Annotated in this window: 43 protein-coding genes, 2 tRNA genes and 1 pseudogene; 28 read left to right on the forward strand and 18 right to left on the reverse strand. The window is 39.3% G+C overall.

What is annotated here, in order from left to right; translation table 11 throughout:
* Window positions 1-276 precede the first annotated feature (276 nt).
* The 11 genes from EDD74_RS11335 to dnaA form a co-directional block, all read right to left on the reverse strand.
* Window positions 277-364, reverse strand: a tRNA-Ser gene (locus tag EDD74_RS11335).
* A gap of 223 nt (window positions 365-587) precedes the next feature.
* Entirely contained in the window at window positions 588-1,310 is a 723-nt protein-coding gene (locus tag EDD74_RS11340; RefSeq protein ID WP_008977327.1) for a lysophospholipid acyltransferase family protein, read from the reverse strand.
* A complete protein-coding gene (locus tag EDD74_RS11345; RefSeq protein WP_270196970.1) occupies window positions 1,311-1,880 on the reverse strand; it encodes a Fe-S-containing hydro-lyase in 570 nt (189 codons plus the stop codon).
* 20 nt (window positions 1,881-1,900) lie between these two features.
* Complete coding sequence (locus EDD74_RS11350; protein ID WP_116440944.1) at window positions 1,901-2,746, reverse strand: fumarate hydratase; 846 nt, start codon at window positions 2,744-2,746, stop codon at window positions 1,901-1,903.
* Between the two features lie 134 nt (window positions 2,747-2,880).
* Window positions 2,881-3,348 (reverse strand): superoxide dismutase family protein, encoded by a 468-nt coding sequence (locus tag EDD74_RS11355; RefSeq protein ID WP_008977324.1) that lies wholly within the window; start codon window positions 3,346-3,348, stop codon window positions 2,881-2,883.
* Window positions 3,349-3,446: 98 nt separating this feature from the next.
* Entirely contained in the window at window positions 3,447-5,966 is a 2,520-nt protein-coding gene (gene gyrA, locus EDD74_RS11360) for a DNA gyrase subunit A (RefSeq protein ID WP_116440945.1), read from the reverse strand.
* 48 nt (window positions 5,967-6,014) lie between these two features.
* Complete coding sequence (gene gyrB / locus EDD74_RS11365; protein ID WP_009263554.1) at window positions 6,015-7,931, reverse strand: DNA topoisomerase (ATP-hydrolyzing) subunit B; 1,917 nt, start codon at window positions 7,929-7,931, stop codon at window positions 6,015-6,017.
* A gap of 10 nt (window positions 7,932-7,941) precedes the next feature.
* A complete protein-coding gene (gene recF / locus EDD74_RS11370) occupies window positions 7,942-9,027 on the reverse strand; it encodes a DNA replication/repair protein RecF (RefSeq protein ID WP_008977319.1) in 1,086 nt (361 codons plus the stop codon).
* Between the two features lie 20 nt (window positions 9,028-9,047).
* Window positions 9,048-9,257: an RNA-binding S4 domain-containing protein gene (locus EDD74_RS11375; RefSeq protein ID WP_008977318.1), complete on the reverse strand. Its 210-nt coding sequence runs from the start codon at window positions 9,255-9,257 to the stop codon at window positions 9,048-9,050.
* Window positions 9,258-9,331: 74 nt separating this feature from the next.
* Window positions 9,332-10,441: a DNA polymerase III subunit beta gene (dnaN, locus tag EDD74_RS11380; RefSeq protein ID WP_009263552.1), complete on the reverse strand. Its 1,110-nt coding sequence runs from the start codon at window positions 10,439-10,441 to the stop codon at window positions 9,332-9,334.
* A gap of 278 nt (window positions 10,442-10,719) precedes the next feature.
* A complete protein-coding gene (dnaA, locus tag EDD74_RS11385; RefSeq protein ID WP_009263551.1) occupies window positions 10,720-12,090 on the reverse strand; it encodes a chromosomal replication initiator protein DnaA in 1,371 nt (456 codons plus the stop codon).
* Between the two features lie 287 nt (window positions 12,091-12,377).
* Between dnaA and EDD74_RS11390 the strand changes: the two genes are divergently transcribed.
* The 9 genes from EDD74_RS11390 to rsmG all read left to right on the forward strand — a co-directional run bounded on the left by EDD74_RS11390 (window position 12,378) and on the right by rsmG (window position 19,598).
* Entirely contained in the window at window positions 12,378-12,602 is a 225-nt protein-coding gene (locus EDD74_RS11390; RefSeq protein ID WP_116440946.1) for a hypothetical protein, read from the forward strand.
* 57 nt (window positions 12,603-12,659) lie between these two features.
* Window positions 12,660-12,794, forward strand: coding sequence for a 50S ribosomal protein L34 (rpmH, locus tag EDD74_RS11395; RefSeq protein WP_008977315.1), 135 nt, complete (start codon window positions 12,660-12,662; stop codon window positions 12,792-12,794).
* Between the two features lie 49 nt (window positions 12,795-12,843).
* Window positions 12,844-13,179 (forward strand): ribonuclease P protein component, encoded by a 336-nt coding sequence (gene rnpA, locus EDD74_RS11400; RefSeq protein WP_116440947.1) that lies wholly within the window; start codon window positions 12,844-12,846, stop codon window positions 13,177-13,179.
* A 21-nt stretch (window positions 13,180-13,200) separates the two neighbouring features.
* On the forward strand, window positions 13,201-13,413 hold the full coding sequence (yidD, locus tag EDD74_RS11405; RefSeq protein ID WP_008977313.1) for a membrane protein insertion efficiency factor YidD: 213 nt from the start codon (window positions 13,201-13,203) through the stop codon (window positions 13,411-13,413).
* A gap of 11 nt (window positions 13,414-13,424) precedes the next feature.
* On the forward strand, window positions 13,425-14,690 hold the full coding sequence (locus tag EDD74_RS11410; protein ID WP_008977312.1) for a YidC/Oxa1 family membrane protein insertase: 1,266 nt from the start codon (window positions 13,425-13,427) through the stop codon (window positions 14,688-14,690).
* A gap of 41 nt (window positions 14,691-14,731) precedes the next feature.
* On the forward strand, window positions 14,732-15,532 hold the full coding sequence (jag, locus tag EDD74_RS11415) for an RNA-binding cell elongation regulator Jag/EloR (protein WP_016441241.1): 801 nt from the start codon (window positions 14,732-14,734) through the stop codon (window positions 15,530-15,532).
* A gap of 92 nt (window positions 15,533-15,624) precedes the next feature.
* Window positions 15,625-17,001: a tRNA uridine-5-carboxymethylaminomethyl(34) synthesis GTPase MnmE gene (gene mnmE / locus EDD74_RS11420; protein WP_116440948.1), complete on the forward strand. Its 1,377-nt coding sequence runs from the start codon at window positions 15,625-15,627 to the stop codon at window positions 16,999-17,001.
* Window positions 16,967-18,889: a tRNA uridine-5-carboxymethylaminomethyl(34) synthesis enzyme MnmG gene (gene mnmG / locus EDD74_RS11425; protein ID WP_116440949.1), complete on the forward strand. Its 1,923-nt coding sequence runs from the start codon at window positions 16,967-16,969 to the stop codon at window positions 18,887-18,889. The genes mnmE and mnmG overlap by 35 nt, the downstream gene beginning before the upstream one ends.
* The gene (gene rsmG, locus EDD74_RS11430) at window positions 18,876-19,598 is read left to right on the forward strand and encodes a 16S rRNA (guanine(527)-N(7))-methyltransferase RsmG (RefSeq protein ID WP_116440950.1); all 723 of its coding nucleotides are present in this window, start codon (window positions 18,876-18,878) and stop codon (window positions 19,596-19,598) included. The genes mnmG and rsmG overlap by 14 nt, the downstream gene beginning before the upstream one ends.
* 142 nt (window positions 19,599-19,740) lie before the next feature.
* On the opposite strand, the gene EDD74_RS11435 is transcribed toward rsmG, so the two are convergent.
* A complete protein-coding gene (locus tag EDD74_RS11435; RefSeq protein ID WP_116440951.1) occupies window positions 19,741-20,709 on the reverse strand; it encodes an alpha/beta fold hydrolase in 969 nt (322 codons plus the stop codon).
* A gap of 392 nt (window positions 20,710-21,101) precedes the next feature.
* On the opposite strand from EDD74_RS11435, the gene EDD74_RS11440 reads away from it, so the two are divergent.
* From EDD74_RS11440 to EDD74_RS11490, 11 genes are all read left to right on the forward strand, one after another.
* Window positions 21,102-21,869: a ParA family protein gene (locus tag EDD74_RS11440; RefSeq protein WP_009263542.1), complete on the forward strand. Its 768-nt coding sequence runs from the start codon at window positions 21,102-21,104 to the stop codon at window positions 21,867-21,869.
* On the forward strand, window positions 21,869-22,789 hold the full coding sequence (locus EDD74_RS11445) for a ParB/RepB/Spo0J family partition protein (RefSeq protein ID WP_116440952.1): 921 nt from the start codon (window positions 21,869-21,871) through the stop codon (window positions 22,787-22,789). The genes EDD74_RS11440 and EDD74_RS11445 overlap by 1 nt, the downstream gene beginning before the upstream one ends.
* A gap of 37 nt (window positions 22,790-22,826) precedes the next feature.
* Window positions 22,827-23,366: a DUF4446 family protein gene (locus EDD74_RS11450; protein WP_008977302.1), complete on the forward strand. Its 540-nt coding sequence runs from the start codon at window positions 22,827-22,829 to the stop codon at window positions 23,364-23,366.
* A 21-nt stretch (window positions 23,367-23,387) separates the two neighbouring features.
* Window positions 23,388-24,665 carry a serine--tRNA ligase gene (gene serS, locus EDD74_RS11455; protein ID WP_008977301.1) on the forward strand — a complete coding sequence of 426 codons (1,278 nt, stop codon included), beginning with the start codon at window positions 23,388-23,390 and terminating at the stop codon, window positions 24,663-24,665.
* 11 nt (window positions 24,666-24,676) lie between these two features.
* On the forward strand, window positions 24,677-25,552 hold the full coding sequence (locus tag EDD74_RS11460; protein WP_016441246.1) for a DUF3881 family protein: 876 nt from the start codon (window positions 24,677-24,679) through the stop codon (window positions 25,550-25,552).
* Window positions 25,553-25,940: 388 nt separating this feature from the next.
* A tRNA-Arg gene (locus EDD74_RS11465) sits at window positions 25,941-26,012 on the forward strand.
* 407 nt (window positions 26,013-26,419) lie between these two features.
* On the forward strand, window positions 26,420-27,295 hold the full coding sequence (locus tag EDD74_RS11470) for a ParB/RepB/Spo0J family partition protein (RefSeq protein WP_116440953.1): 876 nt from the start codon (window positions 26,420-26,422) through the stop codon (window positions 27,293-27,295).
* Window positions 27,296-27,310: 15 nt separating this feature from the next.
* Window positions 27,311-28,096 (forward strand): ParA family protein, encoded by a 786-nt coding sequence (locus EDD74_RS11475; RefSeq protein ID WP_116441382.1) that lies wholly within the window; start codon window positions 27,311-27,313, stop codon window positions 28,094-28,096.
* The gene (locus EDD74_RS11480; protein WP_116440954.1) at window positions 28,086-28,994 is read left to right on the forward strand and encodes a ParB/RepB/Spo0J family partition protein; all 909 of its coding nucleotides are present in this window, start codon (window positions 28,086-28,088) and stop codon (window positions 28,992-28,994) included. Before EDD74_RS11475 ends, EDD74_RS11480 begins: the two co-directional genes overlap by 11 nt.
* A gap of 90 nt (window positions 28,995-29,084) precedes the next feature.
* Complete coding sequence (locus tag EDD74_RS11485; RefSeq protein WP_116440955.1) at window positions 29,085-30,083, forward strand: DUF6017 domain-containing protein; 999 nt, start codon at window positions 29,085-29,087, stop codon at window positions 30,081-30,083.
* A 10-nt stretch (window positions 30,084-30,093) separates the two neighbouring features.
* Window positions 30,094-30,390, forward strand: a complete 297-nt coding sequence (locus EDD74_RS11490; RefSeq protein WP_009461895.1) for a hypothetical protein — start codon at window positions 30,094-30,096, stop codon at window positions 30,388-30,390.
* A gap of 98 nt (window positions 30,391-30,488) precedes the next feature.
* On the opposite strand, the gene EDD74_RS11495 is transcribed toward EDD74_RS11490, so the two are convergent.
* Both EDD74_RS11495 and EDD74_RS11500 read right to left on the reverse strand, forming a co-directional pair.
* The gene (locus EDD74_RS11495) at window positions 30,489-30,824 is read right to left on the reverse strand and encodes a DUF3784 domain-containing protein (RefSeq protein WP_116440956.1); all 336 of its coding nucleotides are present in this window, start codon (window positions 30,822-30,824) and stop codon (window positions 30,489-30,491) included.
* Window positions 30,825-30,881: 57 nt separating this feature from the next.
* A complete protein-coding gene (locus EDD74_RS11500) occupies window positions 30,882-31,598 on the reverse strand; it encodes a hypothetical protein (RefSeq protein ID WP_116440957.1) in 717 nt (238 codons plus the stop codon).
* Between the two features lie 132 nt (window positions 31,599-31,730).
* On the opposite strand from EDD74_RS11500, the gene EDD74_RS11505 reads away from it, so the two are divergent.
* Entirely contained in the window at window positions 31,731-31,892 is a 162-nt protein-coding gene (locus EDD74_RS11505; RefSeq protein WP_116440958.1) for a type II toxin-antitoxin system antitoxin, read from the forward strand.
* A gap of 59 nt (window positions 31,893-31,951) precedes the next feature.
* Here the strand turns inward: EDD74_RS11505 and EDD74_RS11510 are convergent, their stop codons facing one another.
* From EDD74_RS11510 to EDD74_RS11525, 4 genes are all read right to left on the reverse strand, one after another.
* Window positions 31,952-32,467: an ImmA/IrrE family metallo-endopeptidase gene (locus EDD74_RS11510; RefSeq protein ID WP_116440959.1), complete on the reverse strand. Its 516-nt coding sequence runs from the start codon at window positions 32,465-32,467 to the stop codon at window positions 31,952-31,954.
* 126 nt (window positions 32,468-32,593) lie between these two features.
* Window positions 32,594-33,358: an IS21-like element helper ATPase IstB gene (gene istB, locus EDD74_RS11515; RefSeq protein WP_116440960.1), complete on the reverse strand. Its 765-nt coding sequence runs from the start codon at window positions 33,356-33,358 to the stop codon at window positions 32,594-32,596.
* A gap of 11 nt (window positions 33,359-33,369) precedes the next feature.
* Window positions 33,370-34,572 (reverse strand): IS21 family transposase, encoded by a 1,203-nt coding sequence (gene istA, locus EDD74_RS11520; RefSeq protein ID WP_116440961.1) that lies wholly within the window; start codon window positions 34,570-34,572, stop codon window positions 33,370-33,372.
* 122 nt (window positions 34,573-34,694) lie between these two features.
* Window positions 34,695-35,105: a helix-turn-helix domain-containing protein gene (locus tag EDD74_RS11525; RefSeq protein WP_009263234.1), complete on the reverse strand. Its 411-nt coding sequence runs from the start codon at window positions 35,103-35,105 to the stop codon at window positions 34,695-34,697.
* A 305-nt stretch (window positions 35,106-35,410) separates the two neighbouring features.
* Here EDD74_RS11525 and EDD74_RS11530 point away from each other — a divergent pair, with 305 nt between their 5' ends.
* From EDD74_RS11530 to EDD74_RS11565, 7 genes and pseudogenes are all read left to right on the forward strand, one after another.
* On the forward strand, window positions 35,411-36,682 hold the full coding sequence (locus EDD74_RS11530) for a Y-family DNA polymerase (RefSeq protein ID WP_116441383.1): 1,272 nt from the start codon (window positions 35,411-35,413) through the stop codon (window positions 36,680-36,682).
* Between the two features lie 11 nt (window positions 36,683-36,693).
* Entirely contained in the window at window positions 36,694-37,110 is a 417-nt protein-coding gene (locus tag EDD74_RS11535; protein ID WP_054704938.1) for a hypothetical protein, read from the forward strand.
* 907 nt (window positions 37,111-38,017) lie between these two features.
* On the forward strand, window positions 38,018-38,638 hold the full coding sequence (locus EDD74_RS11545) for a sigma-70 family RNA polymerase sigma factor (RefSeq protein ID WP_116440962.1): 621 nt from the start codon (window positions 38,018-38,020) through the stop codon (window positions 38,636-38,638).
* A 470-nt stretch (window positions 38,639-39,108) separates the two neighbouring features.
* Window positions 39,109-44,337: a SpaA isopeptide-forming pilin-related protein gene (locus EDD74_RS11550; protein ID WP_116440963.1), complete on the forward strand. Its 5,229-nt coding sequence runs from the start codon at window positions 39,109-39,111 to the stop codon at window positions 44,335-44,337.
* A 66-nt stretch (window positions 44,338-44,403) separates the two neighbouring features.
* Window positions 44,404-44,601 carry a hypothetical protein gene (locus tag EDD74_RS11555; protein WP_116440964.1) on the forward strand — a complete coding sequence of 66 codons (198 nt, stop codon included), beginning with the start codon at window positions 44,404-44,406 and terminating at the stop codon, window positions 44,599-44,601.
* On the forward strand, window positions 44,591-45,154 hold the full coding sequence (locus tag EDD74_RS11560) for a PcfB family protein (RefSeq protein WP_116440965.1): 564 nt from the start codon (window positions 44,591-44,593) through the stop codon (window positions 45,152-45,154). The genes EDD74_RS11555 and EDD74_RS11560 overlap by 11 nt, the downstream gene beginning before the upstream one ends.
* A gap of 11 nt (window positions 45,155-45,165) precedes the next feature.
* Window positions 45,166-46,548 (forward strand): annotated as a pseudogene (locus tag EDD74_RS11565) (VirD4-like conjugal transfer protein, CD1115 family); the annotation flags it as partial.
* Window positions 46,549-46,637: the final 89 nt, after the last annotated feature.

The following is a 46,637-nucleotide window of genomic DNA, read 5'->3' on the forward strand; positions in this document are numbered from 1 at the left end:
TTTAGGTTGACATTTCTGTCTGTTCTGAAATTTTCTCATTTGTTCGAAATTTTCAGGGTTGTGTTGTCTATTGTTTAATTATCAATGTTCTGTTTCGCTTTTCGTAATCAGCTGTTTTATTTTATCACAGCGTTTCTTACTTGTCAAGCACTTTTTTATTTTTATTTTGCCATCGCTTATCGCGACAACTTCTTAACTATATCACACTCTCAAGTGTTTGTCAACAATCTTTTTAAAGTTTTTTAAACTTTTTATTTTGTTCTTTTCTTTAAAAAGCGGAGAAAGAGGGATTTGAACCCTCGCGCCGGTTGCCCGACCTACACCCTTAGCAGGGGCGCCTCTTCGGCCTCTTGAGTATTTCTCCGAATTTGTTTTCGATATAGGCGCTGTATCAAGCGCATAATTGATTATACTAAAGCTTTTTTCAAATGTCAATAACTTTTTTTACTTTTTTGTAATTTATCTTTTACTAGAATTTTCTCTCATTTTTCTTTGTCTGTAATTTATTTCTATATAGATATAACAAAAGAAGAATCCTTCTGTGTAAACTCTGGATTCTTCTTTTTTTCTCGCAAGACTCTGATGATCTACTTCTGTTCGGAAGTATTTTTCTCTATTACTTCTTCAATCCGCCTCTTTACTTCTGCTGCAATTTCATTTGTCTTCATATCCTTGTATTCTTCATACAACATCGGTTTTAAAAAGTGAACTTGTACTGTAACTGGTTCAATGCTGTTTGTATCAAATGGTTTAAAGGAATCAATCAACGCCACCGGGATAATCGGACATTTTGCTTTTGTCGCTGCTTTAAAGCTTCCGCCCTTAAATTCTTGAACATGATTTCCATTTTTTGACCTCGTTCCTTCCGGAAAAATCAAATAGTTCCTTCCATTTTCTACTTCTTTGCTCACTGCAGTAATCACTTTCATTGCCTGTCTGACATCACTCCGGTCCATTGTATATGCTTTCATGCATTTGAAAACCTGTTTCAAAAACTGTACATTTTCTACCTCTTTTTTTGCTACAACTGAAAATGGATGTGAACATGCCTCTACAATTGCAAGTACATCATACATTCCCTGATGATTTGGAAAGAACATAAACCCATCTTTCTCCGGTATATTCTCTTTTCCATGTACATCGATCGTCACTCTTCCGCCTTTATTGGCACGAAGTACGATGAAGGTGAGCATTTTGTAAATTTGCTGCTCTGTATATTTTTCTACATGTCCCGCATAATAGCATAATTTACACCACATAACAGGAACCAGCAAAATATTTTTAAAGACCATTAATAAAATACGTTTCATTTAATTTTCCTCTATTCTCTTTCTGTATTTTTCAATTGCTGTCTCATAGAGATTATTTCCATCTTTGTCGATTACGACGATCACAGGAAAGTTTTCAATTTCCAATCGGCGGATTGCTTCTGCTCCAAGGTCATCATAGGCAACTACTTCTGAGCGTTTAATACATTTAGATAACAGTGCTCCTGCACCTCCTACTGCCGCAAAATAGACAGACTCGTTTCTTATAATCGCATCAATCACTTCCTGTGTCCGCTTTCCCTTTCCAATCATTGCCCCCAGACCCAGATCTAACAGCCGCGGCGCATACTTATCCATTCTGCTTGCAGTTGTTGGTCCTGCTGAACCGATTGGTCTTCCTTCTCTTGCCGGAGATGGTCCCATATAATAAATCACCTGCTCTTCCAGTTTCACTGGCAGCTTCTCACCTTGATCAAGGCTTTCATTCATTCTTTTATGCGCAGCATCCCTTGCCGTATAGATTGTTCCCGTCAAATATACATAATCTCCCGCTTTTAATTGGCAAAGCTGATCTTTTCCTGCTGGTACCGTCATATGTTTTTCCATCTGCACTGCCTCCCTTTCTCTCCTTGCTATAACACTCTCACAATATGTCTGTTCACATGGCAACAGATATTCACCGCCACTGGAAGCCCTGCAATGTGAGTCGGATATGTGTTGACATTAACTGCAAGAGCGGTCATCACGCCTCCCAATCCTCCCGGTCCAATGCCAAGCTGGTTGATCTTCTGCAGCATTTCTTCTTCTAATTCTTGCACATATGAGATTTCCGAATGGACGCCAACCTCCCTTGTCAATGCTTCCTTTGCCATCAGCGCACATTTTTCAAAAGTACCTCCGATTCCAACACCGACTACCATTGGTGGGCACGCATTTGGTCCTGCCTCTGCCACTGTATTGAGAATCGCTTGCTTTACCCCTTCCAATCCATCTGCCGGCTTCAACATCATAACTTTACTCATGTTTTCACTTCCGAATCCCTTCGGCGCCACTTTGATCTTCACTTGATCACCAGAAACAATTTTATAATGAATAACTGCCGGGGTGTTATCCTTTGTATTTTCTCTCAGAATCGGATCCTTTACCACAGATTTTCTCAAATATCCTTCCACATACCCCTGACGTACCCCCTCATTGACAGCCTCTTCCAGATTTCCCCCGGTCAGACGTACCTCTTGTCCAATCTCTAAAAATACAACTGCCATTCCGGTATCCTGGCAGATTGGAATCATATCTGTTGCTGCAATCTCCAGATTTTCCTGAAGCTGTTCTAAAATCTGTCTGCCAAGTGGAGACTCTTCTGTTCTCACTGCCGTCTGCAATGCATTTTTCATATCATCTGAAAGATAATAATTAGCTTCAATACACATTTCTTTTACATTTTTTGTAATCTCACTGACATCTATTGTTCGAATCATAGGGACCTCCTCATTGATCTGAATCTTCTGAAATTTTTCATCTATCTAAGATTATAGTATACATCACAAAGAAAAGGAATACCTGTATCCAGATATTCCTTCTCTTTTTCCCAATATTCTCTTTCTAGAATCGACTATTCCGATACAATCTCTCCGCATGCGATCTTACTTCCGGAATTTCCTGATGACTGTGTCCGGAAATCATCTGCCATCCCATGGATGACAACTGTTCTTCCGATCACTTCTTCCGGGTAAAACCGGTCTGTGTAAAAGGCGCTCCATGCAAGCCCCTCATTTGCAAGCAATGGAGGAAAATCCCCCGCATGCCCTGGATGTACTGTATTTTCCGGATTATAATGTCCCTTTGTCTGAGCAAATGGATCCTCTTCATCTCCTGTACATAATGCTCCTTCATGAATATGGAATCCGTAGAAATTTGCGTTTGGAGCATTTTCTGCATTTGGAAGACCTTCCACTTCTGCCACAACCAGTGTTCCCCCGTACATTTCAAAGAAATAAATATTTCCCTTGATCTTAGAATGTCCGGCATCTCCTCGTATCTGTGCATATGCATCTGCTGTCTCATTCATAAACTGAACCATAGCTTGTTACCTCCTGCATGCTTCCTTGTTCTGCCTTGTTTCAGCATATGCAGATGCACTCTATTTGTGACATAGGGTATCTGATTCCATCATTTTTTCTAATTTGTTTCTAATTCAAGACTTTCTTCTGAACCTGCTTCTTCTACTTCAGCCTTTTCTTCTGCATTTTCTTCTGCGACAGTTTCTCTCACTTTTGCAATGCTGGCAACTTTTGTATTGGAGTCAAGGTTGATCAGTTTCACTCCCGATGCGACACGACCAAGAATAGAAATTCCTGCACATTCCATTCGAATTACAATTCCCTCTGTATTGATGATCATAATTTCATTGTCTTCGTTTACTGCTTTAACTCCGATCACATTTCCGGTTTTCTCCGTGATCTTATAGCACTTCACACCTTTTCCGCCACGATTCTGACAGGTGAACTCTTCAATTGCAGTACGTTTTCCCATTCCCTTTTCAGAAGCGATCAGAAGGTAATCTCCCTGGGTATGTAACTGCATTCCGATCACTTCATCGCGATCGCTCAGGTTCATTCCTCGTACACCCATAGAAGTTCTTCCCGTTGATCTTACATCCTGCTCTTTGAAACGGATACACTGACCGTATTTTGTTACCATGATGATATCTTTTTCATTGTCTGTGATCTTTACTTCAATCAGCTCATCATCTTCACGAAGTGTGATCGCAGCAAGCCCTGTCTTTCTGACATTTGCATAATCTGTAATTGGCGTCTTCTTCACAAGACCTTTTTTCGTCGCCATAAACAGATATTTCCCGTCTTCATATTCACGGATCGGAATCATCGCAGTAATCTTTTCATCCGGCATGAGCTGCAATAAATTGATGATCGCAGTTCCTCTTGCAGTTCTTCCAGCCTCCGGAATCTCATAGCCTTTCATCCGGTATACTCGTCCGGTATTGGTAAAGAACATGATATAGTTATGTGTCGAGGTCATAAATAATTCCTCTACATAATCTTCTTCAATGGTCTGCATTCCCTTGATTCCTTTACCGCCGCGGTTCTGACTCTTGAAGGTATCTGTTGTCATCCGCTTGATATAACCAAGCTTTGTCATTGTGATCACAACATCCTGCTCCGGAATCAGGTCTTCTGTAGAAAGATCTAACTCATCAAAACCAATGGAAGTTCTTCTGTCATCCCCATATTTTCCACTGATCACAAGAATTTCTTCCTTGATCACACCTAAAAGAAGTTTTCTGTCTGCAAGGATTGCTCTCAATTCTCCAATGCGCTCCATGAGCTCCTTATATTCATTTTCAAGCTTTTCCCGTTCCAGACCGGTCAGTGCACGCAGACGCATATCTACAATTGCCTGTGCTTGTACATCTGTCAGCTGGAATGCTTCGATCAGTCCTTCTTTAGCAGCCTGTGCATTCTTGGAATTACGAATAATTCTGATAACCTCATCAATATTATCAAGGGCGATCAGCAAGCCTTCCAAAATATGCGCGCGCTCTTCTGCCTTATTGAGTTCATATTTCGTACGTCTTGTCACGACCTCTTCCTGATGTCTGAGATAATAGTTCAGCATCTCAAGAATGTTCATGACTTTCGGCTCGTTGTTGACCAGTGCCAGCATGATCACACCAAACGTATCCTGCAATTGTGTATGTTTGTACAGCTGATTCAGAACAACATTTGCATTGACATCCCGGCGCAGCTCGATACAGATACGCATACCTTCTCGGTTAGACTGATCACTTAAATCTGTAATTCCGTCAATCTTCTTATCGCGTACAAGCTCTGCAATCTTCTCGATCAGACGAGCTTTATTCACCATATATGGTAATTCTGTGACAACGATACGGCTCTTTCCATTTGCCATCGGCTCTATATCCGTCACTGCACGTACACGGATTTTTCCTCTTCCGGTGCGGTATGCCTCCTCGATTCCTCTCGTTCCAAGGATCATTGCTCCAGTTGGGAAATCCGGCCCTTTGACGATTTGCAAAATATCTTCTATGCTCGTCTCGCCGTTTTCTTCTATCTGGTCATCAATAATCTTTACCACTGCTGCAATGACTTCTCTTAGATTATGCGGTGGAATATTCGTCGCCATTCCAACCGCAATTCCTGACGTACCATTGACCAGCAGATTTGGAAATCTGGCCGGAAGTACCGCCGGCTCCTTTTCCGTCTCATCAAAGTTTGGTGTGAAATCTACTGTGTCTTTATTGATATCAGCTGTCAGCTCCATAGAAATTCTGCTTAATCTGGCCTCTGTATAACGCATGGCAGCAGCGCCATCTCCATCGACTGAACCGAAGTTTCCATGACCATCCACAAGCGGATATCTTGTAGACCACTCCTGCGCCATATTGACAAGCGCTCCATAAATCGAACTATCTCCATGCGGGTGATATTTACCCATCGTATCTCCGACGATACGGGCACACTTACGATGCGGCTTATCCGGTCCATTGTTCAGTTCAATCATGGAATAGAGGATTCTTCTCTGTACCGGTTTCAGACCATCTCTGACATCCGGAAGTGCACGGGAGGCAATAACGCTCATTGCATAATCAATATAAGAGTCTTCCATCGTCTTTTTCAGGTCAACCTCATGAACTTTATCAAAAATATTATCTTCCATTGTCTTCTCCTTACTTGAAATACATTTTCATCAACGCTGTAAAAACCTTTAAATATCAAGATTTTGCACGTATTTTGCATTCTCCTCGATAAACTCTCGTCTAGGCTCTACTTTATCTCCCATAAGTGTCGTAAAAGTAAGGTCTAATTCGGATGAAGATTCCTCATCCATTGTCACACGCAGAAGCACGCGGTGCTCCGGATCCATTGTTGTCTCCCAAAGCTGTTCCGCATCCATCTCTCCAAGACCTTTGTAACGCTGAATCTTATTATTTCCATCTCTTCCAACTTCCTGAAGAATCTTATTTAATTCTTCATCACTGTAAGCATACCATACTTTTTTGTTTTTCTCCAACTTATAGAGCGGAGGCTGCGCTAGATAAACGTATCCTTGTTTGATCAGTTCCGGCATAAACCGATATAAAAATGTCAGAAGAAGCGTACTGATATGAGCGCCGTCCACGTCGGCATCGGTCATGATAATGATCTTATGATATCGCAGTTTTGAAATATCAAAATCCTCGTGAATTCCCGTTCCAAAGGCTGTGATCATCGCTTTGATTTCTGCATTTGCATAGATTTTATCTAGTCTTGCTTTCTCTACATTCAGAATCTTTCCTCGAAGCGGAAGAATTGCCTGAGTTGCACGGTCTCTGGCAGTCTTTGCCGATCCACCCGCAGAATCTCCCTCTACAATGTAAATCTCACATTTGGATGCATCCTTCTCTGAACAATCTGCAAGTTTTCCTGGAAGTGACATTCCCTCTAAGGCTGATTTTCTTCTTGTAAGATCTCTTGCCTTTCTGGCCGCTTCCCGCGCACGCTGTGCCAGAACAGACTTCTCGATGACAACTTTGGCAACCTGCGGATTCTGTTCAAGGAAAATCTCTAACTGTGTACTCAGTACACTGTCAACAGCACCTCTTGCCTCACTGTTTCCAAGTTTTTGCTTCGTCTGTCCTTCAAACTGTGGATCCTGAATCTTAACACTGATAATTGCTGTCAGGCCTTCTCTGATATCTTCTCCTGAAAGATTTGGCTCACTATCTTTTAACAGCTTATTTTTTCTTGCATACTCATTGAAAGTCTTTGTAAGTGCATTTCGGAAACCGACAACATGTGTACCGCCTTCCGGTGTAGTGATGTTATTTACAAACCCATATGTATTGTCTGTATAGGAATCATTGTGTTGCATTGCCACTTCTACTGCAACTCCGTCTTTCTGTCCCTCACAGTAAATAATCTGCTCATAAAGAGGAGTCTTGCTTTTATTTAAATACTGCACAAATTCCTTGATTCCACCTTCATAGTGAAATGTCTTCTCGATGCGTTCTTCCGGTCTCTCATCTGCTAAAACAATCTTCAGATTTTTCGTAAGAAATGCCATCTCACGGAATCTCTGCTTCAAAATATTATAATCAAACTCTGTCTCTTCAAAAATCTCGGCATCCGGCAGGAATGTAACTTTCGTTCCGGTCTTGTCCGCTTCACATTCTCCTACCACTTTCAGCTGATAGGCAGATTTCCCGCGCTCATAGCGCTGTTTGTAAATCTTGCCCTCGTTGTAAATCTCTACTTCCAGCCATACTGACAGGGCATTTACTACTGAGGCACCCACTCCGTGAAGTCCACCGGACACCTTGTATCCCCCGCCACCGAATTTTCCTCCGGCATGCAGCACGGTAAATACGACCTCAACCGCCGGAAGTCCTGCTTTGTGATTGATCCCAACCGGAATTCCACGTCCATTGTCAATAACCGTGATCGAATTATCTTTGTTGATCGATACAAAAATCGTATCACAATATCCGCCGAGTGCTTCATCGACCGCATTGTCTACAATTTCGTATACAAGATGATGTAACCCTCTGGAAGATGTGCTCCCAATGTACATTCCAGGTCTTTTTCTGACGGCCTCCAGTCCTTCCAATATCTGAATCTGATCTGCACCATATTCTGTACTCATTATAGTCCTCCTAATTTTCCTTTACTACGACTCCATTACTTACATGAAATATTTTATTTATCGAAAAGCGGTGATTTACAAACTCATCGACACCAGTGCAGGTGATCAATGTCTGTATGTCATGAATGCTGTCTAATAAATAATTCTGTCTGTTCTTATCCAGTTCTGACAGGACATCATCCAACAAAAGAACCGGCGTATCCTTGATCAACTTTCTGACAATCTCTATCTCCGAAAGCTTCAAGGATAATGCTGCTGTCCTCTGCTGTCCCTGGGAACCGAATTTACGAATATCAATATCTTTTGTCAAAAAACAGATGTCATCTCTGTGTGGTCCTGCTGAGGTGCTTTTCATTCGAATATCCCGCTCCCTGTTCTTTTTCAGAACCGACTCGAATTCCATCTGCCCAATGTTTTTCTCATATGAAATTGTAATCGTTTCTCGGCCTCCCGTCAATTTATAATGAATTCCAGATATTATTTCATTTACTTCTTCCAGAAATTTTTCCCGTCTTTCCATGATCCGACTGCCATACTGAATCAGCTGCATATCCCATAAATCCAGCATCTCATTTAATTCTGCACGATTCTGGCAGTCTTTTAACAGACGGTTTCTCTGATTGATGATTCTGTTATAATTTGCCAGATCACTCAGATAGACTTTATCAAGCTGGGACAATTCCAGATCCATAAATCTTCTCCGCTCGGCAGGTCCGTTCTTGATAATATTCAGATCTTCCGGGGAGAAAAATACAAGATGAACAAGTCCAAACAGCTCACTTGCCTTTCGGATTGGAATCTTATTGATCGCAATTCCCTTTGGACTGTTCTTCTTCAGATGCATATCCACCTGAAACTCGATCCCATCTTTCTCGATCACCGTCTCAATATGAGACTCTTCATTTCCAAATTGAATCAAATCCCGATCTTTCGTACCTCTATGAGATTTCGTTGTCCCGGTCAGATAGACCGCCTCTAAAATATTTGTCTTACCCTGAGCATTGTCGCCATAAAATATATTGGTAGCATGGTCAAACTCGATGCTGAGAAAATCATAATTTCTAAAGTTTTTTAATTTTAATGACTTAATTACCATACCGGCACCAACTGTCCTTATTATTTCTCAATTCGGATCTCCTGTCCATCAAAAGAGACAACATCTCCAGCATAAAGTTTCTTTCCACGCTGCACTTCTATTTCCCCATTGACAGATACCAATCCATCCTGAATAACAAATTTCGCATCAACACCAGATTCTACAAGCCCTGCCGCTTTTAATGCCTGTCCTAATTTAATGTACTCATCTCTTAATTTAATAATTTCCATTTCTTCGTCCTCTCGCACATTGAAAATACGTTTCGTAGTTTTTCTGCATAAATATGCATTATTTTATTGCATGTTTATGCAGCCGCATTGAAGTTTACCGGGAGGATCAGATAGATATAACTTTGTTCTTCATCTTTGATAAAGCAAGGTGCTTTTGCATTCATGAAGTACAGGCTGACCTCCTCATCATCGATCACGCGCAGCGCATCGATCAAAAACTTCGGATTAAATCCGATCAGCAGATCCTTTCCGTCCTTGGTAATCATGATCTCTTCATTCATAGAACCAATCTGTGACTGGATCTTCAGCTGCATAGACTCATCGGTAATATTAATAATGATCGGCTTCTTATCTCCTTCTTTCACAAGAAGTGTTGCACGATCAATACAGCTTAACAGTTCTTTTTTATTGATTCGCACTTTTGTCTCATAATCGTTTGAGAGCATCTGGTCGATACGGAAATATTCTCCTTCGATTAATCTTGACACAACAACGGTGTTGCTGAACTCAAACACGATATGATTATTTGTAAAATAAATAGTAACTTCACTTTCTGTCTCACCAGAAAGGATTTTACTGATTTCCTGAAGTGTCTTTCCTGGAACGACAACTTTTCTAGGCTCATAAGATTCTTTTAATTCGATTTTTCTAATGGAAATACGGTGTCCGTCCAGGGAAACCACTTTCAGAATATTCTGATCTACTTCAAACAATTCACCGGACATCAGTTTGTTGCTATCCATATCAGAGATTGAAAAAATTGTCTGACGAATCACTTCTTTGAGCGTAAATTCAGAAAGTGTGATGCAATCCTTTTTTTCGATATAAGGTAAATAAGAAAAATCTTCTCCTGATTTTCCGGAAATATTAAATTTCGCTTTTTCGCAGGTGATCAATGTCTGTAAATTACTATTTGTTTCAATGATTACTTCATTATCAGGAAGTTTTCTTACGATTTCTGAAAAAATCTTGGCATCCAATGCAATGATTCCTTTTTGAAGAATGGTTCCTTCAATCGTAGTTTCAATTCCAAGTTCCATATCATTCGCTGTCAATTTGATTGTATCTGTTGTTGCATCAATTAAGATACATTCTAAGATTGGCATGGTTGTTTTAGAAGGAACTGCTTTGGAGACAATACTGACACCTTTGACTAAATTTGATTTTGTGCAAATGATTTTCATGTGTATAACTCCTTTCGGTATTTGCTTTGAGTAAATATATGAAAGTTATCCGCCGTAACCGCCGTAGGGGCTGTGGATATGTGGATAACCCTAAAAATCCCTATGGTTGAGCGATTTTTACGCTCGAAAAGTATGTGGAAAAACAAAGGATAATACGTTCACAAAATTGGGATAACTTAAGCGAGTTTTCCACAGAAAAAATTATCCACAATGAACGAACAATCTATCCACAGTTTTTCCACATATCAATCCACAATAGCCGTTAAAAAAATAACAATCTAAACTGGATTTAATTTTTTCTTAATAATATCAATGGTGTTGCTGAAGGTGTCACTGGCCTTGATATCAGCAGTAACCTTGTCAACTCCATGGCTGATCGTAGAATGATCACGACCACCAAGTGTCAGACCGATTGCTTTGAGTGGAGTATCGGTCATAGTACGGCATAAATACATAACTATTTGACGCGGAATTGCGATTTCAGCGTTTCGTTTGCCGCTTTTTAAGTCAGCGATCGAAATATTAAAGTGTTCTGAGACAACATCCAGGATTAATTCCGGGGTGACTTGTCTGTTTTCATTTGGTGAAACGATATCTTTCAGCGCTTCCGCAGCCAAATTGATATCAATCGGTGCATTTTTTAACTTATATAATGCGATCAATTTGTTTAAAGAGCCTTCAAGCTCACGGATATTTGACTTTACATTAGAAGCAATGTACTGCATAACAGCATCCGGAATATTGTATTTGTCCAGTCCGTCCAATTCTTCCTTTTTCCTGAGAATTGCCATTCGTGTTTCATAATCAGGTGAGGAAATATCTGCGACCAAGCCGCATTCAAAGCGGGAGCGGAGACGAGCTTCCAGTGTTTCAATGTCTTTTGGAGGCTTATCGCTGGAGATGATGATCTGCTTGCCGGATATGTGAAGATGATTAAATGTGTGGAAGAATTCTTCCTGTGTACTTTCTTTTCCGATAATAAATTGGATATCATCTATTAAAAGGACGTCAATCGATCTGTATTTTTCGCGAAAAGCAGTCATTGCGGATTCATTGCCAGTTTTTCCGTTTTTAATTGCTTCGATCAGTTCATTTGTAAACGTTTCACTTGTTACATATAATACTTTTTTCTCTGGCTCATTTTCTAAAATAAAGTGAGCGATGGAGTGCATAAGATGGGTTTTTCCAAGTCCGACACCTCCATATAAAAAGAGGGGATTATAGACTTCACCCGGTGATTCTGCAACTGCAAGTGATGCAGCATGTGCAAAATTGTTGTTTCCACCAACGACAAAAGTATCAAATGTATACTTGGGATTCAGGTTTGCAGCCTGAGATACAGTTACTTTTGATTTCGGTGTGGCGGTTTTATCCTCAAAATCTTTCGGATCGAATTCATTTTCGGCGATAAACTTTACTTCATATTCTTTTCCGACAACTTCGGCAATACATACCTGAAACGGCAGCAGGTATTTGTTTTTAATATAGTCAATACTTGCTTTTAAATTCACAAGAATGTACACAGTATTACTTGTTACTTTATATACTCTCAGTGGAAGAATCCACGTTTTGAAAGAAACGTCCGTAAGACTGTGTTCAATTTTTAATTTTTGTATAATTTCTTCCCAATTTTCCTCAACAATATTCATTCTTCTAACTCCTAAGTATCATAGTAAAAGAAATTTGTAGACAATCTCTCCACTATATTTTACATCAAAACCCATATTTAAGCAATGGAAATAAGTGTGGATAACTTTATAGACAGTGGAAAATCCCCCAAAATAAGGATTTTATGGGTGGATAAATCGTCTATAAACACTGAATCCACAGGTTATCCTTATAGTTATCCACAAGTTATCCACAACTTGTGGATAACATTTGGGTCAAACACTATATTGTGGGATATCCACATGATTTTTTCGGGAAAAAATACTAGATGATGTGTGGAAAAGTGTCAGAGCATCTTTTATTTATAGAAAAAACGGGGAAAAATGGAAAAAAGAGTTGGAAAAAGAGGAGAAACAGGAGAATGGAAAAAGTAGAAAAGCAGATAAAAATAAGGAGATATCATATATGTGGAAAAATGGAAAAAAATCAAGAAAATGAAAGGATTATCTTGACGAAATGGCATTTTATGCTTATAATGAAATACGATGTCTAAAAAATAATATGTCTATATTTATATATATAGGTTTCATGTCTAAGGAGGTGGATTTCAATGAAAATGACATTCCAACCAAAAAAGAGATCTAGAGCGAAAGTTCATGGATTCAGAGCAAGAATGAGCACAGCTGGTGGAAGAAAAGTTTTAGCTGCCAGAAGAGCAAAAGGAAGAAAACAGTTATCAGCGTAGGCCGCATATATGTGGCCTTTTCTTCTTTAAAAATCAGGAGAAGATAATAATGAAATTTTCCGAGTCATTAAAGAAAAATCAAGATTTTCAGATTGTTTATAAGACTGGAAAGTCTTATGCAAATAAGTATCTGGTAATGTATGTAAGAAAAAACCAATCCGGAGGGAACCGGCTTGGTATTTCTGTCAGCAAAAAAGTTGGCAACAGTGTCGTGAGACACCGGCTGACACGATTGATCAGAGAGAGTTATCGATTACAAGAAGAACATTTTCAGAGTGGATATGATATTGTAGTGATTGCGAGAGTGAGTGCCAATGGGCGCTCGTACAGAGAGATGGAAAGCGCATTGATCCACCTGGGAAGACTTCATAATATATATAAGTAACAAAATGGAGATGTAAAATCGGTGAAAAAGATATTTATTGCACTTATCAGGTTTTACCAGAAATATTTATCCGGGTTAAAAAGAACAACTCACTGCATTTATTTTCCTACATGTTCTCAATATGGAATTGAAGCGATTGAGAAATATGGGGCATTAAAGGGTGGGTTATTAACTATATGGAGAATTTTACGTTGTAATCCATTTGCAAAAGGCGGGTATGACCCTGTGCCTTAAAGGAGGAAAAAATGACAGGTATTCTTTTGACACAATCGACGACGCCAATTATAGGACAGGTGGCGTGGCTGCTCGGTAAATTAATGGATGGTATCTTTAATGTGCTGAGTAGTGCATTCGGAATCGAAAACATAGGTTTATGTATTATTTTATTTACAATTATTATCTATACATTTATGATTCCGCTTACAATCAAACAGCAGAAATTTTCAAAATTAAGTGCAGTAATGAACCCTGAACTTCAGGCAATTCAGAAAAAGTACAAGAACAAACGGGATCAGGAATCCATGCTGAAAATGCAGGAAGAAATGAAGATGGTGTACGATAAGTACGGAACTTCACAGATGGGTGGATGTCTTCAGTTAGTGATCCAGTTTCCGATCTTACTTGCATTGTGGAAGGTTATTCAGAACATTCCGGCATATGTAGGCGGAGTAAAGGATATGTATATGCCTCTTGTCAATGAGATCATGGCAACTGGCGGTTATCAGAAGATTATGGAGAAGATTGGTTCGGCAAGCCCGATCATGATCAATCCTGAAAAGTTTGACTATACAAAGACAAATACGATCGTAGATGTACTTTATAAATTCCAGCCAAGTACATGGGATACATTAAAAGATAAATTCCCGGACCTTTCATCCTTGATTGATTCAACATCCGGGCAGATTTCACATATTAATAACTTCTTGGGAGCAAATATTTCAGATGCACCTGTGAACCTGATGATGGATGCTTTAAAGACCGGTGCAATTCTTGTTGCGATTGTTGCACTTTTGATTCCGATCTTATCTGGTCTGACACAGTGGATCAATATTAAGTTGATGCCACAGTCACCTGGAATGGACGATCGGGAGAATCCAATGGCAAATTCTATGAAGACAATGAATATGATCATGCCGTTATTCTCAGTATTTATGTGTTTCACAATGCCGGCAGGTCTCGGTTTGTACTGGATCTTTAGTGCGATTTGCCGTTCGGTACAGCAAGTAGCGATCAATAAGTATCTTGACCGTATGGATATGGATGAGCTCGTAAAGAAAAATATGGAAAAAGCAAAGAAGAAGTATGAGAAAAAGAAAGTTTCCACAGAAGAGCTGAACCAGATGGCAACGAAAAAAGTCCGCAATATCGCGGTAGAGCAAAAGCATAATCATACAGCAGACAGTGAGCAGGAAGCAAAATTGCAGCAGGCAGCTGAGCGTGGTAAAAATGCAAAACCGGGAAGTCTTACAGCAAAAGCAAATATGGTAAGGAAATTTAACGAAAACGATTAATTCAAACCGCATTTCTATAGCAGAAACGGGAGGGAAGAAGAATGGAAGAGATTAGAGTATCCGCAAAGACACTGAGCGATGCGATCACAGAAGCGCTGATTCAGTTAGGGGTGACGAGCGATCAGTTAGAATATGATGTAATCGAAAAAGGAAGTTCCGGATTTCTTGGAATTGGGGCAAAGCAAGCTGTGATCTCAGCTAGAAGAAAAAAGACAGCAGAAGCGCCGGTAGAGCTGGAGGAGATTAAATTCGACAAACCGAAAGTGAAACCGGAACCAAAAAGAGAAGAGAAGCGTCCGCCGGTTCCAGCAAAGAAGGCAGAACGTCCTGCACCAGAAGCAAAGACGGTAGAAAAAGAGGAGCGTTCTTCTGTGAAGGTTACGGAAGAAACAATTCGTGAATCGGAGAAGTTTTTGCAGGATGTCTTGAAGACAATGGATATGGAAGTCAAGATTCATTCCGAAGTAGACAGTGAAGGAACTCTCTGCATTGAACTGGAAGGAGAACATATGGGTATCCTGATCGGTAAAAGAGGTCAGACATTAGATTCCCTTCAGTATTTGACAAATCGTGTGGCAAACAAAACACAGGATGGCTATATTCGTGTAAAGCTGGATACAGAAAATTATCGTGCAAGAAGAAAGGCGACACTGGAGAACCTTGCAAAAAATATTGCACATAAAGTAAAACGTACAAGAAAGCCGGTTTCTTTGGAACCGATGAATCCGTATGAAAGAAGAATCATTCATTCTGTATTACAGTCAGACAAGTATGTGTCAACTCACAGCGAAGGAGAAGAGCCATACAGAAGAGTTGTAATTACACCGTCCAGAAGACAATAACAAAGAAATTCAGGCAGCATTATTTTAATGCTGCCTTTTTTAGAAACTGTTTTGGAAGATGCATAGACAGCAGAAAGGAGAGACAGGAAAATATGATAAAGGATACAATTGCAGCGATCGCAACGGCAATGACAGCTTCTGGAATTGGGATTATCCGAATCAGTGGGGAAGAAGCTTTTGTAATCATTGACCGTATATACAAAGGGAAGAAAAAAGAAAAAAAGCTCTCAAATGAGAAAAGCCACACGATTCATTATGGATACATTATGGATGGAGAAGAGGCGATCGACGAAGTTTTGGTGCTTCTTATGAGAGGGCCGCACAGTTATACCGGAGAGGATACTGTTGAGATTGACTGTCACGGCGGAGTGTACGTAATGAAGCGTATTCTTGAGACTGTGATCAAGTATGGTGCAAGACCGGCAGAGCCGGGAGAGTTTACGAAGCGGGCATTTTTAAATGGAAGATTAGATCTGTCACAGGCAGAAGCGGTGATCGATGTCATACAGTCTAAAAATGAATATGCCTTGAAGAGTTCTGTAAGTCAGTTAAAGGGGTCTGTATTAGAAAAAATATCTGAGATCCGTAAGGAGATTTTATATCACACAGCCTTTATTGAAACAGCGTTGGATGATCCAGAACATATTAGCATTGACGGATATGGGGAAAAGCTTCAGGGAACCGTAGAAAAGCTTCAGGGAGCAATTCGCAGGTTGTTAGAGAGTGCAGATAATGGTAGAATAATCAAGGAAGGAATCCAGACTGTTATTGTAGGAAAGCCAAATGCAGGAAAGTCTTCGCTGTTAAATGTGCTTGCAGGAAAAGAACGGGCGATCGTGACGGATATTGAAGGCACAACAAGGGATATTCTTGAGGAAAATATTCAGATCAATGGGATCTGTTTAAATATCATAGACACAGCAGGGATCCGTGATACAGAAGATATTGTCGAAAAGATCGGGGTCGATAAGGCGAAAGATTATGCAAAGGATGCAGACTTGATCATTTATGTCGTCGATGCATCGCGTGCCCTGGATGAAAATGATGAACAGATTCTTGAGATGATCCGGGAGAAGCAGGCATTGATTCTTTTGAACAAATCGGATCTGGATACTGTTATCACAAAGGAGCTCCTGCAAAAATATACAGAAAAACCGATGATTGAAATATCGGCAAAACAGGAGCATGGGATTGAGAAAGTAGAGCATGCACTGAAAGAGATGTTTTTTGAGGGAAAGGTTTCTTTCAATGACGAAGTATATATTACAAATATTCGACAGAAAACAGCCCTTCAGAATGCTTATGACAGTTTGGAAAAAGTAATTGGAAGTATTGAAAATAACATGCCGGAGGATTTCTATTCCATCGACCTTATGGATGCCTATGAGGCGCTTGGAAGTATCACCGGAGAAACGATAGGAGAAGATTTGGTAAATGAAATATTCAGCAAGTTCTGTATGGGAAAATAAAGACAGATATGGAATCGCCGTGATCGGTGCGGGACATGCAGGATGTGAAGCAGCTCTGGCAGCTGCAAGGCTCGGTGTCAGAACGATCATGTTTACTGTGAGTGTAGATAGTATTGCGTTGATGCCATGTAATCCAAACATTGGAGGAAGTTCGAAAGGTCACCTTGTCAAAGAGGTGGATGCACTTGGAGGAGAGATGGGAAAGGTAATCGACCGTACCTTTATTCAGTCCAAGATGCTGAATAAGTCCAAAGGACCGGCCGTTCATTCCCTGCGTGCACAAGCAGATAAGGCGAGATATAGTACAGAGATGAGAAAGGTGCTGGAGCAGCAGGAGAACCTGGACATCAAGCAGGCGGAAGTTACGGAAATTCTTGTGGAAAATGGAAAAGTGACAGGAGTTAAAACTTTTTCTGGAGCAATTTATCACTGTGATGCGGTAGTACTATGTACTGGAACATATTTGAAATCCAGATGTATTTATGGAGAAGTCAGTGAAAATTGTGGACCGAATGGTCTGAAGGCGGCAAATTATTTAAGTGATTGTCTCAAAGAACTGGGAGTTCAGATGTATCGTTTCAAGACAGGGACACCAGCGCGGATTGACCGTAATTCTATTGACTTTACAAAGATGGAAGAGCAGTTTGGAGATGAGAGAGTAGTTCCTTTTTCCTTTACGACAAACCCGGAGGAAGTACAGATTGATCAGGTGTCATGCTGGCTGACTTATACAAATGAAAGGACGCATGAGATCATCCGGGAGAACCTTGACCGTTCTCCACTATTCTCAGGAATGATTGAGGGAACTGGTCCAAGATATTGTCCTTCCATCGAGGATAAGGTTGTGAAATTTGCAGACAAAGATCGCCATCAGGTATTTATTGAGCCGGAAGGGCTTGACACCAATGAGATGTATATCGGAGGAATGTCCAGTTCTCTTCCGGAGGATGTTCAGTATGAAATGTATCGAAGTGTACCGGGGCTGGAGCATGCAAAGATTGTCCGTAATGCCTATGCGATCGAATATGATTGTATTGATGCCAGACAGCTCTATGCGACGTTGGAATTTAAAAAGATCAGCGGGTTGTTCAGCGGAGGACAATTTAACGGAAGTTCTGGATATGAGGAGGCAGCAGCACAAGGACTTGTGGCAGGTATTAATGCAGCAAGGAAAGTACTTGGAAAAGAGCAGATCATTATAGACCGTTCGCAGGGATATATCGGTGTTCTGATCGATGATCTTGTGACAAAAGAAAGTCATGAACCATATCGGATGATGACATCCAGAGCAGAGTACCGTCTGCTTCTTAGACAGGATAATGCAGATCAGCGTCTGACGGAGATAGGATATCAAGTTGGGTTGATCGATGAGGAGCGCTACCAAAATCTGAAGAAGAAAGAGCGGCAGATTGAAGAGCAGGTAGAACGGCTGGAACATACAAATGTAGGTGCATCCAGACCAGTGCAGGAAGTATTGGAGCAATATGGAAGCACTCCGCTAAAAAATGGAATTACACTGGCAGAGTTAATCCGCCGTCCGGAATTATCTTATGAAGCACTGGAAGCGATTGATCCGGGAAGAACGGAGTTGAGCGAAGAAGTAGTAGAACAGATTAATATTCGTATTAAGTATGATGGTTATATTCGGCGCCAGATGAAGCAGGTAGAGCAGTTCAAAAAATTAGAGACAAAACGGATTCCGGATGCGATCAATTACGATGAAATCGGAAGTCTCCGTATCGAGGCAAAGCAGAAGCTGAATCAATATCGCCCGATTTCAATCGGACAGGCATCTAGAATTTCGGGAGTATCACCGGCAGATATCTCTGTATTGCTTGTATATATGGAAAGTTATGGAAGTAAGAGGGAAAAAGATGAGCAGTCATAAATTTGAAGAGAAGTTAAGTGCATTAGGAATCGTATTGGATGATAGACAAAAAGAACAGTTTGATCTGTTTTATGAGATTCTTGTTGAGTGGAATGAGTTTATGAACCTGACCGGAATCACAGAATACGAGGAAGTGAATGAAAAACATTTTGTAGATTCTGTTTCTATTGTAAAAGCGATGGACATGAAGTCTGTAAAAAGTGTAATTGATGTTGGGACAGGGGCTGGATTTCCGGGGATCCCATTGAAAATAGTGTTTCCGGAGCTGGAAGTTGTGTTGTTAGATTCCTTGAATAAGAGAGTAAAATTCCTCAACGCAGTCATCGAAAAATTGCAGTTGAAAGGGATTCGGGCTATTCATGGGAGAGCAGAAGACTATGCAAAGCAGCAGGAATACAGAGAACAGTTTGATCTCTGTGTGTCCAGAGCAGTGGCAAATCTGGCAACATTGTCAGAATATTGCCTTCCATATGTAAAAAAAGGTGGGGTGTTCCTTCCATATAAATCGGGAGAAATTGACGAGGAAGTTGTGCAGGCAAAGAAAGCAGTTACGATTCTTGGAGGAACTCTCAGAGAAGTGATAAAATTTCAGCTTCCGGGAAGTGAGATTGGAAGATCATTCGTAAAAATTGAAAAAGTAAAACCAACTGCAAAAAAATATCCGAGAAAAGCCGGACTTCCGGCAAAGGAACCGTTGGGGATTTGCTAGACAGCTTAAAAACACAAAAGAAGGACGGAATGAGAAATGAAAATTTCTTGCTTCGTCCTTCTTTGTCTTTTAAAGAAAATTCCTATGGAATCCCATAGAGTAAAAAGTACACTTCACGTTACATTCTATTTTCTAAAGCTTATTAAGACTCTTCTTCCACACCTAGGAACAAATCAATCTGCTCAAGAAGTGTCTGTGGTGTTTCAAGCTGAGGGAAACGTACACTGTCCTTCAATGTTGTAATTTCAATAGATGGAATATAATTTCGGTATTGCTCTGCAATTGCAATATTTTCTCCAGAACCTGTTGAGGCAATGAGAAAGATACTATTATTGATGTTTTTTAGAGCATGAAACATATTAGCATTCGTATAACGTCCAAGGATACTTCCCAGTAGATATTTTCCATGGGAACTATCTAAGTGAGATGATTCATAGTAAGAGTTTTTGATTTCTACATCAAGGGCTTCTGGGTTATGAAAGTTCTCTTCAAAAAAGTTTTGATCTGACAGTCGTTTACTCATCAAAATATTATATAGGAATGTTCCAATAAGAGGAGTCAAAAGTAAGTAGCGCAAAAGTTTTGTCCGTTTGGTTGGGATTGTCGCAAGTGTAGACAGATTCGTCGGATTAATCATCATAATCCGGTCAAAAAGGCTGTCGTCATTTGCACATGCCATTAATACAAAGGAAGAGGAAGTTCCGGTGGCAATCACATCGGTCTTTTCGCCAATAATAGTTTTGATAAAGTCCGTAAGTAGTTGGACATAAAGAAAGTTTGTGTAGGTGAGGTTAGGTTTTTCTGAATGTCCACATCCTAATAAGTCGATAGTATAAACCGTGTTTCGTTTTTTTAAAGACTTTACTAATTTATTCCACTCATGGGAAGAGCTATTTACAGTCAAATCATGAATCAGAAGGATAGGTTTTCCTTCTCCTTGTTTTTTATAAAATATTTTTCCAAATCTCCAATCGAAATAGTGACCGTCCTCTTTACAAAGTAAGTTATCAAGTGTAGATGTAAAAGAAATAATTTTATTGATTGTATAAATTGTTCCAGCTGTCAATGATGCCAGAACAGCTCCCGTTGTAAGTTTCTTTTTCCAACTCATAGAAGAACTCCTTTCGTAGCAATGCCACCGTAAGTGACTTTGTATCATGGTAAATAAGTGATAAGACAGTACATTGTAATTGTACTTTTTCTTATTATTATACTACACAAAGGAAAGCAAGAAAAGATAAAACTTTATTCAAGAGTAAACTCACCAATGGAATGTTTCACGTGAAACATTCACTATCAAAAAGAATAATAAAGTAAAATAAATGAGTAGATAAACTGTTTACCCAATATTTGTAAATAACATAGTAAGATGATTGATGGAAATAAAATGTTTCACGTGAAACATTAGAAGAGAAATAAAATAAATGTTTCACGTGAAACATTGTGTAGATTAAACTTCTTTTTAGTGTTATAATAAAAAAGCAAGAGAAAGGGGACACTAATATGGGAAGAATAATAGCAGTTGCCAATCAGAAGGGCGGCGTAGGAAAAACGACCACAGCTATTAACTTATCCTCATGCTTGAGCGCGTTGGGTAAAAGAGTATTAGCGATAGATATGGATCCACAGGGGAATATGACCAGTGGATTGGGAGTTGATAAAGATAATGTAGAAAAAACGGTATATGATTTGATCATTGGACGGGCGACTGTCGAAGAGTGCCTGTGCAAAGAGGTTTTTGAGAATCTTGATTTGCTTCCTACAAACATTGATCTGTCTGCTGCAGAAATTGAATTAATTGGTGTAGAAAACAAAGAGTTTATCATCCGCGATGAAGTGGCAAAAATCAGAGGAAACTATGACTTTGTAATTGTAGATTGTCCTCCGTCACTGAGTATGTTGACGATTAATGCAATGACAACGGCGGATACTGTTTTAGTTCCGATTCAGTGTGAGTATTATGCATTGGAAGGTTTGAGCCAACTTATGCACACGATTGATCTGGTAAAAGAAAGATTGAATCCAGATTTAGAGATGGAAGGTGTTGTATTCACAATGTATAATGCCAGAACAAATCTGTCGCTTCAGGTAGTAGAAAATGTAAAGGATAATTTGGATCAGACAATTTATAAGACAATTATACCGAGAAATATCAGACTGGCAGAAGCTCCGAGTCATGGATTGCCAATTAATATTTATGACCCAAAATCATCGGGAGCCGAAAGTTATATGCTTCTGGCAGAAGAAGTGATTCATAAAGGAGAAGAGTAATGGCAGTAAAAAGAGGCGGTCTTGGAAAAGGGCTGGACAGTCTGATTCCGGATCATAAAACAAAGGCGAATACGAGCAAAGATAAGGTGAGCGAGCAGGCTTCTGGAAAAGAAAAAACAACAATGCCTGCATCGGGAGAACAAAAAGTAAAAATAACAAAAGTAGAGCCAAATCGTACACAGCCAAGAAAAAATTTTGATGAAGATTCCCTGATCGAATTAGCAGATTCCATCCGGCAATTCGGTGTACTTCAACCACTTCTTGTTCAGAAAAAAGGAGATTATTATGAGATTATTGCCGGAGAAAGAAGATGGCGCGCTGCAAAAATGGCAGGTCTGAAAGAAATTCCCGTAATCATCAGAGAATATTCTCATCAAGAAATGGTAGAGATTGCCTTAATCGAAAATATTCAGAGAGAAAATCTTAATCCGATTGAGGAAGCTCAGGCATTCAAGCGGCTGTTGGAAGAGTTTCAATTAAAACAGGACGAAGTGGCAGAGAGGGTTTCTAAGAGTAGAACAGCAGTTACCAACTCCATGCGTCTTCTGAAGCTTGATGAAAAAGTGCAGCAGATGATCATCGATGATATGATTTCTACAGGACATGCAAGAGCGCTTCTTGCAATTGAAGACAAAGAGCAGCAATATATTCTTGCTAATAAAATTTTTGATGAAAAGCTAAGCGTGCGTGAGACAGAAAAACTTGTAAAAGATTTAAAGAAACCGAAAAAGGAAAAAACGAAAAAGGATACTAGCAATGACTTTATTTATCGGGATCTGGAAGAGAAAATGAGATCGGTGATTGGAACCAAAGTCAGTGTCAATCAGAAATCAAAAGGAAAAGGGAAAATAGAAATCGAATACTATTCTGACGAAGAGTTGGAACATATATTTGAAATGATCATGTCTATCCATCAGTAAAATTTGTACACGAACCATTTGAAAAAAAGGAGGAAATATGGAAGACAGTTTACTATTTCATCTCGGGTTTGATCCGGTGTTCCTTTTGCTTGGACTCCTGATTTTCATTATAATCTTATTTGTGCTTGTCATAAGTATGCATATGAAATATAATCGCTTAAAAAGCAGTTACAATGCATTTATGAAAGGCAAAGATGGAAGGTCAATGGAAAAGAGCATTACAGACCGACTGGATGAAATTGATAATTTATCCCATATGGCAAAGTTAAACCGGCAGAATATAAAAGAAATTTATCGGAGGCTAGAAGGAAATTATCAGAAGATTGGAATTGTCAAGTATGACGCATTTCAGGAAATGGGAGGAAATCTCAGTTTTGTGTTGACATTGCTTGATGCAAATGATAATGGCTTTGTGTTAAATGTAATGCATAGCCGGGAAGGGTGCTATAACTATATTAAGGAGATTGTGAAGGGTGAAAGTTATGTAGAACTGTCATCGGAGGAAACGGAATCATTAGAGAAAGCAATTTTCCAGGAAGCATATGCACTCAAAGATATTGTAGATGTAAAAAAATAGAAGGTATGAGGAGAAAAACAAATGTTAGATATTAAATTTTTAAGAGCAAACCCAGATATTGTAAAACAGAATATTAAAAATAAATTTCAGGACAGTAAGCTTCCACTTGTGGATGAAGTGATCGCACTGGATTTAAGAAACAGAGAGATCAAACAGGAAGTAGAAGCGCTTCGTGCAGAGAAAAATAAAATTTCCAAAATGATCGGAGCATGCATGGCTCAGGGGAAAAAAGAAGAGGCAGAAGAGTATAAGAGACAGGTGTCTGCTCAGGGAGATACCATTGAAAAACTTTCTGTGGAAGAAAAAGAAGTAGAAGAGAAGATTAAGACGATTATGATGACAATTCCAAATATCATTGATCCATCTGTTCCAATCGGAAAAGATGACAGTGAAAATGTGGAATTAGAGAGATATGGAGAGCCGGTCGTGCCAGATTATGAGATTCCGTATCACACAGAAATCATGGAAAAATTTGACGGAATTGATCTGGAAAGTGCAGGAAAGGTAGCAGGAAACGGATTTTATTATCTGATGGGAGATATTGCACGATTACATTCTGCAGTGATTTCTTATGCGCGTGATTTTATGATCGACCGCGGATTTACTTATTGCATCCCGCCATTCATGATTCGCAGTAATGTAGTGACAGGAGTGATGAGCTTTGCGGAGATGGATTCTATGATGTACAAGATTGAAGGAGAAGACTTATATCTGATCGGTACAAGTGAACACTCTATGATCGGAAAATTCATCGATACCATGCTCGATGAGAAGACATTGCCAAGAACGTTAACATCTTATTCTCCATGCTTCCGGAAAGAAAAAGGAGCTCATGGAATCGAGGAAAGAGGAGTGTACCGTATTCACCAGTTTGAAAAACAAGAAATGATCGTTGTATGTAAGCCAGAAGACAGCATGAAATGGTACGATGTGATGTGGAAAAATACAGTAGATCTGTTCCGCTCTCTTGATATTCCGGTTCGTACTCTTGAATGTTGTTCAGGAGATCTTGCTGATCTGAAAGTAAAATCTGTTGATGTAGAGGCATGGTCACCAAGACAACAGAAATATTTTGAAGTTGGAAGCTGCTCAAATCTGGGAGACGCTCAGGCGAGAAGATTGAATATCAGAGTCAAAGGTGAGGACGGAAAATATTTCGCTCATACACTAAATAACACAGTAGTTGCACCACCTAGAATGCTGATTGCTTTTCTGGAGAACAACCTTCAAGCAGACGGTTCTATCAAGATTCCAGCTGCATTACAACCGTATATGGGTGGTAAGACAGAAATCAAATAGAGGAAAAAAACGTGCATCAATATTTAAAAGCAATCGGATTTGACCATCTGAAAACGAAAAAAGATCTGAAAGAAGTTCTGAGAGATACAAAGGAAAACTTTACAAGTCACGAAGAAACTGCAAATATAGAAGGAGAAATAGTTTGTGAATATAAGAAAGAATATTCTGAAGCTATGGGAATCATTATGTGCGGGGACTACGATGGCGAAGAATTTGAGATGGAATACTACTTCCCTTATTTAAAGGGAAGTGGTATTACTTCTTATGAAGATATCATTGTGGAAAAGAGAATGGACAGAGACATGTACCTGGGTGTATGTGAGGATGTGCGGGTTGGAATCAGTCTGATATTTCATCTGATCAATGGGATGGAGTACCGTCAAGTGAAAAACTCGGGAGGAGTTTCTAAAAAATCTACTTCTCTGACACTTTCGGCTATGGCGCTTTCAGGAAGTATTTTACTGCCGATTAAGAAAAATGATTATCAGCTTCAGAGCCAACAGGAAGAGGCAAGAAACCGTATGATGCTTTTGAGTGCGGCAAAAAGTGGTGACGAGAAAGCGATGGAGACATTGACATTAGAGGATATGGACACTTACTCCAAAGTTTCCAAAAAGTTGATGACAAATGATGTCTATACAATTGTGGATACATATTTTATGCCATATGGTGCAGAATGTGACCAGTATTCTATTTTGGGAGAGATTTTAAAGATTCGTTCCTGTAGAAATGAGAGAACCGGCACAGAACTTTATGTATTTACGATGGATGTCAATGAACTGCAGTTTGACGTTTGCGTACCGAAAAATAGTATTTTCGGAGTGCCGGAAGTAGGGCGGAGATTTAAAGCGAATATATGGCTGCAGGGGATAATTAATTTCCAGTAAATGAGAAGAAAAGCAGATAAAAAGTTTCAAAAGTTTCAAAATAGGTATTTCAAAATCAGAGATTATTTGGTATACTAATAACAGTGTGAAAAAACATATTGCTTTGTTTCGGCAAAGCAGATGCATGTTTCCTTAGTTAAATGGATATAACAAGTGCCTCCTAAGGAGGAACCAAGGTTATCACTTCCTGAAAAAACTTTTGGGTTCAAATCTAGTTAAGAAGAGTAAAAATTGACACGAAGGTATTGCCCTAAAAGGGGAGTGCTTTGATGTCACCAACATGAAAAATAATAGTAATTAACAGCTTGAAAAAAGCTGATAATTAAATAAAGGTTGCCATTACCAAAAAGCCGGAAAACCGCGTGTTTTCAAGGAAAAATGGCATTTTGTCTCGTTAGTTAAATGGATATAACATGGTCCTCCTAAGACTAAATTATAGGTTCGATTCCTATACGAGACGGCCAGTCAAAAGCGTTCGATTATTAGCAGAAATGCAAATAATGGGGCGCTTTTTTGATAAGAAAAATGCATGATTTTATTGCTTTGAGGATGATTTTCAGCTAATACAATGAAATAATTGTTAGCTGGCAGCTAATAAAAAATAGCGTTTTGCAAACAGACTGTATCAGAGATATTGCTAACATTTGGGGAAGTATCTGTTGTCACCAGTGATTTAGGGATGTAAAATACAGTAAATAAAAGGAAAAATCCTTTGCAGAATATAATTTGCAAACATATATTAGCTGAAACAATGGAGAAATATATTAGCTGTAGCTAATAGGAAACGAGATGCTCGTTTGGAACTGATTTCAAAAATAATCGGATCCAGACGAGCATTTTTTAGTCTGACCGAAGAAGGAGGAAATAATGACTGAAGTAACGAAAGAATTTATCCAGAAGAATGAAAAAGAGAAGATCATTGAAATTGAGATTGAAAGACTTCGTTCATTTAAAAATCATCCTTTTCAAGTGAAAGATGATAATGAGATGCATTTATTAAAAGAAAGTATTGAGAAGTATGGAATTCTCACTCCGTTGATTGTCAGACCTGTGCCGGATGGAGTTTACGAGATTATAGCGGGACACAGGAGAAGACATGCTGCTGAGTTACTGGGATATCGAAAAGTACCGGTAATAATTCGTGTAATGAATGAAGATGAAGCTATTTTGAATATGGTAGATTCCAATCTGCACAGAGAAAAAATCAGTTTTAGTGAAAAGGCTTTTGCTTACAAAATGAAAAATGATGTACTGAAAAGAAAATCGGGCAGGAAAAAAGGCCAAATAGACCACAAAACGAAAAAGAAGAGAACAGTGGAGATTATCAGTGAAGAATGTGGTGATAGTCCGAAACAGGTACAACGGTATATTTCATTAACGAAACTAATACCGGAGTTTTTACAAAAATTGGATGATGAATTGATATCTTTTAATCCGGCAGTTGAAATTTCAGCGTTGAAGGAAGAACAGCAAAAACAATTGTTGGAAGCTATGGATTATGCTCAGGCTGTTCCATCTATATCACAGGCACAACGAATTAAAAAGTTAAGTAAAGAAAACCAACTTACATTAGAAAAGATGCAGGAAATTATGAGTGAGATAAAAAAAGGTGAGATCACGAGAGTTGCTTTTACAAATGAGCAGCTTCACAAATATTTTCCAAGCAGATACACACCCGCCATGATGAAACGAGAAATTATAGCATTATTGAAAATCTGGCAGAATGAAAATTGGGAGAAATAAATGGAGGAAAACAGTATGTGTAGAGTAATTTCAGTAGCAAACCAGAAAGGCGGAGTTGCAAAAAGTACAACGACTTTAAATCTTGGGGTAGGATTGGCAAGACAAGAAAAAAAAGTGTTATTGATTGATGCGGATCCACAGGGAAGTTTAACTGCAAGTCTTGGATATGTAGAACCGGATGATATTGGAACTACACTTGCAACTATTATGATGAATATTATCAATGACGAGGAAATTGCTGAGGAAGAAGGCGTTTTACATCATGAGGAACAAGTGGATCTCCTACCGGCTAATATTGAGTTATCTGCTTTGGAAGTAACCATGAGTAATGTAATGAGCAGAGAACTGATCATGAAGGAATATATTGATACGATGCGATCACGATACGATTATATTTTGATTGATTGTATGCCGAGTTTAGGAATGATGACTATCAATGCTTTAGTAGCTTCTGATACGGTTCTGATACCTGTACAAGCTGCATATCTGCCGGTTAAAGGACTTCAACAGTTGATCAGGACTATTTCTATGGTAAAGAAGAGATTGAACCGGAAGCTGACGATACAGGGAATTCTTTTGACAATGGTGGATTTTCGTACTAATTACGCCAAAGATATTGCTTCCAGAGTGAGAGAAACTTATGGATCTAAGATTTCTATCTTTGAAAATGTCATTCCACTATCAGTTAAGGTAGCTGAAGCAAGTGCGGAAGGAAAAAGTATTTATTGTCATTGTCCAAATGGAAAAGTATCTATGGCTTATGAAAAGCTGACGCAGGAGGTTTTGGAAAATGAAAAGTAGAAGTGGAGAAAAAATCAAATTGACAAGCATTGATGAATTGCTAGGAGTAGTCAATGAAGAGTCTGCAATGGAAATAGAAATCAACAGAATACATGCATTTAAAGATCATCCTTTCAAAGTATTGGATGATGAAAAGATGGCAGATTTAGTAGAGAGTGTAAAGATCTACGGAGTATTGACACCAGTTTTGTTACGGTCTGATGGTGAAAATGGATATGAGATGATCTCAGGTCATCGAAGAATGCACGCGGCTGTTATAGCTGGGTTGGAAACAATTCCTGCAATTGTTAGAGAGTTGTCAGATGATGATGCGGTCATTGCTATGGTAGATGCCAATATCCAACGGGAAGAGTTACTTCCGAGTGAAAAAGCATTTGCTTATAGGATGAAGTTGGATGCAATGAAACATCAGGGATATAGGACAGATATAACTTCTGGTCAAAATGGCCAGAAGTCGAAAGGAGTTGTTTCAAGAGACATTTTAGCAGAGCAGGTTGGAGAGAGTACAAGAAATGTTCAGCGCTATATTCGCCTTACAGAATTGATTCCAGAATTATTAGATATGGTAGATGTAAAGAAATTGAACTTTACCATTGCTGTTGATATTTCCTACATTGAAAAGGAAATACAGAAATGGATCTACGAGTATATCCGAGATACAGGATTTATTAAACCAAAGCAGATTACAGCTTTGAGAAAACAGTTGGAAGAAGGATCGGTGAATCAGGGATTTATGATCTCGATTTTCAATAGCTGCATTGCGGTAAAAGCACCGGAACGAAAAGTGGTGTTATCAGGAAAGAAGCTCACAAAATATTTTCCGGAAGATTATTCGGAAGCGGATATGGAAAAGGTGATTGAGGCATTGCTGGAACAATGGAAAAGAGAACAGGAATAAGGGGTGTAAAAATAAGATAACCCAAAGAAAGAAGAGATACAGAAGTTTAAAAAAAGGACTTCTATGAGAGAAAGGAAGGGAGGAAGATACATGGACAAAAAAATGAATTTTAAATATTTTTATGGAACAGAAGCAGATCAGTTTAGTTTTTACAGAATACCCAAAGCTCTATTTACCAATGAGTGCTTCAAGGATCTTTCCAGTGATGCGAAGATTTTATACGGTTTGATGCTGGACAGAATGTCTTTATCCATTAAGAATCAGTGGTTTGATGAAGAAAATCGGGCATATATCTATTTTTCCATTGAAGATATCATGGAATTATTGAATTGTGGCAGAAATAAAGCGGTGAAATCTCTTCAGGAGCTGGATGATGAAAAAGGGATCGGTTTGATTGAAAAGCGCAGGCAGGGCTTTGGAAAAGTTACGATCATCTATGTAAAATCATTTATTCAGGAGGGGTGTGAGGAAGAGAAAAAAGAAAAATCAAAGATGGTGAAGTTTACAAATCAAACTTCTGTAGAGGAAGAAGAGACAGAAGAAGTTTACATTTCAAACTTCAAGAAGTCCCAAAAACAAACTTCAAGAAGTCCCGAAAATAAACTTCAAGAAGTTTACATTTCAAACTCTAATAATACTAATATTAACAATACTAATCTTAGTGAGAATAAATCTAATCATATCGTATCTGCAGATGGGATAGGATCCGAAGAGGATGAGATGGAAACATTACATGCGTATCAATCTCTGATCAAAGAAAACCTGGATTATGATTCTCTGTTAGTGAGTCATCCTCATGACAAAAATCAGATTGATGAAATTGTGGATCTGATCGTAGAGACTGTCATGTGTAAGAGCGATAAAGTATTGATTGCAAGCAACTGGTATTCAGGAGCTTTGGTAAGGGGAAAATTCATGAAGCTGGATTATTCGCATGTAGAGTATGTGCTGCATTGTCTGGAAGGAAATACGAGTAAAATTAAGAATATCAAGAAATATTTACTTGCGGCATTGTTCAATGCTCCTTCAACGATAAGTGGATATTACCGAGCAGAAGTAAATCATGATATGCCGTGGCTAGCAAGATAGGAGGACAGATATGGGTATTTTAAAAGTGGCAGGAAAAGTGTTATTGATTCCATTGTGGTTTATCATTTCGATCATAGGTGCCGGAGTGAAGCTATTAGTACATATGGTGGCAGTCGCAAAAAAAATATTGGGATTTGGAATTATGGCGTTGTTCATTGGAACAGTAATCTGTTATCAAGACTGGCTACAGGCAGCTTTTCTGGCTTGTATGGGAGGTGTTCTGATCTTTATCTTATTTGCCGGAGAATTTATAGATACTGTAATCGACTTACTTAGAGAAAAAATATGTACATTGATTTTAGGTTAAGAAAAGATGACAGTTAAAGTAGCCTTAGTGATTTCAGATAAAAATTATAGAGCCTCTCCTTCAGGGAAAGGCTCTATAAGAAAAGTCCAAACTGGGATTTATTTCAATAAATATTTTTTAAACGCTTTGTGATTATCAAAGTGAACTTCTTTAAAAAATAAAACGAGCCAAATAATAAAAGCTGGAATGGACATATATGGTGTTAAAAAATAAGATGATGTTGCTCCTATTAACATTATGCCAGCCCATGTAAAACATTGATTTCTTATATCACGAGAAATATGAGCTTTATCATACAATTCCTGTTCTCCTTTCGGCAACGAATTAAATCCCGAAACAAATTTAGCCGCCTTTTCTTTAAATATTGCAAATAACACTCCTATAATTATAAATGGAATAACCAACACTCCACATAGCCAAAATCCTATATTCATACTATATTCCTCCTTCACAACTTCTGATTTGTCGTTTTTTTCAGTATATCATAATTTTTATCTTTCCGGTAGATAAAAGGCTTTTGTTTCTACGGAATTGTCTTCAAACTCCATTTCCACATAATAATCCCGGATGAAAATTGATCGGTAATAATCTTGTAAGGAATAGATATCAAGAGTTTTAAAATCGACCAAACACAGCGGGATTGGTTCTTTCTTTTCATTTTTATATTTCCAATATTCTAAGGAAGCAGCAACTTTATCAAGGCAACTTTGGCAGAGATGATCCGTTAGATTTCTTTTGTTCAATTTATAGTTTTCCGGTAACGTGATATCTATCTCAGCCATTCCTCTGGAAACATCTCCATGAGAGGAATAGGTGATTTCGCCTGTGTTTCCAAAAAGCATATTTGAACTGGTCTTATTTAATATTTCATTTCCGCTTTCATCATATGCTTTTAGTTGGAAATCTAAGACGTGCCAATCATTAAGAGAAATCAGTCCAACCGTATCAAACTTTCGATAATAGTCCATCATACTATAATCAGAACTTCCACATAAATAGCATGTAGAGATATCTTTCAGGCTTGATTGCAGATCGTCAAAGGTTATTTCTATCCGTTCTTTTGGGGCGTCTGCTTTCAGGGAATGTGTTAGAAAAATACCGTGATGTTGATGGATAGCATAACCGATGAGAAAGGATACAGCTAATAGGATGGTGCACCAGAATAAATCTTTCCTGATATGATAATATTTTTTTCTTTTTTCATACATGATTGAATTCCTCCGTGAAAAAATATAGTGTACTTAAAATAAGTCCATTTAAAACATTCTACCATTATTTGTACTTAAAATGAACTTGAAATATGAACTTAATATGTACTTATAGAGATGGAGAGAATGATCATGGAGAAAGAGAAGCATTTAGGATTACGGATTGATGCTGAAACGCATAAAAAACTGAAAAGCCTGGCAGAATTTGAAGGGCGTTCGATCAATGGAGAAGTGTTATATTTAATACGTCAGGCAATCATAGAATTTGAAAATAAGCATGGAGAACTGAAATAAAAGAATCTTCACATATGGATACAAGAAAAGCCCGTTCGGTTGTATGGAACGGGCAAATTTTATTTAGCCAGGAAATTGCTCTGTATTTCCAGTGGCATATTGTAGTTCTGACCACGCTTGATCAGACTGTATAACTTGAAGCTCATGAGTTCCGGACTGGAGTTTAAGCAGCTACAGAGCCCGAAATAGTTCAGATCTTCGTTCTTTGACAGGTCTGCGATTTCTTTATCATCCAGGATAAGATCTGCAGCGAAAAGGTTCGCTTCGTATTCCGTATTATCCCTCATGTTATATAAGACATCATCTTTCATCGGCGCCATTTTGAGCTGAGAACGATGCAGAATAATGTGACCGAGTTCGTGGGCGGCAACAATCTTTTTCTCTTCCTCAGAGAGAAAACTGCTTACCATAACATAAATGGTCTGGCAGCTCAGGAAACAGTATCCTTTTAATTTTTCGTAGCGGTCTGTTTCTCCAACGATCACATTCATTTCTTCCAGTATTTCAAAAGGATCCCTGGTCTTGAACTTTTTTACAAGTTTTTCTACTTTGTTGTAAATATATGAATTCCCCAAATATATCACCTCGTGTATGAATCAAACAGAAGCGGGTAATGTTACTTCTGACAATAAAACTATATCCTTGTAAATGTCAATATAAAAATGCTCAAAAAGTGGAAAATAAAAATGTACATTTTCCAACTATTCTTCCTCGGATTGTGTTTCCAAAAAGGCTCGCTTTTCCCTAAGACGATATGACGGTCCTTTTATAGATATTATCTGAGAATGGTGTAACAACCTGTCTAATACTGCATTTGCCAAAGTTGGAGATCCAAAGATTTCTCCCCATCGTGAAAATGGAGTATTCGTTGTAATGATGGTGCAGTTTCTTTCGTAACGTTTTGCTATTAGCTGAAAGAAAAGATTTGCAGAATCTGAATCAATAGGCATATAGCCTATCTCATCGATAATAAGCACTTTATATTTGGCAAAGTGTTTTAATCTTGATTCCAGACGGTTTTCAAGTAATGCCTTCTTTAATTGAGTAATCAGTGACTCAAAAGGAATAAAATATGTAGAGACCCTTGACCTTGCACAAGTGATTCCAATTGAAGTTGCTAGATGAGTCTTACCAACTCCGCTGGAACCGACAAAAAGGATATTTTCCTTTTTGTCTGTAAATCCCAGATTATTTAATTCGAGTAGCTGTTTCTTATTTATACTAGGCTGAAACGAGAAGTCGAATTCATCCATTGTTTTTATAAATGGAAAAGCTGCAGTCTTAACGCATGCATTTTCAGCACGTAATTGATTATTCTGTTGCTCTGCTTCAATTAGTTCTTCCAACGCTTGGCTGAAAGATTTTTCGCCTTTGTTTACTAAATCAATATAGAAATCTAGATGCTCCTGCATTTTATGCATTCCCAAATCTGAAAGTCCATTGATAAGTTTTGTATATGTAGCCATTACATTCCTTCCTACAGGAATTGATCCATTAACTGCAGATTAGCTTGCGCTATTTCTGCAACAGTATCCTTATCTTTTACATAGTGTGAGAGAAGGTTTGTGTAATGCTCTTTTTGATAATTCAATTTTTTGTTAGATAATTCGTGTCTGGCAATAAGTTCCGTACTAAAATATATTTCCAGAGTATTCAATTTCACTCGCAAATTTACGGGTTTTCCGATATACTCTAATGGAACGGAATACTTGTTGTTCATATACGATATCATAGAATCTTTTCGAACTGTGGTTTGGCGATCGTGGCTCAGATAAGACTCTATTACTTTGGAATTCGGAAGTGACTGCAGGTATTCCTTTTCTTTTTGAAACAAAAGAAGTGGTGGAACACCGGTTTCTTGACATACATAGGTATTTACTTTTTTATTCACCTTTTGAAGAATTGCAATCAGTTCTTCTTCTGTATCAAACTCTCCCTCATATGCTAGAACCCAAGAAATAAACTTATTTATTACTTCAACTTTCCCTTTGGTAAAAGCATGTCTGGGTTTACAGAGCTTAATCTTGAAATTAAAGTCTTTGGCGAAAGCACGCATCTTATCATTAATGTGACGCTGCTTTCCTTTTAAATCTACAACGGACGCCATGTTATCGAATAAGATTTCTTTGGGCACTCCACCTGTTGCTTGAAATGAAGCTATCAGACAGTCAAAAACATCCTGTCTTGTTTTATAAAGTTTGTAAGTAAAGTGGCAGTATCTAGAATGCCCCAGTTTATAATCAAACACCTGAAAGGTGAAGATTTCGCCATAACGATTGGCAATTGATACATCTTCTTTCCAGTCTACTTGAGCCTGGATTCCAGGAGCAGTTTCAAATCTTGGATGACCTTTTTCGGTCTTGGATATATTGATTCCTTTCCTTTTGATGTATTTATTGAAGTTGGAATAGCCTCCAATGTTAGGATCTACTTCCGTAAGTATGAATTCATAAACAGCTTTTACGGTAATACCTTTTATGGAAAGCTTATTACGTATAAGAGTTTCGTGTTCATCCAGTTTACTTGTTTTATTGTGAGTAGCCGGTTTGCCAGAGTATCCGTCATAATACTTTTTGACAGTCCTACGATCTACATCATATATTCGAGCAAGCTCAGAAAAATTCGGCTTGGATTCGTTCATTTTTAAGATGTTAAGTTGAGTGATTAATGCTGCATCCATGTGAAAATACCTCCATGGATACGTTAACATAATCAACTGGATTGTACATTTTTATATTCCATTAAATGTACAATTTTATAGTATCATTTACAATCCTATAGGCTGTCCAATAATCACCCCATCTATTTGGCATCTAAATATTTCTTTGGTGTAAATTTCTTTGCACGTCTCTTGGAATCCAGATATAAAGACTGGATCTCATCCATAAAGGCTGTTTTGTCTTCATCAGAAAGTTCCCCGCCGGCGAACATTGCAGCGGCCTGTTCTAAGATCTGCTGAGCCTGTTTTGCTCCACGGTTTCCAAATTGTTCAGATGCTTCTGTGATAAAAGCCTCTTCTTCTGTCATGAGATAGGAGATATCGCAGCTTAAAATGTCTGCAAGTTTCTGATAAAGGTCATGTTTCTTTGGATAACGGCCTTCAATTTCCCATCCCCGAACAGTCCGAAGGGAGACACCGACAGCATCGGCTAATTGGGTTTGGTTGAGTCCTTTGTTCTTTCTTAAATTTTTCACTTTTTCACCGAATGTCATAAAAATACCTACTTTCTAATTGGCGTTTCAGGATCTTTATGTATGATGCTGAAACGGGATAGGAAATAAATTTCCCATAATCAACAAGTTGCCTCTTGACAAGAGGCGAATGATTGCCTATAATGTGAATCACAACAGAAAGGCAACTACTTGCCTATAATATAAATGATATTTCCTTTCTTGTCAATGGATTTACTGAAAATTGCCTGTTTTGGCACGATTTCTAACGTGTGAAAAAGAGTTGGGATGAAATCTGATTGCTTATGGGAAAGAGAAAGATAGGCAACTTATGGGAGGTGATTGATTTGAAACAGAAGGAAACATTTCTCTGTATTGATCTGAAATCTTTTTATGCTTCTGTTGAGTGTGTGGAAAGAGGACTGGATCCGTTTACTACCAATCTGGTTGTTGCAGATCCGGACCGATCGGTATCCACCATTTGCCTTGCTATCACGCCGGCTATGAAAAAGCTGGGGATCCGTAACCGTTGCAGGATCCATGAGATACCGGATCATATCGAATATATTGTGGCAAAACCGAGGATGCAGCTCTATATGGAGTATTCGGCAAGGATATACGGGATTTATTTAAACTATGTGGCAAAAGAAGATATCCATGTTTACAGTGTGGATGAGTGCTTTATGGATGTCACAAGATACCTTTCCCTGTATCACCTTACAGAGAAAGAAATGGCACAAAAACTGATGGATGCGGTCATGGAAGAAACCGGAATTACAGCAACAGCAGGAATTGGAACTAACCTGTATCTTGCAAAGATCGCAATGGATATTGTGGCAAAACATATAGAGGATCATATCGGAATGCTGGATGAGATCTCTTACCGGGAACAGTTATGGGGACATAAACCATTGAGTGATTTCTGGCGCATTGGTTCCAGAACAGAGAGAAAATTAGCCGGATATGGAATCCAAACGATGGGAGATATCGCACTTGCCTCTATCCAGTCGGAAGACTGGCTGTATAAAATGTTTGGGATCGATGCAGAACTATTGATCGATCATGCCTGGGGCTGTGAGTCCTGTAAAATGAGTGATATCAAAAATTATCATACAGAAGAGCATAGTCTTTCTAATGGACAGGTATTGATGAGAAATTACACATTTGAAGAAGCTGCTGTTGTTGTAAGAGAAATGACAGATGTACTGGTTCTGGATCTGGTGGAAAAGGGACTGGTAACGAATTCTGTAACCTTGTGGATCACTTACGATCATCGTTTTGAAAGGGAGCCATCGAAAGGAACCGTAAGGTTTCCGGATCGTACCAATCGTTCCAAGGAAATGATCGATACAGTAGAAGCGCTTTATCGAAAGATCGCAGATCCACATACCGGGATCAGACGGATAGAGATCATTGCAAATAAGATAACACCGGAAGGCTATCAGCAATATACTCTTTTCCAGGATTCCATAAAAGCAGAAAAGGAAAGACATCTGCAGGAAGCAGTATTACAGGTGAAAAAGCGTTATGGAAAAAATGCGATCATGCGGGGATCCAATCTGTTGGAATGTTCTACCTATCGGGAAAGAAATAATCAGGTTGGGGGACATCGTGCGTAGGAGGTGAAAGTATGCTGGCAAAGGCTTATCAGAAATATTTATATATTCCGAGACCGGTTTCCAAAAGATATCCTATGGATGTGCAGCACAGAGCGAAGCAATTTGCCCCTTTTGCAGCACTTCGTGGATTTGAAGAGATCGTACGGAAACAGGAAATACTTTATGAACAAAGGAAGATGTTATCCGAAGAACAAAAATGTGGATTGGATAGGAAGCTACAGATGGTTTCTGTTGGAATGAAGATACAGGCAACCTATTTTAAAGAAAGCCGGGAAATGAAACCGGCAGGCCAGTATCATACGATTTGCGGAACCGTTGAATTTTTTGATCCATCCATTCATTTACGGATTGATGATACGATTATTTTGATCCCGGATCTTTGTGAGTTATCCGGAGATATATTTGAAGAATTGGAATTACCTTGTTAAATACAATCGGCAGAAATTCTTAGTATCCTGGGTGAGTGGGAATCCGGAGAGAATAAGGATGGATGCGCCAGATCAACAAAGCAGGTCTGGGATTTGATGATCATGCTGTTCGTGCAGCTTTGGCACTTACGGAATGGACAACATGATGCTCATAAGGCGGATTTGATTTCCCTTTGATCCGTTGAGTAATAAAATGGAATTTTTTATTATTGCTTAAAGGAGGAAGCCTATGGGATCAGATGCTATCAGATGGCATGTACATTGCTCTGTATGCGGAGCATTTATTGAAAAAAGCGCACATTGCGATTCAGAAGTAGAGTGCAAGAAATGTAGAAGTACTTTGGAGATTTTAGTAAAAGATGATATTGTTTCAGTACGGCCTTTGCACATCAAAGACGAAAAACTGAAAGAAAGAATGCGGGTATATTCTCAAAAAGTGATGAATTCCCGAAAGGAAACTAAATAAAATGAGCTATTAGGATAAGCGGCGGATTTGGCTAGAACCATCAAGGCTGCACCTGATAGCAAGAGTTTGTCAAGGAGCTGAACCTGACTGGAATCATGAAGAGCCCGGCAAAACATTTGCAGATACAATGCAGGATGATATTTCATTCTGTGTCTGTGGAAGCATTTGTTTTGCCGGCTTTTTTGTTTTCTCAAAAATTTAAAAAAAGTTGAGTTTTTAACCTGTAAAACAGGGCTTTTTCCTTTCTATATATAGAGTGCAAAGTTTCAGTTGTAAAAATCAGAGATACTACGGAATTTTGTATGATATAGCGAAGGAGGTAATTACATAGGAGCTGCGGACTCCCGTTCAAAAAAAACGGGTGAGTTCGTGGCTAATTGTGATGAGTTTTTTATAGAGTTCATGGATCACCCGTAGCCGTAAGGCAGAAAGGTGGTCCATATGTTGACATTAAAAGAATTAAAGAAAGTAGTAAAAGTGGCAGGTATGACAAAGAGAGTCCCTTCTGAAAAGGCGTTAGAAAAAGAAGAGATTGTAGTAAAGGAAATTCTGAGTGGGGAATGTGATATTACCGTTTACGCAAATGGGTATGTGTTATACAGGGAAAACGGAAAGAAAACCATCTTTCCACTCCATTCCTGTAAAGATTATCAATACATGGATGTGAAGGAAGATCGAAGCATTATGAACGAAGAATTTTTTGACAACGAAAATTGGTACATTCGTTTGTTAATGGAAGCAACGGATCGTATGGAAATAAATCAGACTAAGGTGGCATCAAACCATAGACTCGTTTCGTATAGCGATTATGCGGATGACAGGATCTTACTGCTAGATCCAGCTTCAGATTTTCTCGACCAGTATATTGAAAAAGAGATGGTCCGCGATTTCTTAGGTTGTCTGACTGCCAGACAGAAAGAAATCATCCAGTTATTTTACTTTGAAGAAATGAATCAAGAGAAGATTGCGGACTATCTTGGGATCAGACAGCAGAGTGTTTGTGAAATGATAAAAAGAGCGCTTTCTGTCATGAAAAAACATGCAGATGCAGAAGAAAATTAAAAAAAATCAAAAAAATTTAAAAAGCACCCTGTAAAGCAGGCCATTTTCCTTTCGTTATATGAAGACGTTTGTAAGAAACACTTCATGTACCTTGAAAAGAGAATAGCCTGCCCGGAGTGATACCTGCCTTGAATGTGCATTGTGCGTGTCCTGACAGAGAAAACGTTTTGGAGATATGGACTCTAAAACAGGAACGGATCCGGGGAAGAGAACAGGAAAACGCTTAAATCTTAAATAAAAAATAATTGTCTGAATCAAAATGAGGATGACAGTAGAAATCATATGGCGGTGTTTGTTTGAAAAGGCAGATACCGCCATATATTTGTGCTGTTATCTCGGCAAAAGTGCTGACTGTCCCAAATAGCACAAAACCAGAAAAGGAGGGGATTATTTTCAGGAAAGAATGATGGAAAGCGATGAACAAGTATAACGGATAAATAAGATTCAGAAGAAAGGAAGGATTTAAGAACATGAAAGTGAAACAAAAAGCAAAGCGGGTTGTATCCGGATTGCTGACAGCGGTCACTCTTTTATCTACGGTGTTATCACCAATCAGCAGTTATGCTGCGGAGCTTCCCAAAGAAAGAAAACTGCCTCTTTTGGAAGAGGTACAAAGCCAGTTAGATGAAGATGAGATTGTTCTGGCAAAGGATCATCAGGTGGAAGTGGGAACAAATTTTGATGTAAAAACAGATTTTACAGGGTTAGAGATCAAGGATGCGGCAAAAGTAAAGATTACTTTTGAGGAAGCAAAGAATGAGCAGGGAGAGGATTTTACAACATCCCACGCAGATACCTATAAAACTGTTTATCATGTAGAAACGGTCAATCAGGAACATCCGAATTATCAGATCAGCAGAAATGTGGTCGTGAAGGAAATAGAAAAAGAGAGTGAAAGTCCTTCAGCAGATGCAGAGCAATCCGAAACAAAAGAGACGGAAGAAGATGCGGAGGATTCAGAGAAGCTGTCAGAAATCCCAACAGAGACACCGGATGTATCAGAAGGAAATGCTGCTTTTGATGCTTTGGTAGAACAGATGACAGAGCAGGATACCTTTGATGAAGGATCGGGATTAGCATTACATGATGTAATGGAACAGGCTGCAAATCAGGGAGTGGATTTTGAGGCTATGGAAACCGGAGAAGTTGCGACTTTTTCAGTGACAGCGGCAAGAGATGCAGGTGTAGGATCTCAGCAGGTAACTATTGAAAAAGGTCCAATATACCGATATGCAGACTATGGGCTTGGAACATATCTTACAGAGCCGTATTATATTTCTTATGGAAGTGTAAGAGCAACTGCTTATTGTATCCAGCCGGCAAAGCCAGGTCCGGGTTCCGGTACCTATACCATCACAAAGCTGGCTGATAATCAGGCTCTTGCAAAGGTCTGCTATTACGGTACCGATGCGGCAGGTGCAGAAAGTTATTTTGCGAACAAGCACAGCGATTTTTCGGCTGGAAAGAGATTTATCCTTGTCCATATGGCGGCTGCTTATGCTTATGGCAGTAGTGATGCGTTCTATGGAACTAATGCAACAGGACAGAAACTGGCAATGGATATTTACAATTATTGTGTAAAGAAGCCTGAGATACCGGATGTGTCCATGTCATTTTCCGATGCCAATGTAAAGGCTTATGTAGAAGGAAATGCACAGCGTACAAAGGAAATTACATTCCAGGCTGCAGGACAGCAGAGTGTGACGATCAGCCTTCCATCCGGAGTGCGTTTTCACAACGTGAGTACAGGAAGTACAAGTACACCGGGAGCAAAGGTAACGGTCAAGGGAGGTACGAAGTTTTATCTTTCTGCGCCTCTGACACAGGCAGAAGATACCGCAGAAGTATTCGCTTCTACTATGGCAGGCAGCCTGAAAAAAGATTATTCTGCGTATAAGTTGACAACGAATTCCAGTACCCAGGATCTTGCCTTTATTTTTGGAGAAGGTGTGGAAACAACAAATAAAGTAAGCCTGAATGTTACATGGACAAAGCAGGCGGAAATTGCGATTGTAAAAAATGATAAAGACACCGGAAATCATCTGGCAGGAGCCATCTATGGTGTTTACCGTGATAAGGAGTGCTCAGATCTGATCACGCAGATGCCTGAGACAGATAAAAAGGGCGCTTCTAAAGTAACCATAGAAAAAACACAGGATGTTGTGTATGTAAAAGAGATCCAGCCACCGGCAAATTATCAGGCAGATCCAACTGTTTATCCGGTAGATGTCAATATCGGTAAAACAAGTACAAAGAATGTTCTGAATGAACGTACTTATGCAAAGATCCATCTGATCAAAGAAGATGCAGAAACAGGGGCAAATCCACAAGGAGATGCGACTTTAGAAGGTGCGGTATATGGCCTATATGCGAGAGAAAACATTGTACATCCAGATGGAACAACAGGAATTGTCCATAAAGCCGGAGATCTTGTATCTACCTTAAAAGTAGATCAGAAGGGAGATGCGGTGGTAAAAGACCTGTATCTTGGAAAATATTTTGTAAAAGAGATCCAGGCGCCGGAAGGATATCTGTTAGACGAGACAGAGCATGATGTGGAATGTTCTTATGAAGGTGGCACAGTTCCAACGATAGAACGTATTGTGAAATCAACAGAACTTGTTATGAAACAGCCGTTCCAGATCATAAAAGCTGCGAACAATGGACAAACAGATGCAGATCTGTTAAAAGGGGCAGGTTTCAGCGCTTACTTAAAGAGCAGCCTGGAGAAAAAAGAAGATGGAAGTTATGATTTTTCCCATGCAGAGCCAGTCATCCTTACAGCAGATGGTAAAACGGAAATGTTCACAGATGAGAAAGGGTATGCGTGCAGTATTCCGCTTCCATATGGAACGTATATTGTACGAGAAACAACCACGCCTCATAACTATAAACCAGTAGAGGATTTTGAGATTACCATCCGTGAAAACAATCCGGATAAACCTCAGGTTTGGAAGGTACTGTTGGACAAAGAATTTTCCGCAAAGTTAAAGATTATCAAAAAAGATGATGAAACAAAGAAACCGGTGTTAGTAGCCGGCACAGAATTTAAAATTTATGATCTGGATCATAAGAAATATGTGGAACAGGTAACAACCTATCCTACGGTCACAGTCCATAAATCTTTCTTTACGGACAGCCAGGGATACCTGATCTTACCGAAAAACTTAGAGATCGGTCACTATCGTATTGAAGAAGTTACAGCACCGGATGGATATGTTGTGAACAAAAACTATGTAGAGATCACCGTGGATTCGGATACTGCCTATGAAGTAGATGGAGTAAGTGGAGATGTGATCATTGAAGTTTCCTATGAAGATCAGCCGGTAAAGGGAAATCTTATTGTGTATAAGAAAGGTGAGATGCTTTCTGGTTTTGAGAACGACTTTATCTATAAAGAACAGTACCTTTCCGGGGCGGAATTTGAAGTGCGTGCGGCAGAGGATATCTGCACTCCGGATCATCAGAAAGATGCAGATGGAAACCGTATCGTGCTTTATGCAAAGGATACGCTTGTGACAACGATCACGACGGGAGAGAGTGGAAAAGCTGTAGCAAAGGATCTGCCGCTTGGAAGATACTATGTAGTGGAAACAAAGGCACCGGAAGGATTTGTATTAAATCCAGAGCCGGTAAAGGTTGCATTAACTTATCAGGATCAGGATACACCGATCGTTGAAGCAGAAGCAATCGTAGGAGATGACAGACAGAAAGTCGCTATTTCCGTAGAAAAACAGGATGCAGAAAATGGACGGGTATTATCCGGGGCTGTGTTTGGAATCTATAACAAGAAAGATATCCGGGCAAATGGAAAAGTTCTTGTGAAAGCAGATACCTTATTACAGGAAATGACATCCGATGAGAACGGTATGGCAACATGCACCCTGGATCTTCCATTTGGAGAATACTATGTAAAAGAAGTAAAAGCGCCGGAAGGTTTTGTTTCCTCGGATGAGGTTCTGGAATTTATTGCAGAGTATCAGGGACAGGAGACAAAGATTGTTTCCTTACAGGCCGTAAAGAAGAATGAACCGACTACAGCAGAGTTCACAAAGTCTGATCTGACTACAGGCGTAGAGCTGGAGGGTGCAAGCCTGAAAGTGATTGATAAAGATGGAACAGTAATTGATGAATGGACTTCCGTAAAAGGGAAGCCACATGTGATCAAACGTCTTGCAGTAGGGGAAACTTATATTCTTCATGAAGAATTTGCTCCATACGGTTATCTGAAAGCAACGGATGTGACATTTACGGTCAAAGATACTGCTGAAGTACAGAAAGTGGAAATGAAGGATGAGGTTCCAAAAGGGCTTCTGATCATCAATAAAAAGGGAGAATTTTTAGAGAAGATCACTCTTCTGGATAATGTGAAAGGAACGGTAGAACATTTCTTTGAATATATCACAGGAAACTTAAGTGAAGTCACCTTTGAAGTCTATGCTGCAGAAGATATCAAGGCTGCGGATGGTGTAAGTGCAGACCATTATAAGAAAGATGAGCTGGTAGGCACGATCACAACCGATGAAAAGGGGATCGCAAAAATGGAAGACCTTCCAGTAGGAAAATATTATGTGAAGGAAGTGAAAACGGCACATGGTTTTGTACTGGATGGAGAGCCTAGATTTGTGGATCTGACCTATCGAGATCAGGATACACCGGTGGTTACTTTTGATGAAGAATGGCAGAACAATCGCCAGAAGATAAAAGTAACAGTCCTTAAAAAAGAAAAGGATACAGAACGTATGCTGGAAGGTGCGATCTTCGGGTTATTTACAAAAGAAGATATCAAAGGCAGAGATGGAAAAGTCCTGATGGAAGCCGGAACGCTGATCGAGCAGAAAACAACGGATGAAAATGGACAGATCCTTTTCAAAGCAGATCTTCCAGTGGATGGGACTTATATCGTAAAAGAAATTTATGCGCCGGATGGTTTTGTGATATCGAATGAAGAAAAGAAATTCACTTTTGAGTATGGAAAACCGGAAGAAGCCGAGGTTTTCTATGAGTTTGTTTTTGAAAATGAGCCGACAACGGTAGAACTTACGAAAACAGACCTTACCACAGGAAAAGAACTTCCGGGAGCTCATCTGAAGGTGACAGATGAAGACGGAAATGTAGTCGATGAGTGGGTATCTACAGAGAAAGCCCATGTGATCAAGGAGCTGACAGTTGGAAAATCCTATACGATGACAGAAACAAAACCGGCAGATGGATATGTAACTGCTGAAAGCATTACCTTTACAGTAGAAAATACTGCAGAAATCCAGAAACAGGAGATGAAAGATGATGTGACAAAGGTGTTGATCTCGAAACAGGATATCGCAGGAAAAGAACTTCCAGGTGCAAAACTTACGATCTTAGATGAAGATGGAAAAGTGGTAGAAAGCTGGACATCTACAGAAGAAGCACATTATATAGAGATGCTTCCGATCGGAAAGTACACGCTCAGGGAAGAAACGGCACCGGAAGGTTATCTGGTTGCAAAGGATGTGGAATTTGAAGTAAAAGATACCGACAAAGTGCAGAAGGTTGTTATGGTTGATGAGGAAAAACCAAAAGAAAGCACTCCGGAAGGGGGAAAACCTTCTAAAGATGCACCGAAGACTGGGGATAACACCAACTTGCTGTTATGGTTGATCGTGCTTGGAATGAGCTTAAGTGGGGTGGTAGTCCTTGGAAGAAAAATAAAGAAGAAATAACGTAAGGGAAAGCGTTCATGGAAACCTGAGGGAATCCGTGAACGCTTTTTTAGGAGGAACATGAGGATGGACAGGACAAGAGATAAGAATCTGATCGTAGAACCAAATGCAGCAATGCCGGGGAGAAGATACAGTGAAGAAAAACCCTGGTCTTGTAAATATTGCTATTGGTGGGGAGGGAGAAAAAAGGGCTGCATTGAGAAGCAGTGCTATTATTTGCTTCCCCCAAAGGATCAAGAAAGGGAGTGGTTAATTGCAGGATGAAGTGAATGAAAAAATCATAGCTCTGTGTGTCCAGACAACCCGGATGAGTACCGGCGTGCTAAAGGCATCTATGAGAAAATTTCTGGATGGAATGAGCAGACAGAAACAGAAGCGGGTACAGGTGAAACAGGCTGTCAAAACGGGAAAAGCACAGGAAAAGGGCAGAGAAAAAGAAAGAAAAAGACAGGAGATGAAAAAGCCTCATGGAAAGCAGACCATAAAACAACTGATTGCACAGGGAGCACAGCTAACGAATATCCAGATCACGGATCAAAATATCAAGTCTTTTGACCGGGTAGCCCGGAAATATGGGATTGATTATAGTCTGAAAAAGGATTCCCATGTGGAACCGCCATTGTATCTGGTGTTTTTTAAATCGAAAGATGTAGATGTGATGACGGCTGCATTTAAAGAATATGCAGGCGTAGAGCTGAATCAGTCTAAAAAGAAAAAATCTTCTGTCCGAAAGAAACTACAGAAGACACAGGAGAGGAAAGCAAAACATCGTCAGAGAGTCAAGACGAAGCAGAAAGTCAGAGGGCAGGAACGATGATCCGGGAAAAGATGCAGAATATCCAGATGAAGAGAGTGGTGATATTAAGTATTCCGTATCTGATCATCTTCTATCTTGCAGATAAAAGCTTTTGGCTATACCGCCATTGCATTGGTGACAGTATGATTGAAAAAATCGGTGTGATGCTGATGAATTTCCAACTGGCATTTACCAACTGGCTCCCAAGTTTCCATATGCAGGATCTGTTAGGAGGATTGGTGACCGCACTTATCTTTCGGTTGATCTTGTATTATAAAGCGAAGAATGCGAAGAAGTTCCGGTATGGAGAAGAGTATGGATCGGCCAGATGGGGAAACCGGAAGGATATCGAGCCATTTGAAGATCCGATATTTGAAAATAACATCATTCTGACCGAAACAGAACGGCTTACGATGAACAGCAGGCCAAAGGCTCCCCAATATGCCAGAAACAAGAATGTGATCGTGATCGGGGGCTCAGGATCCGGTAAAACCAGATTTTACGTCAAACCCAATCTGATGCAGATGACAGATCGCGTATCCTATGTGGTGACAGATCCAAAGGGAACGATCATCGTAGAATGTGGAAAGATGCTGGTAAATGGCGGCTATCGGATCAAGGTGCTGAATACGATCAATTTTAAAAAGTCCATGCACTATAATCCATTCCATTATATCCGCAGTGAAAAAGATATCTTAAAACTGGTAAATACCATCATAGCAAATACGAAGGGGGAAGGAGAAAAATCTACGGAAGATTTCTGGATCAAAGCGGAACGTCTTCTGTATTCTGCTCTGATCGGTTATATCTGGTATGAAGCGCCGGAAGAGGAACAGAACTTTTCTACTCTTTTGGAATTCATCAATGCCAGTGAAACGAGAGAAGATGATGAAGAATTTAAGAATGCGGTAGATGAACTGTTTGAAGAATTGGAAGCGGAGAATCCGGAACACTTTGCAGTCAGACAATATCGAAAATATAAGCTGGCTGCCGGAAAAACAGCGAAGTCAATCCTTATTTCCTGTGGCGCCAGACTTGCACCATTCGATATCCAGGAGCTTCGGGAAATCATGTCCTATGATGAGATGGAGCTGGATATGATCGGAGATCAGAAGACAGCAATGTTTGTTATTATCAGTGATACCGATGATACTTTCAACTTTGTGGTGGCGATCATGTACACACAGCTTTTTAATCTGCTCTGTGATAAAGCAGATGATGAGCATGGTGGAAGACTTCCATACCATGTGCGATTACTGCTGGATGAGTTCAGTAATATTGGCCAGATCCCCAAATTTGATAAGCTGATCGCAACGATCCGAAGCCGTGAGATCTCCGCCTCTATTATCTTACAGTCGCAAAGCCAGTTAAAAACCATTTATAAGGATGCTGCGGAAACCATCACAGGGAATTGTGTGCGCCCGGAAGTCGCCAGCGCAATATAAATTGGCGACGTGGTACTTACAGGATACCGCCTTTAGCAAGCGGTAGGTAAAAGTATCAG

This window comes from Faecalimonas umbilicata (assembly GCF_004346095.1).
In the GTDB taxonomy this organism is placed as follows: Bacteria; Bacillota; Clostridia; order Lachnospirales; family Lachnospiraceae; genus Faecalimonas; species Faecalimonas umbilicata.

Coding starts and splice junctions, on each gene's coding strand:
- EDD74_RS11525 (WP_009263234.1), bottom strand. CDS start 35,105: ATGACATTCGGTGAAAAAGTGAAAAATTTAAGAAAGAACAAAGGACTC.
- EDD74_RS11490 (WP_009461895.1), top strand. CDS start 30,094: ATGGGTATTTTAAAAGTGGCAGGAAAAGTGTTATTGATTCCATTGTGG.
- jag (WP_016441241.1), top strand. CDS start 14,732: ATGGAAGAGATTAGAGTATCCGCAAAGACACTGAGCGATGCGATCACA.
- mnmG (WP_116440949.1), top strand. CDS start 16,967: ATGAAATATTCAGCAAGTTCTGTATGGGAAAATAAAGACAGATATGGA.
- EDD74_RS11440 (WP_009263542.1), top strand. CDS start 21,102: ATGGGAAGAATAATAGCAGTTGCCAATCAGAAGGGCGGCGTAGGAAAA.
- rpmH (WP_008977315.1), top strand. CDS start 12,660: ATGAAAATGACATTCCAACCAAAAAAGAGATCTAGAGCGAAAGTTCAT.
- EDD74_RS11555 (WP_116440964.1), top strand. CDS start 44,404: ATGGACAGGACAAGAGATAAGAATCTGATCGTAGAACCAAATGCAGCA.
- dnaN (WP_009263552.1), bottom strand. CDS start 10,441: ATGAAAATCATTTGCACAAAATCAAATTTAGTCAAAGGTGTCAGTATT.
- EDD74_RS11390 (WP_116440946.1), top strand. CDS start 12,378: ATGATGTGTGGAAAAGTGTCAGAGCATCTTTTATTTATAGAAAAAACG.
- EDD74_RS11435 (WP_116440951.1), bottom strand. CDS start 20,709: ATGAGTTGGAAAAAGAAACTTACAACGGGAGCTGTTCTGGCATCATTG.
- gyrB (WP_009263554.1), bottom strand. CDS start 7,931: ATGAGTACAGAATATGGTGCAGATCAGATTCAGATATTGGAAGGACTG.
- mnmE (WP_116440948.1), top strand. CDS start 15,625: ATGATAAAGGATACAATTGCAGCGATCGCAACGGCAATGACAGCTTCT.
- EDD74_RS11545 (WP_116440962.1), top strand. CDS start 38,018: ATGTTGACATTAAAAGAATTAAAGAAAGTAGTAAAAGTGGCAGGTATG.
- istA (WP_116440961.1), bottom strand. CDS start 34,572: ATGGATGCAGCATTAATCACTCAACTTAACATCTTAAAAATGAACGAA.
- EDD74_RS11480 (WP_116440954.1), top strand. CDS start 28,086: ATGAAAAGTAGAAGTGGAGAAAAAATCAAATTGACAAGCATTGATGAA.
- dnaA (WP_009263551.1), bottom strand. CDS start 12,090: ATGAATATTGTTGAGGAAAATTGGGAAGAAATTATACAAAAATTAAAA.
- EDD74_RS11550 (WP_116440963.1), top strand. CDS start 39,109: ATGAAAGTGAAACAAAAAGCAAAGCGGGTTGTATCCGGATTGCTGACA.
- EDD74_RS11410 (WP_008977312.1), top strand. CDS start 13,425: ATGACAGGTATTCTTTTGACACAATCGACGACGCCAATTATAGGACAG.
- EDD74_RS11495 (WP_116440956.1), bottom strand. CDS start 30,824: ATGAATATAGGATTTTGGCTATGTGGAGTGTTGGTTATTCCATTTATA.
- EDD74_RS11505 (WP_116440958.1), top strand. CDS start 31,731: ATGGAGAAAGAGAAGCATTTAGGATTACGGATTGATGCTGAAACGCAT.
- EDD74_RS11445 (WP_116440952.1), top strand. CDS start 21,869: ATGGCAGTAAAAAGAGGCGGTCTTGGAAAAGGGCTGGACAGTCTGATT.
- EDD74_RS11340 (WP_008977327.1), bottom strand. CDS start 1,310: ATGAAACGTATTTTATTAATGGTCTTTAAAAATATTTTGCTGGTTCCT.
- rnpA (WP_116440947.1), top strand. CDS start 12,844: ATGAAATTTTCCGAGTCATTAAAGAAAAATCAAGATTTTCAGATTGTT.
- EDD74_RS11375 (WP_008977318.1), bottom strand. CDS start 9,257: ATGGAAATTATTAAATTAAGAGATGAGTACATTAAATTAGGACAGGCA.
- EDD74_RS11355 (WP_008977324.1), bottom strand. CDS start 3,348: ATGGTTCAGTTTATGAATGAGACAGCAGATGCATATGCACAGATACGA.
- EDD74_RS11470 (WP_116440953.1), top strand. CDS start 26,420: ATGACTGAAGTAACGAAAGAATTTATCCAGAAGAATGAAAAAGAGAAG.
- recF (WP_008977319.1), bottom strand. CDS start 9,027: ATGGTAATTAAGTCATTAAAATTAAAAAACTTTAGAAATTATGATTTT.
- istB (WP_116440960.1), bottom strand. CDS start 33,358: ATGGCTACATATACAAAACTTATCAATGGACTTTCAGATTTGGGAATG.
- EDD74_RS11350 (WP_116440944.1), bottom strand. CDS start 2,746: ATGATTCGAACAATAGATGTCAGTGAGATTACAAAAAATGTAAAAGAA.
- rsmG (WP_116440950.1), top strand. CDS start 18,876: ATGAGCAGTCATAAATTTGAAGAGAAGTTAAGTGCATTAGGAATCGTA.
- EDD74_RS11475 (WP_116441382.1), top strand. CDS start 27,311: ATGTGTAGAGTAATTTCAGTAGCAAACCAGAAAGGCGGAGTTGCAAAA.
- EDD74_RS11500 (WP_116440957.1), bottom strand. CDS start 31,598: ATGTATGAAAAAAGAAAAAAATATTATCATATCAGGAAAGATTTATTC.
- EDD74_RS11535 (WP_054704938.1), top strand. CDS start 36,694: ATGCTGGCAAAGGCTTATCAGAAATATTTATATATTCCGAGACCGGTT.
- serS (WP_008977301.1), top strand. CDS start 23,388: ATGTTAGATATTAAATTTTTAAGAGCAAACCCAGATATTGTAAAACAG.
- EDD74_RS11450 (WP_008977302.1), top strand. CDS start 22,827: ATGGAAGACAGTTTACTATTTCATCTCGGGTTTGATCCGGTGTTCCTT.
- gyrA (WP_116440945.1), bottom strand. CDS start 5,966: ATGGAAGATAATATTTTTGATAAAGTTCATGAGGTTGACCTGAAAAAG.
- EDD74_RS11485 (WP_116440955.1), top strand. CDS start 29,085: ATGGACAAAAAAATGAATTTTAAATATTTTTATGGAACAGAAGCAGAT.